Consider the following 56,279-nt stretch of genomic DNA (forward strand, 5'->3'; position numbering starts at 1 on the left):
CCGAACGGCTGCGCCGTGGCCGCGGCCGGCCGCTTCGACGTGGCCTGCTGGTGCAGCACCGTGTGCATCGCCCCCGAACGCCTGACCGGGCTGCCGCCCGAGCAACGCGGGGTCGCCTGCCTGTGCCGCCATTGCGCCGGCGCAGCGCCTAGGAGACCTTGACGCCCTTCCAGAACGCGACCCGACCCTTGATCTCGGCCGCGGCTTCCTTCGGTTCGGCGTAGTACCAGACGGCGTCCGGATTCAGGTCACCGTCGACCAGCAGCGAGTAGTAGCTCGCCTCGCCCTTCCACGAGCACATGGTGTGGTGGTTACTGCCGACCACGTACTCGCGCCGGAGCGCGCTCTCCGGAAAGTAGTGGTTGCCCTCGACCACCACGGTGTCGTCGCTCTCGGCGATGACCACGCCGTTCCACTCCGCCTTCATAGAAAACTCCCCCTTCACGCTGGCAGGGCCAGCCAATGGACGCTGAACAGCCGCTGCGGGTCGACCCACACTGCCCGGGGCGTGTAGCCAGCCTGCTCGGCCAGTGCGCGGAATCCCGCGACGCTGAACTTGTGCGAATTCTCGGTGTGGAGCGTGTCGCCTTCGGCGAACTCGAAGACATGGCCGCACAGCCGCACTTGCTGCGCACGGCGGCTCACCAGGTGCATCTCGATGCGCTGCTCGGCCGGCCGGTAAGGGGCGTAGTGCGCGAACTGGGCGAGATCGAAGTTCGCACCGAGTTCGCGGTTCGCGCGCGCCAGCAGATTCAGGTTGAACGCGGCCGTGACGCCGGCCGTGTCGTTGTAGGCGGCGTGCAGCAGCGCCGGATCCTTGACCAGATCGACGCCGATCAACAACCCGCCGCCGCGCAGCAGCACGGCCGTGCGGCGCAGAAAGCCCAGCGCTTCGTCGGGGCCGAAGTTGCCGATCGACGAGCCAGGGAAGAAGCCGACACGGCGACGGCTCGCGGCATGCGGTGCCGGCAGGTCGAAGGGTCGGGTGAAATCTGCGGCGATCGGGCGCACGTCCAGCCCCGGGTGGTCGGCACGCAGCGCATCGGCCGCGACGTGCAGGTGCTCGGCCGAGATGTCGATCGGAACGAAGCGACGTGGCCGCTGCAGCGCGCCCAGCAGCACGCGGATCTTGCGGCTCGAGCCGGCGCCGAACTCCACGATCTCGGCGTCCGGACCGATGCACTCGGCCATCTCGTCGGCCTGCGCTTTCATCAGGGCCAGTTCGGTGCGCGTCGGGTAGTACTCGGGCAGCTCGCAGATGCGGTCGAACAGCGCCGAGCCCTCGCGGTCGTAGAAGAACTTGGGCGCAATGCTGCGCGGCCGGCGCGCCAGCCCCGCTAGCAGCTCACGGGCGAAGTCGCCGTCGATCACCTGGTGCGGCGGCTGCGCGTCGGTCACGGGCAGCAGATGGGCGCGAGCATCGGGCGTGGCCCGCAACGGCTGCGTCGTCACGAGACATCCCTCGCGAGCCGCAGGCCCGCGAACTGCCAGCGCGCGCCCGGCGCAAAGAAGTTGCGGTAACTCGGCCGCGCGTGCCCGCTCGGCGTCGCGCAGCTGCCGCCTCGCAGCACCAGCTGACCCACCATGAACTTGCCGTTGTATTCGGCCACGGCCCCGGCCTGCGGCCGGAACCCCGGGTAGGGATCGTAGGACGAACGCGTCCACTCCCAGACCTCACCCGTCCCTTCCAGCACGCCGTCGGCGGCCGCAGCCTCCCACTCGAACTCGGTCGGCAGGCGCGCACCGGCCCAGGTGGCGTAAGCGGCCGCCTCGTAGAAGCTCAGGTGGCTCACCGGCTCGTCGAGATCCAGCGCCCGCGGCCCCAGCAGCGTGAAGACCCCCGGGCACCGCGCCTCGGTGTCGCTCCAGTACAGCGGCGCGGCCCAGCCCTGCTGCTGCACGGCCGCCCAGCCATCGCTGAGCCACAGCTCGGGTCGACGGTAGCCGCCGTCGCGCATGAACTCGAGGAACTCGCGGTTGGCGACCGGCCGGCTGGCCAGTTCGTGCGCCTGCAGCAGTGCGCGGTGACACGGCGTCTCGTTGTCGAAGGCGAACGCCGTCGTGGAAGGCGCGCCGATGTCCGCGATACCGCCGGCGCGCGCCAGCCAGCGCAACGGCGGGCCACACACCGGTGCGGGATGCAGGCCGCGCGCGGCGAACACCCGGCCTTCGCCGTCCGGAGACGCGCTGCGGTAGCCGGGCTGCAGCGGGTTCAGCGACAGCAGGTGCTTGGCGTCGGTCAGCATCAGTTCCTGGTGCTGCTGCTCGTGCTGCAGGCCCAGCGCGATCAGCGGAAGCGCGGCCAGCCAAGCGGCGTCGTCCGACTCGCGAACGAAGGTGAGCATCGCCTCGTCGACATGACGCCGGTACTGCAGCACCTCCTCGTTCGACGGTCGCGTCAGCAGGCCACGCTGGGCGCGTGGATGACGCGGCCCGAGCGACTCGTAATAGGAGTTGAACAGGAAGGCGTAGCGCTCGTCGTGCACGCGGTAGCCTGGCTGGTGCGCCTGCAGCACCACGGTCTCGAAGAACCAGGTGGTGTGCGCAAGGTGCCACTTGGTGGGGCTGGCATCCGGCATCGACTGCACGCAGCGGTCTTCGGCCGACAGCGGCGCAGCGAGCTGCAGCGACTGCGACCGCACCGCCTCCAGGCGGCGGCGCCACACGATGCGCAGGCTGCGATCGACGGACGGCGCGGAGGACGACAACTCGGCAACACGGGAGTTCAAGACTTCACTCCTCGGTAGGTCATGTCGGCGGGCACGAAGGCCATACAGTGGATCGCCGGCACGGTGGTTTCCCAACTGGCCTGCCCGACAGGAATCGAACCTGTAACCCCCAGCTTAGAAGGCTGGTGCTCTATCCAGTTGAGCTACGGGCAGAGGGGGCAGGGGAAGTGTACGCGGCACTTTGCGGCCTTGCGCCTCAGACCTGGCGCGAATGCTTCAGCAGCACGCTGACGAGTTCATCCGCATCGAGCGGCTTGGTGACGCGCTCGACCATGCCAGCCTCGATGCAGTGGGTGCGATCCTCCGCGAGCGCGTGACCGGTCTGGCCGATGATGGGCAACTCCGCGTCCAGCGAGTGGATGCGTCGCGCGGTCTCGTAGCCGTCGATGCCAGGCATCATCACGTCCAGCAGCACCGCGTTGTACTTCGGATCCAGCTGCGCGGCGACGCGGTCGATCGCCTCGTAGCCATCAGCCACCACCTCCGCGGAGGCCCCTTCCATCGACAGCATGCTCTCGATGACGATCTGATTGACCGGGTTGTCCTCGGCCACCAGCACGCGCATCCCGTCGAGCCTCGAATGCGGCAGCCGGCCCGCGGTCTCTTCGCGTTCGCCCCGTTGAGGCTGCAGCATCGTGTCGGCACCGACAGGCTCCGCGTCGGTGCCGACCGGCCCTTCGGGCTCCACCGAGGTCAAGGTCGAGCGCGCGAGCGGCAGGCGAATCGAAAACGTGGATCCGGCCCCCAGGTGGCTCGTGACCACGATCGAGCCATTCATCATCTCGACCAGCCGCTTGGTGATCGCCAGGCCCAGGCCGGTGCCTCCATAACGACGCGTGGTCGATCGATCGGCCTGCTCGAACGCCATGAAGAGCCGGGAGATCTGCTCTTCGGACATGCCCAGCCCGCTGTCCCGCACGTTGATGACCAGCTTGTCGCCGGAGACGCCGACCGTCACGTCCACCTGGCCGGAGGCGGTGAACTTGACCGCATTCGACAGCAGGTTGAGCAGGATCTGCCCCAGCCGCAGGGGATCGACGACGATGACCTCGGGCACGCGACGGTCCACCATGAGGCACAGCGCGATGCCCTTGTCGCGCGCGAAGCCCCGGACCAGGTCGACCGCACGCTCCAGGGCCGGCCGCAGCATCGTGGGGGTCGGGTCCAGCAGGAGCTTGCCCGCCTCGATCTTGGACATGTCCAGCACGTCGTTCAGAATGCCCTGCAGCAGCTTGCCGGACTCGAGGATGCGCGCGAACTTCTGGCGCGCCTCCGGAGCGACCGACGGATCGCGGTAGCCGATCTGCGCGAAGCCCAGCACGCCGTTGAGGGGCGTGCGGATCTCATGGCTGATGTTGGCCAGGAACAGCGACTTCGAGTCATTGGCCCGCACCGCCTGCTCCTTGGCCTCCTGGAGCAGCCGCAGCGCCCGCAGCTGGCCGCGCCCCGACCGGTACTGCTGCACCAACAACAGACAGAGCGCACCCGCCAGAACGAGCCAGAACGCCACCGTGATCGCCAGCTCCCGGTACCAGGCGCCCGGAAGTCCGCCTCCGCCAGGCCGGCCAGGATGAAGACCGAATAGCCGCCGACCTGCCGGTACATCACGGCCCGCAGCACGCTGTCGATCGAGCTTCGGGTGCGGAACCGGTCCGCCGGCTTGCCTGACGCGAGCGAGTTCAGAACCTCCGGCGCCGCCACGCGCACCGGTTGCTCGTCCTGCGCCATCGGCGCGGCCGGCAGGCGCAGCAGGACTTCCCGGCGCGCGTTGAACAGCGTGATCACCCCTTGGGCGCCAAGCTTCAACGAGCCGAAGAATCCGTTCAGTTCCTCGAGATCGAGGTTGATGTAGACGACACCGGCGAAGGCGTTGCGGTGGTCGCGCAGCTGCTGGGCCAGCGGCAGCACCCAGCGGCCGGTGATGCGTGACTTGAGCGGCAGCCCCAGCACCATCGTCGAGGAACTCTTGGCTTCCTGGAAGAACTGGCGCCGCTCTACGCTGAGCCTCTGCGCAGGGTCGACACCCCCGCCATAGAGCACCAGCCCGGTGTGGTCGGCCGCGCGCAGTGCCGGGGCATCGGGGAGCCGCTTCTGCAACTCGAACAGTGCGGCATTGAACTCGGTCTCGCTCACCGGACCGGCCGCGCTCATCAGCGCGAAGCTCTGCGCCGCCGACTGCAGCACGAGGTCGGCCGCCTGCAAGCGGGTGAAGAGATAGCGCTCGAGGTTGAGCGTGAGGTTCTCGAGGTCATCATCGGCCGCGACCTGGTAGCGATCGAAGCTCTGCGCGAGCGAGACGCCCAGGAAGACGGCCACGGCCAGCAGCAGCAGCAAAGACCCGGCAGCCTGCCGCCGGAACGTACGACGCCATTCGACCAGACGAGCGCCCAAATTGCCTTCCTTGGCGGCCATGCCGCGAGCCCGAGCGGTTTTATCTCATGAGGCCTAGACTGCCTACCGCTCTATCCCTTAGCGACTCCCGAGAACGTCCCATGACTCGCAAACTCCTTGCCATCTTCGGGCTCATCGTCGCGCTGTCGGCCGGCGGCCCCGCCCTCACCGACAGCCGCGCCGAGGCGCCGCAGCAGAAGACCCAGGCGCCGGGCTACCACCGGATGATGCTGGGCGACTTCGAGATCACCGCGCTGTCCGATGGCACCGTGGACCTGCCGGTCGACCAGCTGCTGTCCGGCGCCCGGCCCGGCCAGGTGAAGCGCGCGCTGCAGCGGGCCTACCTGGGCGTGCCGCTCGAGACCTCGGTCAACGCCTACCTGGTCAACACCGGGACGCGGCTGGTGCTGATCGACACCGGCGCCGCCGGCCTGTTCGGCCCGACGCTCGGCAAGCTGCCGGCCCACCTGAAGGCCGCCGGCTACCTGCCCGAGCAGGTGGACGAGGTCTACATCACCCACCTTCACCCCGATCATGTGGGCGGCCTGCTCGCCGACGGCAAGGCGGCGTTCCCGAACGCGACGCTGCGCTTCGACCAGCACGACGCCGACTTCTGGCTCAGCAACGAGCAGATGGCCAGGGCGCCCGACGACGCCAAGGGCTTCTTCGCCGGCGCGATGGCCGCCGTCAAACCCTACCAGGACGCCGGCCGCCTGAAGACGTTCACGGGCAGCACCGACCTGGTGCCCGGGGTGCGCGCCGAGCCGGCGCCGGGCCACACGCCGGGTCACACCTTCTATGTCGTCGAGAGCCGCGGGCAGAAACTGGTGATCTGGGGCGACATGATGCACGTGGCCGCCGTGCAGTTTCCCGACCCCTCGATCGTCATCAAGTTCGATGTCGACTCGAAGACGGCGATGCCGCAGCGCCGCAAGGCCTTCGCCGATGCGGCCCGCCAAGGCTACTACGTGGCCATCGCTCATGTCTCGTTCCCGGGCATCGGACGCCTTCGTGCCGAGGGCAAGGGCTATGTCTGGGTGCCGCTGAACTACAGCAGCAAGCCGTGAATCCGAACCCGACAGGGAGCCGTCAACGCCGACCTCTGCCCCGATTGCTCGGCGCTTGATGTGGGTCAACGGCGGTGCTGCCCCGGCGCGCACAGCGCCCGCCGCCGTTGCCAGAATGGGTCATGAACAAGCTTCAGCGCGTGATCTGGGCCGAGGACTTCGCGACCGAATTGTCTCGATTGATCAGTGGTGGGATAGCCATGGGCGACTTCAGCGAGCGCGGCCTGAGGCTGTTTCCGACACACGGGCATATGGACCCGGGCGTCGTTGCGCAGGTGGAGTCCGACCGTTGGCACGCAGAGCAGCCGATCTGCGAATGTCGCGGCGCCGGAGCGGGCCCCTGCGCTGCTCGACCCAGATCATCGGCACTGCCCAGCGCTTTTGCCGGCGCCGGGATGCCGGGTTGTCGATAGGAGCGCTCGCCTCGGACGGGCCGGTCCGTCAGAAGCAAAAGCGGCCTGGAGGCTTCCACCTGACAGGCCGCATGAACATTGGTCGGGGCGGCGGGATTCGAACTCGCGACCTACTGGTCCCAAACCAGTTGCGCTACCAGGCTGCGCTACGCCCCGACTGAGCCGCGATTGTAGCCAGCGCACTTTGCCGAGCCGGATGTTCACGCGCTCAGCTGGGACCAGGCCTTCTCCAGGCGCTTGGCGCTCACGGGTTGGGGTGTCCGGAGTTCCTGTGCGAAAAGGCTCACGCGCAGTTCCTCGATCAGCCATCTGAACTCGTCGAGCCGCGCGTCGGCCGCGCCCTTGAGTTCGGCCACGCGGCGCAGGTAGCGTTGCTCGATCGGGCGCAGTTCGGCCAGGCGGGCCGCATCGCGCGCCGGGTCGGCGCGCCACTTGTCGAGCCGCAGCGTGACGCCCTTCAGGTAGCGCGGCAGGTGGTGCAACTGCGCGTAGCCGGTCTCGGCCAGGAAGCGCTTGGGGCACAGACGCGCCAGTTGCGCCGCCACGTCGTCGGCCACCTCCTTGGCCGGCCGCGTGTCCTTGAGCTTGCGGGTGGCGGTCGCCTGCTCGGCGAGCACGGTCGCCGCGAGGCGCGCCACCTCCTGCGCGATCAGGTTGAGCCGCGTGCGGCCCTCGTCGATGCGCTTCGCGAAGCCCGCTGCATCGGTGGGGAGCGGCTCGACGAGGAAGGCGCGGTCGAGCGCCACGTCGATGATCTGCGCCCGCAGTTCGTCGGCGCTGCCGCCGAGCGCCATGTACGCGACCGCCATGCGCGGCAGGTCGGGGATGCTCTTCTCCAGGTACTTCAGCGGCTCCTTGATCTGCAGCGCGACCAGGCGGCGCAGCCCGGCGCGGTGGCGCGTGGCCGCGACGTCGGGCTCGTCGAACACCTCGATCTCCACGTGGCCGCCCTTGTCGATCAGCGCCGGGAAGCCGACCAGGCTCTGCGCGCCGCGGCGGATCTCCATCAGTTCGGGCAGTTCGCCGAAGGACCAGGTGGTGTGGCGCTGAGGCGGCGTGGCCGAGGGTGGCGTGCCCTCACCCCGGCCCTCTCCCGCGGGCGGGAGAGGGAGAGAGTTTGTGCGGCTCCCTCTCCCGCTGGTGGGAGAGGGTTGGGTGATGGCGAGTTCGCCGCCTGCTCCACCCCGCCCAGCTTCAAGGCCGCCAGCGCCTGGAACGCCGACCTGGCCTGCGCGCCCAACTCGGCCTTCAGCGTCGGCAGGTGGCGGCCCATGCCGAGCTGGCGGCCGTGCTCGTCGACGACACGGAAGTTCATGAACAGATGGGGCTGCAGCGTCTCGAGCTTGAAGTCGTTGCGCTGCACCGCGATCTGGGTGCGCTCGCGCACCGCCTTCAGCAGCGCGTCGACCAGGCTGCCCTGCGCGAACGGCACCAGCTCGCAGAACTCGGCTGCGGCCTCGGGCAGGGGCACCAGGCGCGAGCGCGGCCGCTGGTGCAGGCTCTTCATCAGCGCCAGCACCTTGTCCTTCAGCAGGCCCGGCACCAGCCACTCGCAGCGCTCGTCGTTCACCTGGTTCAGCGCGTAGATCGGCACGGTGACGGTCAGGCCGTCCTTGCTGTCGCCGGGCTCGTGCAGGTAGGCGGCCTCGCAGTCGATGCCGCCCAGGCGCAGCGTCTTCGGGAAGGCCGCGGTGGTGATGCCCGCGGCCTCGTGGCGCATCAGCTCGTCCTTGGTCAGCATCAGCAGCTTCGGCTGCTGCGGGCTCTGGGCGCGGTACCAGCGTTCCAGCGTCGTGCCGGAACACACGTCCTCGGGCAGTTGCTGGTCGTAGAAGGCGAAGATGAGTTCGTCGTCGACCAGCACGTCCTGCCGGCGCGACTTGTGCTCCAGCTCCTCCACTTGGCGGATCAGCTTGCGGTTGTGCGCAAGGAAAGGCAGGCGGCTCTCCCACTCGCCGTTCACCAGCGCCTCGCGGATGAAGATCTCACGCGCGGCGGCGGGGTCGACGTTGCCGAAGTTGACCCGCTTGTTGTTGTAGACCACCAGCCCGTACAGCGTGGCGCGCTCCAGCGCCACCACCTCGGCCGCCTTCTTCTCCCAATGCGGCTCGAGCAGCTGCTTCTTCAGCAGGTGGCCGGCCACCTGCACGATCCACGCCGGCTCGATCGCCGCCAGCGCGCGGCCGAACAGCCGCGTGGTCTCCACCAGCTCGGCGGCGATCAGCCAGCGGCCCGGCTTCTTGCTCAGGTGCGCGCCGGGGTGGCGCCAGAACTTGATGCCGCGCGCGCCGAGGTACCAGTCCTCGTCGTCGCTCTTGCAACCCACGTTGCCCAGCAGCCCGGCCAGCATCGCCAGGTGGAGCTGCTCGTAGGTGGCCGGCGTACCGTTGAGCCGCCAGCCGTGCTCGGCCACCACGGTGTGCAGCTGCGAATGGATGTCGCGCCACTCTCGCACGCGGCGCGGGCTGACGAAGTGCTCGCGCAGGCGCTGCTCCTGCTGGCGGTTGGAGAGCTTGTGGGCGGCCGTGCCCTCGCCGCGGCCGTCCGACGCACGGGCCGGCGCCGGCATGGTCGACGGGTGCGCGGCGTGGCCGCGTCCAGCTCGATCCACTGCCACAGCTTGACGTAGCCGACGAACTCGGAGCGCTCGTCTTCGAACAGCTTGTGCTTCTGATCGGCGGCCTGCTGCTGTTCGAGCGGCCGGTCACGCACGTCCTGCACCGACAGTGCGCTGGCGATCACCAGCACCTCGGCCAGCGCCTGGCGGTCGCGCGCAGCCAGGATCATGCGGCCGATGCGCGGGTCCAGCGGCAGCCTGGCGAGCTCCTTGCCGATCGCCGTGAGCGCGTTGTCGTCGTCGGTCGCGCCCAGCTCGTTCAGCAGCGCGTAGCCGTCGGCGATCGCCTTCTTCGGCGGCGGCTCGAGGAAGGGGAAGGCCTCCACGTCGCCGAGGCCCAGCGCCTTCATGCGCAGGATCACGCCGGCCAGCGAGCTGCGCAGGATCTCGGGATCGGTGAAGCGCGGCCGGCCCGCGTAATCCTTTTCGTCGTATAGGCGGATGCAGATGCCGTCGGCCACGCGCCCGCAACGGCCGGCACGCTGGTTGGCGGCGGCCTGGCTGATGGGCTCCACCTGCAGCTGCTCGACCTTGTTGCGATAGCTGTAGCGCTTGACGCGCGCCGTGCCGGCGTCGACCACGTAGCGGATGCCGGGCACCGTGAGCGAGGTCTCGGCCACGTTGGTGGCCAGCACGATGCGCCGCCCGTTGCCGGCCTGGAACACGCGGTCTTGCTCGGTCTGCGACAGCCGCGCGAACAACGGCAGGATCTCGGGCTGCGGGCCGCCGCGGTGCTGCTGCAGCAGGTGCTTGCGCAGGTGGTCGGCGGCCTCGCGGATCTCGCGCTCGCCGGGCAGGAACACCAGCACGTCGCCGCGGCCCTCGCGCCACAGTTCGTCGACGGCGTCGGCGATCGCGTCGTTCAGGTCGTGCTCACGCGACTCCTCGAAAGCCCTCCAGCGCTGCTCGACCGGGAACAGCCGGCCGCTCACCTGGATCACCGGCGCCGGCACGAGTTCGTGCCCCCACGCTCCGCGCTCCGCACTGTCTCCGCCCCCCGAGGGCGCGCCGCCCGGCTTGGGGCGGTCCGGCGTCGGGCGGACGCTCCCGAAATGCCGTGCAAACCGATCGGCATCGATCGTCGCCGACGTCACGATCACCTTCAGGTCGGGCCGCTTCGGCAGGATCTGCCGCAGGTAGCCGAGCAGGAAGTCGATGTTGAGGCTGCGCTCGTGGGCCTCGTCGATGATCAGCGTGTCGTAGGCCTGCAGCAGCGGGTCGGTCTGCGTCTCGGCCAGCAGGATGCCGTCGGTCATCAGCTTCACCGAGGCACCCGACGTCAGCCGGTCCTGGAAGCGCACCTTGTAGCCCACCACCTCGCCGAGCGGCGTTTCCAGCTCGTCGGCGATACGCTTGGCGACCGAGCTCGCCGCGATGCGCCGCGGCTGGGTGTGGCCGATCAGCCGTCCCCGCTCGCCGGGTTTGGCATTGGCCTTGCCGCGGCCCAGCGCCAGCATCAGCTTGGGCAGCTGCGTGGTCTTGCCGGAGCCGGTCTCGCCGCAGACGATGACGACCTGGTGGCGCTGCACCGCCTCGGCGATTTCGTCGCGCCGGGCCGAGACCGGCAGCGCCTCGGGGAAGCGGATGGGTGGCAGCGATCGCGGCGGTGCAGGGGCGGCGGTGCGGGGAGCGGTCTCGGGCATGGTGTCGGGCAGAATCCGCGATTATCCCGGCGCCCGTCTCATGGACCTCGTCTTCCCGCACACCTTCGTTCCCTGGTTTCGCTCGGTCGCGCCCTACATCCACGCGTACCGCGGCAAGACCTTCGTGGTCGCGATGGCCGGCGAAGGCATCGCCGCGGGCCGACTGAACGCCTTCGTGCAGGACGTGGCGATCCTGCATGCGATGGGCATCAAGCTGGTGCTGGTGCACGGCTTCCGCCCGCAGGTGAGCGAGCAGCTGCGCGCCAAGGGCCACCCGGAGCACTTCAGCCACGGCCTGCGCATCACCGACGCGGTGGCGCTCGACTGCGCCCAGGAGGCCGCCGGCCAGCTGCGCTTCGAGATCGAGGCGGCGTTCTCGCAGGGCCTGCCGAACACGCCGATGGCCAACGCGACGGTGCGCGTGGTGTCGGGCAATTTCCTGACGGCGCGGCCGGTCGGCATCGTCGACGGCGTGAACTTCCTTCACAGCGGCATCGTGCGGCGCGTCGACGCGGCGGCCATTCGCCGTGCCATCGACATCGGCGCGATCGTGCTGCTGTCGCCGTTCGGCTTCTCGCCGACCGGCGAGGCCTTCAACCTGACGATGGAAGACGTGGCGACCAGCACCGCCATCGCGTTGCAGGCCGACAAACTGATGTTCCTGACCGAGGTGCCAGGCGTGCGCGAGGACCCGCGCGACGCCGAGAGCGCGATCGATACCGAGCTCGCGCTGGCCGACGCCCGGCGCCTGCTGGCCGCCCTGCCCGACCCGACCCAACCCACCGATACCGCCTTCTACCTGCGCCACTGCATCAAGGCCTGCGAGGGTGGCGTCGAGCGCTCGCACATCCTGCCCTTCAACGCCGACGGCGCGTTGCTGACCGAGGTCTACACACACGACGGCATCGGCACGATGGTGGTCGACGAGAAGCTAGAGAGCCTGCGCGAGGCCAGCTCCGACGACATCGGCGGCATCCTGCAGCTCATCGAACCCTTCGAGCGCGACGGCACGCTGGTCAAGCGCGACCGCACCGAGATCGAACGCGACATCGACCACTACACCGTGATCGAGCACGACGGCGTGATCTTCGGTTGTGCGGCGCTCTACCCCTACCCCGAGGCTCACACCGGCGAAATGGCAGCGCTGACGGTGAGCAACAGCGTGCAGGGCCAGGGAGATGGCGAGCGCATCCTCAAGCGCGTGGAGCAGCGCGCCCGTGCCGCCGGCCTCACCAGCATCTTCGTGCTCACCACCCGCACGATGCACTGGTTCATCAAGCGCGGCTTCGTCCAGGTCGATGCCGACTGGCTGCCCGAAGCGCGCAAACGCAAGTACAACTGGGACCGACGCTCGCTGGTCCTGGTGAAGAAGCTCGCCTGACGAGCCTCGTCGACCCGATCACAAGGACAAGGAGTTCCCCATGGCCCGTACCGTGCACTGCGCCCTGCTGAAGAAAGACGCCGACGGACTGGATTTCGCGCCCTACCCCGGCGAACTGGGCCAGCGCATCTTCGACAACGTCAGCAAGGAAGCCTGGGCCCAGTGGCTCAAGCACCAGACGATGCTGGTCAACGAGAACCGTCTGAATCTGGCGGACGCCCGTGCGCGGCAGTACCTCGCGCGTCAGATGGAGAACTACTTCTTCGGCGCCGGCGCCGAGCAGCCCGCCGGCTACGTGCCGCCGACGCCGACCTGAGTTCGGCCGCAAGGGCGTGTGGCCCGCCCCGCGAGGGCGGTGCGTTGCGGATGCCTGGAATGGTGACGCAGACGCGAATCATTCGTGTTGACTCTTATACTGACAGATCGTTGTCACAGGAGACTCCACGATGGTCCGCTCTACCCTCGCCCGCACGGCCCTGGCCGCCGCCACCCTTTGTGCCTCGTTCGCCGCTGCGGCGCAGGACCAGGTGCTGAACCTCTACTCGGCGCGTCACTACCAGACCGACGAGGCGCTCTACGCCGACTTCACCAAGTCGACCGGCATCAAGATCAACCGCGTCGACGCCGACGACGCCGGTCTGCTGGCGCGCCTGCGCAGCGAAGGCGCCTCGAGCCCGGCCGACGTGATCCTGCTGGTCGATGCCGCGCGCATCATCCTGGCCGACGCGGACGGCCTGTTCCAGCCGGTCAAGTCCAGCGTGCTGGCGTCGCGCATTCCCGCGCAGCTGCGCGGCAAGGACGACGGCCAGGGCTCGCAGTGGTTTGGCTTCTCCACCCGCGCGCGCGTGATCGTGTTCAACAAGGGCAGCGTCAAGCGCGACGACGTGGACACCTACGAGGAACTCGCCGATCCGAAGAACAAGGGCAAGGTCTGCACCCGTTCGGGCTCGCACCCCTACAACCTGTCGCTGTTCGGTTCGATGTACGAGCACCTCGGTGCCCAGAAGACCGAGGCCTGGCTCAAGGGCGTGGTCGACAACATGGCGCGCGCCCCCAAGGGCGGCGACACCGACCAGATCAAGGCCGTGGCGAGCGGCGAGTGCGGCATCGCCCTCACCAACAGCTACTACCTGGCACGCCTGATGCGCTCGGAGAAGCCGGAAGACAAGGCCGTGGTCGAGAAGATCGAGGTCGTGTTCCCGAACCAGCAATCCTGGGGCACCCACGTCAACATCGCCGGCGGCGCGCTGGCCCGGCACGCGAAGAACCGCGATGCCGGCGTGAAGTTCCTCGAATACCTGTCCACCAATTCGGCCCAGACCTATTTCGCGAACGGCAACAACGAATATCCGGTGGTGCCGGGCGTGAAGGTCGCCAATCCGGCACTCGACGCGCTGGGAGCTTTCAAGGCCGAACTGATTCCGATCTCGGTGGTCGGGCTGAATTCCATCCGGGTTCAGCAGAGCCTCGATCGGGTCGGCTACAAATAATTCCCGACATATTCCACCTGGAACCCGGCCGCGGCCGGGTTTTCTCTGAGTTGTCACATTGCACGATTTTCGCTGGACCGCCTAGAATCAAATTCAGGCGGGCGCTATTCCCCGCTTCAATTCAACTCGATGGAGCTGGACGCTGAAATGGCCACATACCAAGACCTGATGTCCCAGAAAGCCGCGCTCGAGCGGCAGGCTGCGGCCCTGACCGAGCAGATCGAGACCGCACGTCGTGCCGAGCACAGCGCGGTCATCGCCAGGATCAAGGCCTTGATGGACGAACACGGCATCACGCTGGCGGATCTGGGGCGCAGCAAGTCCCCGGTCAAACCGGCCAAGGCTGCAAAAACCGGCGGGACCGCCGGTCGCAAGGTCGCAGTCAAGTATCGGAATACCGCGACCGGCGATACCTGGAGCGGCCGCGGGCTGCAACCCAATTGGTTGAAGGCAGCGCTGGCCTCCGGCCGCAAGATCGAGGAATTCTCGGTCTGACAGGCGATCGGTTTCGACCGGCGAAGCCGGCCGAGGCATTTTCAACCAGCCGCCTGCGGGCGGCTGCTTCGTTTGTGGACCGAGGTGCCGGAGCCGGAAACAAACCCGCGTCGAGGTCCGGCGGGCAGATTCCGCGCACGGCGAGAAGCTGCGAAGGAATCTCCTTCACGGCCTATCGCGAGGCAGGCGTCGCGCCCTCCTTGGCGCGCCCCATGATCCGGCGCACCAAGCTCGTGCCAGCGAGCACCAGCGCCCCTGCCACGATGCCGAGCACACCATCCAGCACACTCGGCAGCAACGCCTGCAACACCCCCCCGACGCCACCGGCGAACGCCGCGACCCGGGCCACGATCGCCTCGAGGGCATGGTGCAGCACCGGGATGCCGTGCGTCAGGATGCCGCCACCCACCAGGAACATCGCTGCGGTGCCGGCGATCGACAGCCCCTTCATCAGCCACGGTGCCGCTCTCAGGATGCCGGCGCCCAGACCGCGCTGAAAGCGGCCCCATGCCCCGCCGCCCGGCTGACGGCTCAGATAGAGGCCGCCATCGTCGAGCTTCACGATCGCCGCCACGAGCCCGTAGACGCCGACCGTCATCAGCAGCGCGATGCCCACCAGCACCGACACCTGCGTGATAAAGGGCGACTCGGCACGGTGCCCAGCGTGATCGCGATGATCTCGGCCGACAGGATGAAATCGGTGCGCACCGCACCCTTGATCTTGTCCTGTTCGAAAGCCACCAGATCCAGCGCCGGATCGGCCACCGCGCGGGCCAGTTCCGCCCGGCGGGCCTCGTCCTCCGCCTTGTCGTGCATGAACTTGTGCGCCAGCTTCTCGAAGCCTTCGTAGCAGAGGAACGCGCCCCCGACCATCAGCAGCGGCGTGACGGCCCAGGGCGCGAAGGCGCTGATCGCCAGCGCCGCAGGCACCAGGATCGCCTTGTTCTTCAATGAGCCCCGCGCCACGGCCCACACGACCGGCAGTTCGCGGTCGGCCGAGACGCCGGTCACCTGCTGGGCGTTGAGCGCCAGATCGTCACCCAGCACCCCCGCGGTCTTCTTGGTGGCCACCTTGGTGAGCAGGGCCACGTCGTCGAGCACGCTCGCGATGTCGTCGATGAGGGCAAGCAAGCTGGAAGCGGCCATTCGGAGTCCTGAGGTTGCCGGAGCGGTTCAAACGATCGATCGCAGCGATTGTCCGATGAAGGCCGCACCGTCGTTGGCACCCTCGCGCGGCATGCCGCTAGAGTCAGCCGCATGACGAGCGACGACACGGCGATCCATACGGTGACGGTGCAACCGGCGGGCTGGGTCTTCGCCGCACCCGCGTCGGTGCCCTTGCTCGTCGCCGCGCAGCGCGCCGGCATCCGCCTGCCCAGTTCCTGCCGCAACGGCACCTGCCGGGCCTGCCTGTGCGAATCGCGCCACGGCGAGGTGGCATACCGCATCGAATGGCCGGGGCTCAGTGCCGACGAGAAAGCCGCCGGCATCATCCTGCCCTGCGTCGCACACGCCCGCTCGGACCTCGTGATCGAGCAGGCTGCGGCACGCTGCATGCCCCCGTCCGACGAATCCGGCGGCTGAACCGGCTCGATGTCACGACGCGCGCCGCATCGCCTGTCGCTGCCGACCCACAGCCTGCAACCAGTCGAAAGAACCGCCGATCGGCCGGCGACACGGCGTCACGCCGAGGTGCCGGCCGGGCAGGCGGGACCCGCGAATGCTCCCTAGCACAACCGGATATGCCGCGCGGCCTCCCCGACCCTCGGCGTCGTGATCTCGCGCACGTCCGGCCTCGCCGGACAACGCACCAAAAGCTTGCGCGCTCTCGTGCCGTCGGCCACCCTGCGGCTCGGCCGCCCGTCCGACGCAGGGCGCCCGCGGCGCACCCTGATGCAACTTGCAACGAAACTGACGGCCGCAGGTTCGACAATCAAGACTTTCATACCCGCTTGGAGAACCGATGAGCCGCATCACCCCCCTGGCCCTGTCGCTGCTGGTCGCCGGCCTGATGACCACCGGCGGCGCCGCCCTGGCGCAGGCGCAGACCGCTCCCGCCGCGAAGCCGGCCCCGGCCAAGAAGCCGGTGTCGCAGTCGCGCAAGGAACTGAAGTCCGAAGCCAAGGGCCTGGCTCTCGCAACGGAAGTGACCGAGACGATCAGCGACAACCAGTTGGCAATCTCCAACCGCGTGCTGACCGGCACCGCGCAGTGCGAGTTCAACCAGACTGTCAGCGTGACCCCGGTGCAGAACAAGCCGGGCCACTTCGAGGTCGTGTTCAACAAGGCGGCCTATGTGATGACGCCGCAGGAAACCACCACCGGCGCCGTCCGGCTCGAGGACAGACGCAGCGGCGTCGTGTGGCTGCAGATCCCCGTGAAGTCGATGATGATGAACCAGAAGATCGGCCAGCGCATGGTCGATGGCTGCACCCTCGCGGAGCAGCGCGCCGCGGTCGCGGCCGTCACCGCCGCGGCGCGCTGAGACGCCGATTGACCCCCGCCGCGCTGGCCCTGGCCGGCGCCGGCGTCCGCTCCCGGGTTGAATATGCGGATTCAGGTATGTATACTTCATACATACCGATCGACGCAGATTCACGGGAGCCAGCATGGAAGCCACCGTTGCCGAGCGCGGGCAGATCACTCTGCCCAAGGCCGTGCGTGACGCCCTCGGGCTGGTCAAGGGCACGCAGCTGAAGGTCGAGCTCGACGGCGGCCGCATCATCCTGCGCAAGAACGTCGACGACGCCATCTCTCGCGCTCGCGGCAAGTTCAAGCTCGACGGCTTCACCTCGGTCGACGAGGCCCTGCGCGCGGTGCGCGGTCGGGCCCCCGGCGATCCCGTCGATCGCTGAGCGCCCCGCCGTCGATGATCGCGATCGATTCCTCCGTCCTGATCGAACTCCTCAGCGAGAGCCCCGAGGCCGACACGGCCGAGGCCGCGCTGCGCGACGCGCTGTCGCGCGGGCCGGTCGCCGTCTGCGATGTCGTCATCGCAGAGGTCTGCAGCTCGCTCGAGGAAGGCGATCGCGCCGTGCAGGTGCTCGAGGACATGGGCATCGTCTACAGCGCGGTCGAGCAGAAATCCGCGGTGCGCGCCGGCGAGATGCAGCGTCGCTACCGCTCGCGCGGAGGTGCCCGCCAGCGCAACGTGCCCGACTTCATCGTCGGGGCCCACGCCTTGCTTCAGTGCAACGGCCTGATCACCCGAGATGCCGAGTTCTTCCGCCTCTACTTCAAAGGCCTGAAAGTCATCGTGCCGCGCGCCGCCTGACAGGGTCCCTTCGCTTTCGTCCCCCGCCCTCCTCCTACCGTCCCCGGAGTCCACCATGCTGCAAGCCTATCGCCAACATGCCGCCGAACGCGCCGCGCTCGGCATCCCGCCGCTCCCGCTCGAAGCGAAGCAGGTGGCCGAACTGATCGAGCTGATCAAGAGCCCGCCGGCCGGCGAAGAGTCCTTCCTGCTCGACCTGCTGACACACCGCGTCCCGCCGGGAGTCGACGACGCCGCCAAGGTCAAGGCCTCGTTCCTGGCCGCCGTGGCGCACGGCGATCTCGCGGTCGCGCTGATCTCCAAGGCCAAGGCCACCGAATTGCTGGGCACGATGGTGGGTGGCTACAACGTCAAGCCCCTGATCGACCTGCTCGACGACGCCGACGTGGCCGCCGTCGCGGCCGAAGGCCTGAAGAAGACGCTGCTGATGTTCGACTTCTTCCACGACGTGGCCGAGAAGGCCAAGGCCGGCAACGCCAAGGCCAAGGAAGTGATCCAGAGCTGGGCCGATGCCGAGTGGTTCACTTCGCGCCCCGAGGTCGACAAGAAGATCACCGTCACCGTCTTCAAGGTGCCGGGCGAGACCAACACCGACGACCTGTCGCCGGCGCCGGACGCCTGGAGCCGCCCGGACATCCCGCTGCACTACCTGGCGATGCTGAAGAACACGCGCGAAGGCGCGGCCTTCAAGCCCGAGGAGGATGGCAAGCGCGGACCGATGCAGTTCATCGACGACCTGAAGAAGAAGGGCCATCTGGTCGCCTACGTCGGCGACGTGGTCGGCACCGGCTCGTCGCGCAAGAGCGCGACCAACAGCGTGATCTGGGCCACCGGCCAGGACATCCCCTTCGTGCCGAACAAGCGCTTCGGCGGCGTCACGCTGGGCGGCAAGATCGCGCCGATCTTCTTCAACACCCAGGAAGACTCGGGCTCGCTGCCGATCGAAGTGGACGTATCCAAGCTCGAGATGGGCGACGTGGTCGACATCCTGCCGTACGAGGGCAAGATCCAGAAGAACGGCGCCACCGTCGTCGAGTTCAAGCTGAAGAACGAGGTGCTGTTCGACGAGGTGCGCGCCGGCGGCCGCATCAACCTGATCATCGGCCGCAGCCTCACCGGCAAGGCGCGCGAGTTTCTCGGCCTGCCCGCCTCGACGCTCTTCCGCCTGCCCAAGGCCCCGGCCGCGACCCAGGCCGGTTTCACGCTGGCGCAGAAGATGGTCGGCCGCGCGGTCGGCCTGCCCGAGGGCCAGGGCGTGCGCCCGGGCACCTACTGCGAGCCCAAGATGACCACCGTCGGCAGCCAGGACACCACCGGCCCGATGACGCGCGACGAACTGAAGGACCTGGCCTGCCTGGGCTTCAGCGCCGACCTGGTGATGCAGAGCTTCTGCCACACCGCGGCCTACCCGAAGCCCGTGGACGTGAAGACGCACCGCGAGCTGCCTGCCTTCATCAGCAACCGCGGCGGCGTGGCGCTGCGCCCGGGCGACGGCGTGATCCACAGCTGGCTCAACCGCCTCCTGCTGCCCGACACCGTGGGCACCGGCGGCGACAGCCATACGCGCTTCCCCATCGGCATCAGCTTCCCCGCAGGCTCGGGCCTGGTCGCCTTCGGCGCGGCCACCGGCGTGATGCCGCTGGACATGCCCGAATCGGTGCTGGTGCGCTTCAAGGGCCAGATGCAGCCGGGCGTGACGCTGCGTGACCTGGTGCATGCGATCCCGCTCTACGCGATCAAGGCCGGCCTGCTGACGGTCGCCAAGGCCGGCAAGAAGAACGTGTTCTCCGGCCGCGTGCTGGAAATCGAGGGCCTGCCGGACCTGAAGGTGGAACAGGCCTTCGAGCTGAGCGACGCCTCGGCCGAGCGTTCGGCCGCCGGCTGCACCATCAAGCTCAACCCGGCGCCGATCAAGGAATACCTCACCAGCAACGTGGTGCTGATGAAGAACATGATCGCCGACGGCTATGCAGACGCCCGCACCCTGCAGCGCCGCATCGAGAAGGTCGAGGCCTGGCTGGCCAATCCGCAGTTGCTCGAGGCCGACAAGAATGCCGAGTACGCCGCCGTGATCGAGATCGATCTGGCCGACATCAAGGAACCGATCGTCTGCTGCCCCAACGACCCGGACGACGCCAAGTTCATGTCCGAGGTCGCCGGCACCAAGATCGACGAGGCCTTCATCGGCTCGTGCATGACCAACATCGGCCACTTCCGCGCCGCCGCCAAGCTGCTGGGCGGCCAGCGCGACATCCCGGTCAAGCTGTGGGTCGCCCCGCCGACCAAGATGGACGAGAGCGAGCTGATCAAGGAAGGCCACTACGCCAACTTCGGCGCCGCCGGTGCCCGCACCGAGATGCCCGGTTGCAGCCTCTGCATGGGCAACCAGGCCCAGGTGCGTGAAGGCGCGACCGTCGTCTCCACCAGCACCCGCAACTTCCCGAACCGCCTGGGCAAGAACACCAACGTGTTCCTGGCCTCGGCCGAACTGGCGGCGATCGCCTCGAAGCTCGGAAAGATTCCGACCGTGGCCGAGTACCACGAGGCGATGGGCATCATCAACAAGGACGCCGACAGCGTGTACCGCTACATGAACTTCGACCAGATCGACGAGTACGCGAGCGTCGCGAAGGAAGTCACCGCCTGATCACCGGCGACACCGCTCGAGGCCACGGCCCGCAGTTCCTGCGGGCCGTTTTCCTTTCAGGCCCGCCGTTGCGCGTGCGCGCGCAGCCGTTGCACCGCGGCGGCCACGCCATGAGCGGCCCGTACCACCATCTGCGAGCGGCGTTCGAACCACGGCAACAGCGCCGCCCCTGCCGACTGGGCCGGCAGTTCGAAGGACGGCAGCGCTCCGGTGCGACTTCGGCCGGCGTGGCGGCAGCCGAAGTCGGGCCCGGCGCGAGGCAGGCGTGCACCGCCGCGGCGGCGCGACGCAGCACCGCCTCGGCCGGCTCGCGATCGAGCGCGTCGACCCGGCGGGTGAGCATCTGCCGCATCGCGGCCAGGTGGCCGAGCATTTCCTGTCCGTGGGTCAGTGCGTCGGTGATGGCCTGCAAAGGCACCCGCACGCGTTCCGGCTCGACGCTGCTTCGCTGTGCCATCGCGGCCAGCCCGGCGAGGGACTCATAGGCCTCGCGACGCGCCAGACCCAGCCGCGCGCGGCTGCGCCCGGGCTCGGGCCAGGTCAGCACCTCGATGGCCAGCGCGTTCAGGCTGTTCAGCAGCCGGTCGAGCGCGCGCGTGAGGCTGCTGCGCTCCCACGACGGCAGGACGTAGCAGAACGCCCAGGCCAGCCCGGCGCCAAGTGCGGTATCGGCCAGGCGCTCGGCCACTGCGAAGCCGGCGGCCGGATCGGCCAAGTGAGCCTGCAGCAGGGCCATCACGGTGGCAGCGATCGCCGTGACCAGATAGCGCACGTTGACGAAGGCATGCGCGGCCGCGACCGCCAGCAGGAAGGCCACCGAGGCCACGCCGCTCCAGTGCAGTTGCGCCAGCCCGAGTACCAGCAGACAGCCGAGCACCGTGCCGCCGAGCCGCGCGTTGCGCCGCTCGAGCGTCTGCTCCAGATTGCCGCGCAGCACGACCGCGACGCTCAGCACCAGCCAGTGCGGGTGCGAGGCCCAGGGCAGCGCCTCGCCGATGAAGTAGGCCGCCCCGAGCGCGACGGCCGATCGCACGGCGTGCCGAAGCACCGGCGATCTCCCGCTGGTGTGTGGTTTCAGCGCAGCGAGCGGCCAGCCCTCGACCGACACGAACAGGCTCAATTCTTCCTGCGTCAAACGCAGCGGCAACAGCTCTCCGCGCAACAGCGCGCGCATCTGCCGCAGGTCGTCGATCATGTGCTGCGCGCGATCGGCCAGCGCCGGCAGCAGGTGTTCACGCCGGTCGCCCGCCGGGATCGAGACACCGGCCACCCAGGCGTGCAGCGGGCGGTCGTCGCTGTCGTGCGCAGCCTCCACCGGGTCGTCGTAGCGCAGCGCGCCCTGCATCGCATCGAGCGCGGCCGCCTGCGCCTCCAGATTGGCGGCGAGCCGCTGGCGCACCGCAGCCGCCAGCGCATCGTCACCCAGCAGGCCCAGATCGAGCTCACTGGCCAGCAGGGTGTCGCGCAGATCGACGGCGGTGACCAGCAGGCCGGCGAAGGTCCGCGTTTCGGTATCGCGGTCCGGCCGCTCGAAGATCAGATCGCGCGCCGCCTGCACCCGGTCGTTGAGTGCCGTCTCGTCGCGGATCCACGTTCGCAGCCGGTCGGCGGCCGAGTCACTGCCGCGCACCTGCGGCGATGAAGGCACGAGCAATGCGGCGCGCGCCCGCAGCAAGGCGGACAGCCCCTCCAGCACGCCAGCCAGGGCCAGCGCTCGATAGCGGCGCTGCAGCATCACCGAGCAGAACATCGCCCAGGCCATGTACAACGCCGCGCCGAGCGCCGTCCAGGCGGTGTGCGCGAACACCGCAGCCGCGCCCGACACAGGCGGCGACGCCATCGCGAACACGATCGCGAGGATGCCGACGAACGACACCGGACCGGCGCGCAGGCCCCAGGCCAGCGTCATCGCGGAAGCGAAGGCCACCAGCGCCACCACGCCGCCGAGCGCCACCGGATGCAGGCGCAGCGCGACGACGAACGCCGTCACGACGCAGGTGCTGAACGCCGCCAGCGACACCCTGAGCCAGCTGCGCCGCGGCACCACGGGCAAGTCGGCCAGGCTGACGCAGACCGCGCCGCTGACCGCCCACAGCGCCGGCGCGCTGCCGGCCAGCGCCGACACCAGCGCCTGGATCAGGCAGATGCCGAGTGCGACGCCGATGCCATTGACGACATGCAGCGGCAGCGCGTGCAGCGGACGCCAGGGAACGCGCATCAGGCGGGCGGCGCTTCCAGGGCCTTCACCAGCGCGTGCAGGCAGCGGTTCACCGGCGTTGGCGTGCCGGTGGCCTCGCCGCGCCGCACGACGTAGCCGTTGAGGTGATCGATCTCGCTGCGGCGCCCGCGGCGCAGGTCCTGCGCGGTCGACGAGAACTGCGCCGGCATGGTCTGCGCGATGCGGCGCACCGACGCCGGCACCTCGCCCGGGATCCGAACGCCATCGGCAGCAGCCACGGCCAGGCACTCGGCCACCAGGTCATCCATGACGCGGGCGATGCCTTCGCGCGCGACCAGCGGGCCGTAGGCAGGTTCGTCAACGCCGACAGCGCGTTGTAGGCGCAGTTGAGCACCAGCTTGGCCCACAGCACGCCGGCCACGTTGTCCCCGGTCTCGGCCGGCACGCCGGCATCGCCCAGCAGCGCCAGCAGGCCGGCGGCCTCCAGCGTGCCCGGTGTGCCGTGCACGCCGGTCGGTCCGATCACCAGTTCACCGCGGCCGTTGTGCTTCACGTGGCCGGGACCGGCCATCTCGGCGGCGACGTAGACCACCGCAGGCCACACCGGCACACCGACCAGTGCCTGCAGCCGTTCGGCGTTGTCGACGCCGTTCTGCAGGCTCAGCACCAGCGCGTCCGGCGCCAGGTGGTCACGCAGCTCGAGGCCGGCCGCCTCGGTGTCGGTCGACTTGACGCAGAACAGCACCAGCGCCGCGTCGATCAGCGCCGCCGCCTCGGTGCTGGCGCGCACCGGCAGTTCGACGTCGAAGGCCGCCGTCTGCAAGCGCAGGCCGCGCTGCTGCAGCGCCTCGACATGGGTCGGTCGGCCAACCAGCACCAGCTCGTGGCCGGCACGCGCCAGCATGCCGCCGTAGTAGCAGCCCACGGCCCCCGCGCCCATCACGCCGATCTTCATCGTTCGCTTCCGCGCACGGGCGTCAGGGGGCCGGCGGCGCGATCTGCTCGGCGTAGTCGTAGAGCGCGCCCAGGATGTCCTGGCCCCGCTCGTCGGCCGACTCGCTGAGCGCGTCGATGCGTTCGAAGAAGGCCGCCAGGCTGCTGCCGCCGCCGACGCCCAGGTGCAGCCGCTCGGCGCGATGCTGCTCCCACTGGGCCCGCTCCTCGGCATCGAGCGTGTCCGGAAAGTTGCGCGCCCGGTAACGGAACAGCAGTTCCTCCAGGCGCCCGTCCTCGAACGACGGGCGCTGGCCCGCCAGCCCTTCCGGCGGCAGCCCACGCAGCCGCTCGAGCGTGCGCCGGTCGGCATTGGAGACGAAGCCGCCATACAGGTCTTCGTCGACGTCGGGTGCCTGCTCGGGCGCGGGCCGCGCGAACACGTCGGCCCACAGCGCGCGTGGCAGCGCGTCGTGCGCCAGGGCGATGTCGGCGTGACGCTGCACCCGGGCGGCGTCGTAGCCCCAGCGCTCGGCCATCGCCGGGCTCAGCGTCTTGAGGTTGCCGATGACGATCGGCGACTTGTTGATGTGGATGCTCTTGATCGGCAGGCGCGTCGTGCCCTCCGGCAGATCTTCGGCCTTGGTGAACAGGCGCTGGCGGATCGCGGCGGCATCGAGTCCGTAGAGTTCGCTGGGGTCGGCTGCCAGATCCCAGACGATCAGTTCGTTCTTGTTGGTCGGGTGAGCGCCGAGCGGCCACACCGCGGCGAGGCAACCCCGCTCGGCCGGGTACATGCCGGAGATGTGCAGGAAGGGCCTCCGCGCACCGGCACCGATCTCCGCCATCACCGCGTCCTTGCGGTGCAGCCGGAAGCAGAAGTCCCACAGGCGGGGCTGGTGCCGGCGGATCAGCCGCGCCAGGCCGATGGTGGCACGCACGTCCGACAGCGCGTCGTGTGCCGCCTCATGTGCCAGGCCATTGGCCGCCGTCAGGTGCTCGAGCTTGAACGAGGCTCGGCCGTCCTCGTGGCGCGGCCATTCGATGCCCTCGGGCCGCAGCGCATAGGTGCAGCGCACCACGTCTAGCAGGTCCCAGCGCCCGCAGCCGTTCTGCCATTCTCGGGCATAGGGGTCCATCAGGTTGCGCCAGAACAGATGGCGCGTCACCTCGTCGTCGAAGCGGATGGTGTTGTAACCCACGCCCACCGTGCCCGGCGCCGCCAGCTCGCGCTCGATGGTGGCAGCAAAAGCATGTTCCGGCAGGCCCTGCTCGAGGCAGGTCTGCGGCAGGATGCCGGTCAGCAGGCACGATTCGGGGTCGGGCAGGAAATCGGGCGCGGGCTGGCAGTAGTGCATCAGCGGCGGACCGATCTCGTTGAGCTCGGCGTCGGTGCGCACGCCAGCGAACTGCGCCGGCCGGTCGCGCCGCGGCCAGCGCCCGAAGGTTTCGTAGTCGTGCCAGTAGAAGCTGTGTTCGCTCATCGCCCGCAACATACCTCAAGCCGTGGCCGGGACCGGCGTCAAGGCCCGGCCACCCGCAGGAAGCTGGCGAAGCGCGGCAGGCCGCGCGCCGTGGTGCCGCGGTAGGTGTAGGTGACCACCGTGCCCTGCGGAGGCGGTGAAGCCCGCTGTGCATCGCTGAAGCCCGTGCCGAGCGCGAACTCCCGTCCCTGCGGCGTGCGCACGCGCAAGGCGCCCAACTGCCCGACAAAGCGGCCCTTCCCCGCGACGTGCCCGACGACGACTGCCTCGCCGTCCTGCAGCGGCTTGAGCTTCAGCAGCACTTCGCTGCGGCCGGTGACGTAGGGGGCGTCGGCCCGGTGCAGCATCAGCCTTCGCCGCCCTGCGCCACCACGCTGGCCAGTCGGGCCTGCAGGGCTGCGGCATCGAGCAGTTCCCATTGCTCCACTGCCATCAGCGGCCCGTGCCCCGTTTGACTGACCAGTTGAGCCATCCGCGCTGCCCGCTCGGTGAACGGGCCGGGCGCTCCCGGCAGCTCGAACACACCGTAGCGCACCTGCCGCCATCCGGCATCGTCGGGCTGCCGGTCCCGCACGATCGCCGTGAGCGCCTCGAAACGGCCGCGGCCAAGCCACAGCTCGCCGTCCAGCGCCACGGCCGGCAAGCCGGCCGTGAACCAGCTCGGCGCCGGCACCACGCCGCCACCACGAAACCGCAGCTCGCGTCCGTCCCATTGCGCCCGTACGCCGTCGAGCTTCTCGCTGACCCGGTAGCCGACCGGAGACTGGCCGGCCGCGGCCTCACGCGCCAGCAGCATCGACGGCGCGGCCGCACCGTCGCCGGATCGTCGCACCGCTGCGGCACCGGCGACCCGGACCCCAGCGGCCGCGGCCAAGGCCAGCGCACGCCCCACCACATCACGCCTCGACATCCCCTGCACGATCGCCTCCTGCCCTTCGATGGCCCGCGGCGATTGTTCGGTCGCATGGCCATCGTGGGATCCTCCCCACTGGAGCGGATCACGGGGGTGCGCACCGGCCCTCGCAAGGGTGCGTCGACCTAGGTGCCGCGATGTCATGTGGTGTTGGCATGCAAACCGCATAATCGTTTTCAACCCCAACCCACACCGAGGTCGACCATGCCCGCCACGAGCCCGCACGCCTTCCCGAAGACCCTGAAGAGCTTCAAGACCGCCTCCGGCAAGGAGGGCCGGTTCTACTCGCTACCCGAGCTGGCGAAGACCTTCCCGAACGTGGCGCGCCTGCCGGTGTCGGTGCGCATCGTGCTGGAGAGCGTGCTGCGCAACTGCGACGGCAAGAAGGTCACGAAGGAGCACGTGGAGCAGCTCGCGAACTGGCGGCCGACCGTCGAGCGCAGCGACGAGATCCCCTTCGTCGTCGCGCGCGTGGTGCTGCAGGACTTCACCGGCGTGCCGCTGCTGGCCGACCTGGCCGCGATGCGCAACGTGGCCGCGAAGATGGGCAAGAACCCCAAGGCGATCGAGCCGCTGGTGCCGGTGGACCTGGTGGTCGACCACTCGGTGATGATCGACCACTTCGGGTCGGCCAAGGCGCTGGACCTGAACATGAAGCTGGAATTCAGCCGCAATCGCGAGCGCTACCAGTTCATGAAATGGGGCATGGACGCCTTCGACACCTTCGGCGTCGTGCCACCCGGCTTCGGCATCGTGCACCAGGTGAACCTCGAGTACCTTGCGCGCGGCGTGCACAAGACCCAGGGCGGCATCTTCTACCCCGACACATTGGTGGGCACCGACAGCCACACCACGATGATCAACGGCATCGGCGTGGTCGGCTGGGGCGTGGGTGGCATCGAGGCCGAGGCCGGCATGCTGGGCCAGCCGGTCTACTTCCTGACACCCGACGTGGTGGGCTTCGAGCTCACCGGCCAACTGCGCGAGGGCGTGACGGCCACCGACCTGGTGCTGACGGTCACCGAGATCCTGCGCAAGGCCAAGGTGGTGGGCAAGTTCGTCGAGTTCTTCGGCGAAGGCACCCGCACCCTCGCCCTGCCCGACCGCGCCACGATCGGCAACATGGCGCCCGAGTATGGCGCCACGATGGGCTTCTTCCCGGTCGACGAGAAGACCATCGACTATTTCCAGGGCACCGGCCGCAGCAAGGCCGAGATCGAGGCCTTCGAGGCCTACTTCAAGGCGCAGAAGCTGTTCGGCGTGCCCGAGGCCGGCGACATCGACTACAGCGCGGTCGTGAAGCTCGACCTGGGCACAGTGGCGCCGTCGCTGTCGGGCCCGAAGCGGCCGCAGGATCGCATCGAACTCGGCCACGTGAAGTCGCAGTTCGGCTCGCTGTTCAGCAAGCCGCCGGCGGAGAACGGCTTCAACCAGCCGGCTGAGAAGCTGGGGCAGGCCTTTGCCACCAGCGACGGCCTGGAAATCCGGAACGGCGACGTGCTGATCGCCGCCATCACCTCCTGCACCAACACCAGCAATCCGGGCGTGCTGCTGGCCGCCGGGCTGCTGGCGAAGAAGGCGGTCGAGGCCGGGCTGAAGGTGAAGAAGCACGTGAAGACCTCGCTCGCGCCGGGCTCGCGCATCGTCACCGAGTACCTGGAGAAGGCCGGCCTGCTGCCCTACCTGGAGAAGCTGGGCTTCTTCGTCGCTGGCTACGGCTGCACCACCTGCATCGGCAATGCCGGCGACCTGACGCCCGAGATCAACGAGGCGATCACGAAGAACGACCTGGTGTGCGCCGCCGTGCTGTCGGGCAACCGCAACTTCGAGGCCCGCATCCACCCGAACCTGAAGGCCAACTTCCTGGCCAGCCCGCCGCTGGTGGTGGCCTATGCGATCGCCGGCACCGTGAGCAGGGACCTGATGACGGAACCGGTGGGCACCGGCAAGGGCGGCAAGCCGGTCTACCTGGGCGACATCTGGCCCACCAGCGACGAGATCTACAAGCTGATGAAGTTCGCGATGGACGGCAAGGCGTTCAAGAAGAATTACGACAAGGTCAAGAGCGATCCCGGCAAGCTGTGGGAACAGATCAAGGGCGTGAAGGGCCATGTCTACACCTGGCCCAAGAGCACCTACATCGCCGAGCCGCCGTTCTTCCAGGACTTCACCATGGAGCCGGCCGTGGCGGACGCCGGCGTGAAGGGCGCACGCATCATGGGCCTGTTCGGCGACTCGATCACCACCGACCACATCTCGCCGGCCGGCTCCTTCAAGGACACCACGCCGGCCGGCAAGTACCTGCTAGAGCACGGTGTGCTGAAGGCCGACTTCAACAGCTACGGCTCGCGCCGCGGCAACCACGAGGTGATGATGCGCGGCACCTTCGCCAACGTGCGCATCAAGAACCTGATGCTGCCGCCCAAGGACGACGGCGCGCGCGAGGAAGGTGGCTACACCCTCTTCCAGCTCGACGGTGCGGACAAGGGCCGCAAGCTCGCGATCTACGACGCCGCCATGCAGTACATCGCCGCCGGCGTACCCACGGTGATCTTCGGCGGCGAGGAGTACGGCACCGGCTCGTCGCGCGACTGGGCCGCCAAGGGCACGCAGCTGCTGGGCATCAAGGCCGTGGTGGCGAAGAGCTTCGAGCGCATCCACCGCAGCAACCTGGTCGGCATGGGCGTACTGCCGCTGCAGTTCAAGGGCAGCGACTCATGGAGCACGCTGGGACTGATCGGTGACGAGGTGGTGGACGTGGTGGTCGATGCCGACATGAAGCCGCAATCGGACGCCACGCTGGTGATCACCACGCCCACCGGTGAGAAGAAGACCGTGATCGTCACGCTGCGCATCGACACGCCGATCGAGGTGGACTACTACAAGCACGGCGGCATCCTGCCCTTCGTGCTGAGGCAGTTGCTCGCCGCGTGACCACCGCCTTGTGAGTTGTGAGGACGCGGCACGACGGTCGTCGCGTCCTCAGTGGGACAGCCGTGCGCTGAATACCGCCTCGTCGAAGCCGACCGTCACGCCACCCGGCCACTCCACCACGGGCCGCTTCACCAGCGACGGATGTTCCCTGAGCGCCCGCTGGGCGCTCGACGCGTCGACGACGGACTCCCGCACCGCAGGATCGAGTTGGCGCCAGGTCGTGCCCTTGCGGTTGACCAGCGTCTCCCAGCCGGTGGCGGACACCCATCTGGCCAGCGCGTCGGGAGGCACGCCCTGCTTCTTGAAGTCGTGAAACGTGTAGCCAACGTCGCGGGCCTCCAGCCAGGCGCGGGCCCGCTTCACGGTGTCGCAGTTCGGGATGCCGTACAGGGTGATCGTGGGCATGGAATCAGCGACCGTCGAAGAGATCGTCGCACTGCGGATCGACGTTGTTGCCCAGTTCGGCCACCTTGTCGGAGGTGTCGAGGCTGACCTGGAACCACACGCAGAACGGCGTGTCGTAGCGGTACGACCAGAGCTGGTGCTGCTGACGTGACAGGAAGCGCACGTTCGACGGATGGCCGATGCGCCGCAGCACTTCGTCGCGGCTCATGCCGATCTGCAGTGCATAGAAGTTCTTCTCGGTCAGCACCTGTTCCCAGCGCAGCAGCCGCTGGTCGGCATCGAAGTCGAGCATGTAAGTGTGCTTGCCCATCGGGCCTCGGGCGAACTCCAGCCGCTCACCGGCTGGAGCGAGTGCATAGCGCCCGGTCGGCGGCCCCATGCGCTCGATGACCTGCGCCTGCGGTGTACCGACGGGCAGGCCCGAAGGGCTGTAACCGGCGCAGGCTGACAACGCGAGCACGCCGATCCACAGCAGCATGCAGCGCAGGGTGGTCGATGCAGCAGCGGGGGTCGGCCGGTTCATGCGCAAATTCTGCCCGCGAGCGAAATCCGACCCGGTCGCGCGGAGATCGCGATTGAGCAACGTCGCTCAATCGCGACCTGGCAGCCGCCGCGTCGCGTCCGCCGTCGGCAGGCGCCACATCCACAGCGCAACGGCGGTGCAACACAGTGCGGGCATCCATCGCCAGGGCGAAGTCAGCCACCACCACGACCAGACACAGCCCAGCGTCATCATCACCGTGGCCAGTCGCTTCGCCGCCAGCGGGATCGCGCGATGCGAACGCCACGCCTGAATCATCGGTCCGAAGCGTCGATGCCCGAGCAGCCAACGTTCGCAGCGCTCGCTCCCGCGCGCAAAGCAGAAGGCCGCCAGCAGCACGAAGGGCGTCGTGGGCAACAAGGGCAGCACGATGCCGACCAGGCCCGTCAGCAAGGCCAGCCCCCCCGCCAGCGACCACAGCGCGCGAATCCAGCGCGGCGTCGGGGGAATTGGGGCCTCGTCCTGCATGGACGCAGTATCGGTCCGCCGGAGACCGATCGGTCGCCCGGCCGCCTGGGCCGGTCTCGAGCGCTCTAGACGGACCTCGCCGTCGCCCGCCCGGCCAGTGCTTCCAGCGCGGAGCCCAGACCCAGCAGGGTCGGTTGCGCTTCGGTGATGCGCCTGAAGACATCGGCATACACCGCATCGCCCTCGTCGCCGGCAAGCGGGTCGCGGTTCTGCAGGAAGGCCGCATCGAGTTCGCTCCAGTCCTGATCACCGAGCACGCGCTCGGCCATCGGCAGCACCATCGCCTCCTCCGTGCGCATGTGGTTCAGGTAGAAGTGCATGTAGGCCGTCATCGAGCGCTCGAAACGCTCGCGTCGCTCCTCGCCCTGGGGCGTCTCGGCCATCACCTCGAAGGCCAGCAGCTCGTGTTCGAGTTTGCGGATGAACTGCTCGCCCTGGGCATGGTCCTGATCGAGCCGGTTCAGCACGGCGGTGCGCTCTGCGCTGCGCGACCGCAGCATCGGAAACAGCAGCCGGCTTTCCTTGGCATGGTGCAGGCGCTCGGGAAATTCGTCGACGTAGAAGAGCATGGCGCGCAACATCCCGAAGTCCGGCAGCGTTCCGCGCCGGCGATGCTCTCCCAGCATCAGGTGGATGGCGCGCAGCATCGCAGACAGAGCCCGATGCTCCTGGCGAATGATGGTCAAGCTGGCGTGCACGGGGGGTTGATGCAGTGTAAGAAAGCGTACGGCCACGGCGATAAACACCCGCCGCGCCGTCGGTCGCTAGCGTCGATCCAGACCGCCCAGCAGGCCTTGCGCCAGATCAAGAGGCCGTTCATTCGCAGCGAAGGAGACACGGTGTAGGCGCGTTCGTACAGCACGCGGCGCGATCGCCCTACTGCCTTTGGACTGCAGGCTACCCATCATCGAGTTGCCACGGTCCCATCCATCCCGGGTGGTCCCACTTGCCCAACTTCGAGGAGTTCCCATGAGCGACAAGCAAGTCATCCAGATCCTGAACGAACTGATCGAAACGTCGAAGGACGGCCAGTACGGATTCGCGAAATGCGCCGAGCGAGCCGAGTCCGTCGCCCTCAAGCAGACACTGCAGGCCCGTGCCGCGGAATGCGAAAGCGCCGCGGTGGAGTTGCAGGCCCTGGTCCTGCAGCACGGGGGAAGCCCCGAGGATCATGGCAGCGTCGCCGGCGCCTTCATCGGGGATGGGTGTCGGTGAAGGATGCATTCACCGGCAGCAGCGATCACGCGTTGCTGGAGGAGTGCGAGCGCGGCGAGGACGCGGCACTGGCCCGCTACCGCAAGGCGCTGAAGCAGCAACTGCCGATCGACGTGCAGCAGACGCTCGGCCGGCAGTTGCTTGGGGTGCAGTCCAACCACGACCAGATCAAGGCGCTGCGCGACAGCGTGACGTCCTGAGTCCTGCAACCGACGCTTCGCACATGTCGGACACTGGCTACGATTCCTTCAACAACCGCGCCGAACTGGCTTCGGCGCGGATTGCAGGCTGCTTCTCTTGCCTGGCTATCTTCGAGCCGTCCGACGTGGTGAGTTGGACACACGGCGAATCCACCGCCGTGTGTCCGCTCTGCGGTGCGGACACGGTCCTGCCCCACGTCGGCAGCCTCGCGACATTGCGGGCCGTGCATGCCGGGCTGCTGGACAACTGCGACGAGACGATCCCCGCCGTCCTGACGCTGACGCCCGAGACCGACTAGCAAACTCAGCGCATCTCGAAACCCGGATAGCCGCCGGCGGCCAGTTCTTCGCAGCGTTGGCGGTATTTTCCGACCCCACCGATGTACGAAAGCATGCGGCGCTGCTTGCCCTTGACATTGGTTCCCATGTACCAGGAATCGGTCTTGACCAGCAGCGTCGCGTTGGAGGTCTCGTCGTGGTGAGCCACCCATTCGTCTTCCAGCGCCCGGCTGGGCTCGATGACGGTCAGGCCCTTACGGCGCAGCGCCACCAGGCACTCGGTGATCCAGTCGACCTGCTGCTGCAGGCAGGTGGTCATGTTGCAGAAGGCCGCCGACGGCGCCAGTGGCGCCCCGGTCGTGAAGAGGTTGGGATAGCCGTGCACCTGCAGGCCCATCGTGGTGCGGATCTCGCGGCCCCAGTCGTCCTTGAGCGAGCGCCCGCCGCGACCGCGGATGTCGATGCGCGTCAGTGCACCCGTTCCCGCATCGAAACCCGTCGCCAGGATCAGGATGTCGAGTTCGTGGAGCCTGCCGTCGGCCGTTCGCACACCTTCGGGCGTGACGCACTCGATCGGCGACGCCTTCACGTCAACGATCTCGACGTTCGGGCGGTGGTAGGCCTCCAGGTAGTTGGTGTCCAGTGGCACGCGGTTGGTCCCGAAGCCGTAGTTCGTGGGGATCAACTTCTCGCACAGCATCGGGTCCTTGAGCCGCTCGCGCATCTTCCCGCGCACGAACTCGGAGACCTCGGCGTTGACCTTTTCGTCGAAGAACATTTCGGAGAACGAGGCCAGCCACAACGCCAGCGAGCCGTCGTTCCAGAGCTCCTCCAGCACGGCGATCCGCTCCTCGGGCGTCCTTTCGGCCCAAGTGCCGTAGCCGCCGAAGTCGTAGACGTGGCCGGCAAAGGTGCGCTGCACGCGTTCCTTCATCTCGTGGAAGCGGCTCGAGAATCCGGCCCAGACCGCCTCGGTGTACTTCGGGTTGTTCATCGGGATCGTGTACTGCGGCGTGCGCAGGAACACCTTGAGGTGGCCGACCTGACTCGCGATCGTCTGGATGACCTGGATGCCCGTCGCCCCGGTGCCCACGATGCCCACGCGTTTGCCGGTGAAATCGACCGGCTCCTTCGGCCAACGCGCGGTGTGAAACAACTGGCCCTTGAAGCTGCCCTGACCGGGGAACACCGACGTCAGCGGCGCCGACAGCATGCCGCAGCAGGTGATGAGGAAGCGCGCCTGGACGGTATCGCCCTGGTCGGTCGTGATCGACCAGCTCTGCGCAGCTTCATCGTAGTGCGCCGCCTCGACGCGCGTGCTGAACCGGTAATGCTTGCGCAGGTCACAGCGGTCCGCCACGTAGTTCAGCCAGCGCTCGGACTCGGGCTGCGCCGGGAAGCGCTCGCTCGGTTTCCACCCCTTGTAGAGATCTTCCGAAAACCAGAACTGGTAGACCTCGGCCGTGGAATCGAACCGGGCGCCCGGGTAGCGATTCCAGTACCAGGTGCCTCCGACGTTGGAGCCGGCCTCGAAAGCCTGGACGTCGAACCCCTGCTCGCGCAGGCGATAGACCTGGTACAGGCCGGCGATGCCTGCCCCGATGACCACGGCGTCCACCTTGGTGGCCTTGGCAACGGTCTTGTCGTTCATCACGATCCCCTTCACTTGGTGATTTCAGCGGCCGTGACCGAGCGTCGCGTCACGGGAGAAGCGCTGCCCAAGGATGGAGGAGCGAAGGCAGCGTTTCCGTCACGCAGGCGACAGAGGCCATGGGGTGTAACCCTTAGACCGGCCGCCGCTGTCAGACAACGAATGACCCAGGGTCGGCGGGGTCGTTCGAGGCTCGCGTGAAAACCCGTTTGCCACCAGCACATCGACCCGAGGAGCGGATGCCATGCCCGATCAAATCAGCCTGCCAGGAGTTCCTGCCGAGCCCGCACTGTTCCAGCCCGAGGCCGTCCACGGGCGCGCCGGCCAGTTGCGTGGCTACAACCTGTTCTTTGCACTCGTCCCTCTGCGCGACGACGCAGAACACTTGGCCCAGGTCGGCGCCGAGCTGCGCAGGCGCCATGGGCTGCGGGGTCCGTGCCTCCCACCTCAGAATCTGCACGTCAGCCTGCATGCGGTCGCGGCTACGCCAACAGGATCCCTCGATCGGATATCGAAGCCGCCCGGGCCGCGGCTGCCCGAGTGCCCTGGCCGGGTTCGTCCATCCTGTTCGATCGTGCATCCAGCTTCAACACCGCAGGCAACAACCCCTTCGTCCTGCGCTGCGATGCACAGAGCGATGACGCCGTGACGCGACTGCGGGACGCACTTGGAGACGAACTACGCCGCGCAGGGCTCAGGCCGAAGCCGTCCCGCACACCGCACATGACGCTGCTCTATGACCCGATACTGGTACCAGAGCACCTCATCGAACAGACAGGATGGATGCTGCGCGATTCACACTGATCCTCAGTCACCAAGGCCGCGGACATCACGAGGGGCTGGGCGATTGGCCATCGCCTGATGAGGAATCTCGCGCGCGCGACAGCCAGAAATGACAAAGGCCCCGCACTGTCGTGCGAGGCCTTGTCTTTCTTGGTGGGCCCTGAGTGACTCGAACACTCGACCTACGGATTAAGAGTCCCACCTGCCACCCCGAGTGGCTTGTCGCAAGTCGTTGTCACCGTTGATAAATTTGGTGTTTCTGCGCCACGCGTTTTGTGCCTCAAGCGGGCCGATTTCAGGCTGTTTTCTCGAAGTTGCGGCACAAATCTGTCACAGCGATTCGGTGCGGATCAGGGCATTCTCACAAGGTCTAGGAGGCCCCTCGAGTTCACGCTTGAGGCAGGTCGTCGCCTTACGCTTCGACGGCTCTGGCCCACCGGCGGATGGCGGCCTTCAGACGACGCTTCGCGGAATCGTCCAGCGGCATCGCCGCCACGAGATCCAGCACGACTTCTGGCCTGACGTAGCGATGCGCGAGCATCGCCATGCAGAACTCGCGGTCCTTGTCGCGCCCGGCTGCTGCCTTCGACATGAACAGGTCCGGCAGGTCGAGGCAGTAGCCCACGCGTTGGTTGGTCGCGGCGCTCTGCACCCTGTGGACGCGGTCAATCCAGCCTCGCGGCAGTACTGCGGTTTCGGGACCCACGCCTTGTGCGTAGTAGCCGTAGGTCTGGTGAAACTGCGAGCCTTCACCGATGGCGCCATCGATCCTGTCGGCCAATTCGGGTGCCTGAAGCGGGTAGATGTCCGCCTCGGCCGACATCGTGAAGACATCGGGCGGATTCGGGACCGGACCCAGGATCGACTGGCTGCCGACGATGATGAACTCGTACTGGTCCGTCACGTCCGCGCTGGCGCGGATGATGTGTTCGAGTTCGTCGCGGGTCATGTCGGTGTCTGTGCTCCGGAGTCACCGAGCACGACACCCTTTCGCAGCTTGCCGACTTGGTCCAGCACGCCTTGACGCACCTGCGCCGGGAGCACTGCCGTCAGTGGCGATGCCTGGCGAAGCTCCTGCGCCCTTCGCGTTCGCCCCAGCACCTTGCGCCACTTCGCGCCGCGAAGAATCTCCTGCCACTCCTGCCACAAGCCCATCGAGCGTGAGTTGCCCGATGCCAGCCAGCGATCCAGCGTGCTCTGGGCCTGGTGCAGGAACTCGGGCTCCAAGCGGGCGAGTCGAATGGCCTCCTCGTGCAGCGCCAGGCTTTGAAGATCCTGGACTTGATGTCGGGTGTCGTCGGTGGAGACGGTCACCTGCACGACCGGGCGGGCGCGCTTGGACCTGGCCGCTGCCGTCCCCGGTGGCCCGGGCTGCAATGCGTCGCCGGCCAACAAGGCCAGTTCACCGCCAATGCCGAGTACCGACATCACGCGCAGGTAGGTTCCGATGGCCGGGCCCGGATCGCCCGATTCGACCGAGCTCAGCGTGGTGCGGGAGATGCCCGCACGCTTGGCCATCTCTACCGTGCCCAGGCCCTGGGCCTTGCGCAGGCGCTTGAGCCGATCGCCGAGTTGAAGCAGCAACTGGCGTTCGAGGATCACGGTGCTGTCGGGTACGTTCATTTGTTCAGAATACTAGTCAAAATAAGACGCTTTGTCCAGTTAAGCGCTCAATCAGTGCAACCCCGGAGTTGTAGCTGGACATCCTCAGCCGCCTCAGTGTCGGGGTGTCCTTCGGCAGTTGAACGGGCCGAAGCGCTCCGCCTACTGCCAAAAATTCGATCAGGTCGAATGCGAGTGACGGCCAGCATCGGCGACCTTACGTGCCGGTGCTTTGAACACGTTCTTCTGGTTCCACGCTAGGAAGGGCGGCGCCGGCCGCATGTCCACCTGCTGCGGTGCCAGCAGGCGCTGCCCGTGATGTCGCAACTCGCCCTGCTGGCTGCGGTCTCCGGCCATCGCGTGCTGGCTGAAGATGACGCGGTGCTCGGTGGGCTCGACCGTGAACGCCCCCAGGTCGAACAGCTTGTGGTGCAGCGCGCACAGGGCCAGGCCGTTGGGTTCGATATCGGGCCCGCCGACGTGATGCCACTGGATGTGGGCGGCCTCCAGGCCCGCACTCACCTGGCCGATGCGCAGGTCGAAGCCGCAGACGCAGCACCGGTACTCGTAAGCGCGCAGCACACGTTCGCGGAAGCCGGGGTCGCGCCTGCGGCGTTCTGCCTGGCCGTAAGTCGGCACGTCCGGCTCGCTGGCCAGGTGTGCGACCTGGCGGTCTAGGTCCAGACCGACGGCGGCTGGGATGTCAGCATGCAGCGTTGCGGGGAAGTAAGTCTCCAGCACACGCGCCGCCACAGCCTCCAGCAGACCCGGCACCTTGCGCAAGGCTTCGTCCACCTCCGGCGGGAAGCCGCCCTGCACATGGTGCGTCCTCAGCTCGCCGAGGTTGGGCGTGGCGCCGGCTGGTCGCCCGAGCAACTCTCGAGGGCCATTCAGCGACCACAGCGCCCCCTGGCCATCAGTGGCAAGGTGCCAGAAAGGATAGTGGCGCGACTTCGCGGCGCCGCTGGGGCCGAACTCGGTGAGCAGTGCCTGCAGCGATGTGTCGATGGTGGTGAACTCCACCAGCCTTGGCTCGTTGCGCTGCACCCGTGCCAGCGCCAGCAGGATCAGCAGCGGCTTGTGCGGGGCGTACACACCGGCCCGTTGTGCGCGACGGATGTTGTCGAAGGCCTCCAGCACCTGCGCGGCTGTCTTCATCTCAAACCGGCTCACCGCCACGGGCAGACCAGTAGTCAGCACGCTCCGGAAAGATCCACCGCACACCACCACGCGGATCGGCCAGGTCGCCGTTGTAGCGCGGGATCAGGTGCACATGCAGGTGTGGCACGGTCTGCCCGGCGGCCGGGCCATCGTTGATGCCAATGCTGTAGCCATCGGGGTGCAGCGACTGGTCCAGGTCGCGTCGTGCCACGTCGAGCAACTCGAAGACGGCGTCGCGCTCGGGTGGTTCAAGCTCGAAGAAGCTCCCTTTGTGCCGGCGCGGCAGCACCAGCGTGTGGCCGGGTGACACAGGGTAGGCATCCCGGATGACCACAGCGAATTGGTTGGCATGCACGATCCTGGCGAGTGGCAAGGTACAGAACGGGCAGACAGTGGCAGCAGGCGTCGACATGGGCGAACAAGCGTAACTCAGCGCCGAGCGCGGCTCGAACCCAGGTACACCGATGTGATCTGGCCCCTCGAATGCCCGAGTGACTCCGAGACCAGGCGCCGCGCCGCCAGATCCACGGCCGCATCGGCGCGCTCGTCGGTGGCCACCGGCGGTGCCACACCGGCTTCAGCTTCGTATCGCTCGGCCGCATACCCATGCCGCAGGCCATGCGCCGTCACGCCGAGCATGGCCTTGGTCAGGCCGAACAGCTCCATCACGTAGCGCTGGTGCCGGATGGCCCGGACGAGCTGGTAGCGTGGATCGCTGAGGCTGTCGTTCTCGCCGGGCGCCACGCGGCGGGCGTGCTCGATCGCGGCAAGCTGGGTCGGCGTGACCACGGGCACGTAGCGCAGCCGGCCGCCCTTGGTGCCGCGCCGCAGCTGCAGGTATTCCGCCGCGCCGGCAGCCGCCTTGCCGGCCTGGGCCGCAGTCACGATGTCCTGGTGGGGGCGGAACATCACCGCTTCCTTGCAGCGCAGGCCGAACTCCTTCATCAGCTCGATCTGCACGGCCACGCGCTCGTCGAACTCGGCAACGGCCGCGATCACCTCGTCGGGCACCACGCCGTTGTCGTCCCAGGCCTTGCTGTGCTTGGTCACGTAGCTGCGGCGGTAGAGGGTCTCGTCGCTGATGTAGGCGCCGATCGGCAGCACCAGCCACGGCTTGTCGATCCAACCCGAAAACGTGTGAAGGTAGCTGTGCGCCTTCTGGATGGCGGAAGGCCCGAGCTCGCCGGCCTTGGCGCGCCGTTCCATGTCGGCGAACAAGAAGCGCACATGCCGGTCGCCGAGCGAGCGCGGGTCGAGCTTGAAGCTCTTGATGTCGTTGTGCTCCAGGTAGTGGAAGGCGCGGTAGATGTACTGCCGTCGGTCTTCCATGGTGTCGTGGGAGACACCTTTGTCCTTGACCGCGTGGCGGAAGTTGTTCTGGACGAACAGCGCGTTCAGGACGAAGCCTCGCCTGCCGATCTGAATCGGCAGGGTGCGCAGGTTGACGGTGCGCGGGTCGAGGTCACGCATGGTGGTGCTCCGTTCAGGCCGCTGGCGCGGCCAGTGGGCGGGTGGGTTCGTGCGGCACCGTCCCGCCGGTGCCAGGCGCATTCAGGTTCTCAGGGTTCGCGCTTGCCGTCATCGGCATGGGCGCAGGCCAGTCGTAAAAGTGATCGCCCAAACACGGCGTCTGGCGCCGTGGCAGCCCGCTCAAGGCGGGGCGCAGGGGAATGGCCACGTTGGTGGCCACGCTGCGCAGCAGGTGCATGGGCGTCACCCATGCTGAAGCGCTCGGGGCGCTTCAGGGCTTCACGATCTGCCGCATGGCCTGAGTGCGCCAGTGCCACCTGGCGCGCCATGCGTGCGTGCACACCGGCGAACCCGATCGTGTCGGTGTTCGTCGGCGCCTTGTAGGCGCGCACGCAGCAGTCGTTGGGGAGTCTTCCAGCAGGCATCGCGTGCCCGCTGCAGTTGCGCGATCAGGGTCGCGCGCATCAAGCCCGCGTGGCTCGGGGGCCGGGGGCTTGCAGGTCAGCATCGACCAAGGTCGCTGCCGCCGTCGTCATCGGCTGTCGGGTTGACAGGCCGGGGATCAGAGCCCGAAGGCTCGTGCACCCGAAGGTGCTCTGGAGGGCTTGCCATTCGCGCTCGATGCGCCCGGTGGGCCAGCTGCCCGGTGCCAAAGGCGATGCAAGCATGCGCGAAGGTCGCCGCCCTTGCAAGCGCGAAAAGTGCCGTTACGGCGCCAATACCTGCGTGAGACCTGCAAGCCCCCTGGGGTTGACGAATGGATTCCATACCTCTCTCTCCGAAGCCTGATCGTGCCGGACTTGCTGGTCGGGTCGCAGACGCACCGGAAACGAACCTGAGGGCCGAAACAAGCGATCGGACAGCCGTATCACTCGGGCTGCAGCCCCACTTCGCTGAAGCAAATCGTGCCGCTGAGCGTGGCCCCGGGAATCGACGGCCGATTTCCGGGGGGACTTCGACCCGCCTTTCGAGTGGACGTGATTGGCCGCGTTGGCAACAGTAGAGCCATGTCGGCACCACGGCTGCTGGAGGTCCCATGGGTAGCACAGTCAGGGCCATTGATCTCGGCTTCGGCCACACGAAGTTCACCACCGTCAACGCGAGCGGCGAGCTCCGATACGCCAGCTTTCCTTCGCTGGCCCTGGCCAGCGTCGATCCGCACACCGCACGCCCGCTGCTGGCGCCGCGGCGGACGGTGTCGGTGCGGGTGGGCCAGTTTTTCTACGAGGTGGGGCCGGATGTGTTGTCGGTCGGCGCGCGCAGCAAACCCATCCTGTCGGTCGAGGGCTACACGCAATCGGCCGATTACAAGGCCTTGATGCTCGGCGCACTGAACTACATGCAGGCCGACGAGATCGACGTGCTGGTAGTGGGTCTGCCGGTCTCCGAGTTCACTGCTCGCAAATCGGCGCTGGAACGCCTGTGCGTGGGTGAGCATGACGTGGGCAAGGGCCGCAAGGTGCGGGTGCACAAGGCGCTGGTGGTGGCGCAGCCGCAAGGTGCGCTGGTGGCCTATGCCGAGGAGCATGGCCTGCTGGACCAGATCGGTCAGCAGGAAAACCTGATCATCGATTGCGGCACACGCACGCTGGACTGGTTGACGGCACGCGGCCTGCGCCTGGTGGCCAACCGCAGCTACTCGGCGCAGTACGGCGTGCACGATGTGGTGTCGGCGATCTGCGACGCCATCTCGCGCGAGATCGGCGAGCGCTACGACGAACCGCACACCGTGGACGAGGCCTTGCGCACCGGCAGGAGCCTGACGACCTACGGCAAGGCTCGCGAGATCCAGCGCTACATGCCCATCGCCGAGCGCATTGCCGTCGAAGGCATCCAGGCCTTGACCAATTCCATTGGCGGCAAGTACCGCTTCGCCAACATCGTGCTGAGCGGTGGCGGCGCGCATCTCTTCCGAAAGGCGCTGCGGGACGCCTTCAAGAAGCAGCCGGTGCTGGAACTGGCCGACCCGTTCTACGCCAACGTGCGCGGCTTCCAGCGTGCCGGCGTCGACCGACTGCGCGCCCAGGCCCCCACCGATGCCAGCCAAGGAGCACACCATGAAGCGCAGTGAAGTTGACGATGAAGCGCCTGGCCCGGCGAGTGCGGGCCGCGACGAGCCGATGCTGGAGTTCTACGCCCAGGTGGGCGCCTGGCAGCACGGCCCGCTGTATGAAGACCTGGCAAGGCTGCCGAAGGGCCGGCGCCGTGCCGAGCGCTTCCGCACGCTGGCCTACCTGGGCGTCCTGGTCGAACAGGAAAGGCGCGGTGGAGAGGCCAAGCATGGCGCACTGCTCAGGCCGGCATCGCCACCTGCCAGCCCGTCGGCCGGCGGCATCTTCGACGATCCACTGCCGGAGTAGCCGACGGTGCAAGCCTTGACCGCAGCCAAACCCATGGGACTTTCAGGTGAACCTTCGCCTGGGAGTCCCCATGTACGTCCTGGAAACGCTGACCGGTCGTCTCATCGAGGCGCGCCGCTACCTCAACCGCATCCCCGGCCTGCGCGACGACGATCCCTCGCGCGAGCGCTGGGAGCTGTGGCTGGCCGACGCCAGCAATCGCGAGCACAAGATCGTCGTCTACAGCCGTTGCATGCCGGCGCGTGCGGGCCATGCCGTCACAGTCATCCACTACGGCGGGCGTGGCGTGGGCCTGTACAACCTGAGCATCGGCATGCGCGTGAACTTCGTGCTGGAGAATCCGATCGCGCTGCTTCGGAGCATCGATGTCGTGGTCATCGTGTTCGGATCGTTCGGCGCGCTGATGCTCGGCGCCTACTGGCATCCGATGGTCCTGCTGATCGGCTTGCCGCTGCTGGCGCTGTACGGCCCGGTGGCGATGCTGAGCCGCCGCCACTACCAGGTCAGCCTGGCCAACCAGGTCGAAGAGATGCTGGACCCGATTCAGGTGGAAGACGTCGTCAAGCCCTTCAAGCCGCGCCGCTGAAACCACCTGCAGCCCGTGTAGGGTCGGGTTGTGGCCCGACCAGCGAGCCTGCTTGGCAGGCGCCGAAGACGGGCGTAGATTCACTGCGCACGGGCATGCGCACCTTGCCATGCCCTCCGCCCTATCCACCGCATAGGGCGGCGTTAGCGGTCGTGACCCGCACTTCAATCGAATCGCCCCGCCCGGGGCGCATCCCCCCATCCGGCTTGAATCGCGCGCCAGGCGAATTTCTGGACTCGGCGTGTGGCTGGCCTGTGGCCCATCGACGGCCAAACCTTTGAACCTTGGCCTGCAAGGCCGAAGCGGAGCACCACCATGACGAAGAGCCCTGTCATCGCCGCCATCGACGCCGGTTGCGGCTTCACGAAGTTCAGCAAGCTGCGCCCAGGCCAGCATGCGGACATCGAAGTCTTCCCGTCGCTCACGGACATCGTCTTTCACGACAGCCGCTGCAGCAGGCTCAGGTCCCCGCGGCGCAATGCCCTGATCCCCTTCGGTGCCCACCTGGTCGAGGTGGGCCCGGACATCGAAGCGGCACTGGGCGATGCGATCTTTCACTTGCAATCAGAAGGCTTTGCGGCCACCGACGACTACCGCGCCTGCGTCGCCGGCGCGCTGGCCTTCATCGAGGAGCCCTTCATCGACTTGCTGGTGCTGACCGTGCCCATGCGGGAACGCGATGCCCTGGAGCCGCAGATCCGCGACTGGCTGAGTCGACCGGTGCGCACCGCGGCCAACGCCAGCGTCACCGTGGCACGCGTGGAAATATTGGCCCAGACCGCGGCCAGCGCCATCGAATGGCTTGACTCGCCCGAGCTCGACGAGACGCAGGTGTCGTTGGTGCTGGTGGCGGGCTTCGGCAGCCTGGAATGGGCGCTGTACCGCGGCCGTGACCTGGAGCCACTGGCCGGCGGCACCGAATACCACGCGTTGCCAACCTGCTGCGCACCGTGGACGACCAGATCGGCCAGGGTTCCCCCAGCGGCGACGGCCGGCTCGATGCCATTGATCAAGCGCTACGCCATGGCAAGCCCGTGCGGGCGAGCGGACAACTGCATGACCTGCAGCTTCACTGGCCGTGGATCCATGGCCGGGCCCGCCGGATGCTGGGCGGCATCACGCAAGCACTGACCGAACTGCCGACCCCGCAGAGCGTGTGGGTGGCTGGCGGCGGCGCTGCCTACTTCCTGCAGGCCGCGGAAGGCCTGTTCCATCGGCAGTCCGTGCACGTGGCCGCCGAGCCGATGCACGCGTGCGTGCGCGGCATGTGCCTGTACGGCAAGCGCCGTCTGATGGCCGACCTCGACGCCCTGCGCGCCTGATCCACCGCGAAGCGAACCCATCCCACCCTACACCCCGTGCGCGAGGCGCCCGCGGGGACGACTGTGAACTTGACGCCTCTAGCACCGTGCGATCTTTGATCTGACGCCGGCCGCGAAGCAGCAGATCCAACTGACCCGGCTGCGCGCAGCAGGAAGGCACGGACATGACTGCAGTGACACCTCTCTTCTACGACCTGCGCGAGACGGCGACGATGCTGCGCGTGGACTACTCCACCGCCTGGAACCTGGTGAACACCGGCCAGCTGAAAGCGATGCAGATCGGCCGGCGCTGGAAAGTGACCCAGGCCGCCATCGATGCCTTCGTGCAGCAAGGCACCGAGGCCGTGCAGCTACGGGCGCAGGGCCATCGCGACGCATGTGAACGCATTGGAGGCAGGAAATGGGCATCCTCAAACGAGGCACAACCTGGTGGATCGACATCACCGCGCCAGGTGGCCAGCGCGTTAGACAGTCGGCTGAGACAACTGACCGCAAGGCCGCGAAGGAACTCCACGACCGGCTGAAGCACGACCTGTGGCGCCAGGCCAAGCTGGGCGACAAGCCACGCTACACCTGGGAAGACGCGGCCCTGCGCTGGCTGAACGAGCAGGGCCACAAGGCGTCGATCCGCGACGACGCGAAGAAGATCGAGTTCCTCACTCCGTTCTTCAAGCGCCTGCCGCTGACCGAGCTGACCTGGGACCGCATGCAGGCCGTGGTGGAGGGCCAGAAGGGCGACAAGGCACCGGCCACGCGCAACCGCTACTACCAGTTGCTGCGGTCCATCCTGCGGCGGGCCATGCGCGAGTGGAACTGGATCGACAGCGTGCCCACCATCCGGCTGCACCGCGAGCCCGAGGGCCGGGTGCGCTACCTCACGCCCACCGAGATCGACACCTTCCTGCGCAACCTGCCCGAGCACCTGGGTTCACTGACGCGCTTCACCATCGCCACCGGCCTGCGGCGCGCCAACGTGCTGGGCCTGAAGTGGAGCCAGATAGACATGCAGCGCCAGGTGATGACCGTGGCGGCCAGCGACATCAAGAGCCGCAAGACCCTAGGCATACCGCTCAACGCCACGGCCATGGAGATCCTGCGCGCGCAGATCGGCAAGCACGACGAATACGTCTTCGTCTACAAGGGCAAGCGGCTGAACGCCACGGTGAACACCGCCTGGCGCAACGCGCTGAAGAAATCGGGCATCGAGAACTTCCGCTTCCACGACACCCGCCACACCTGGGCCAGCCTGCTGATCCAGAACGGCGTGCCCAAGGGCATGATCAAGGAGATGGGCGGGTGGAAGTCGGACTCGATGGTGGAGCGGTACGCGCACCTGGCGCCGGAGCATCTGGCGCGGCATGCGGCGGTGATCGACGAACTGCTGCGAAAGGACGTGGAGCCTACGCCTCTGCAGAGCGTCAAGCCGGTCAAGCGCACATAGAGTCGGGCTTCGCATCCATCGGGCTGCCGCCCTCCGTCCTCTCGCGCGCCCAGGCTCGTGCAAGTGCGATCACCTGGTCAATCGGGGTTCCGGCCTTCAGGGCCGCGGCCGGATGCTTGCCGCCGAGGGCCCCATGGTCGCGCAGCCAGAACATCAGCCTCTCGGTGTCATGGATCTGCGGCAGTGCGCGGCAGATCGCACCTGCGGTCAAACGATCCAGGCTCAGCAACGCCTCGGGGAAGTACTCGCCACCGTCGATGGCGATGCTGACCACCTCGCCACTTGCGGCGGCCGTCGCCAGGGTCTCCTGAGGGATGCCCCACGCCTGTGCCAGCTTCGGACCGGGCACGACGAGTCCTTCCTCGATCCACCGGGCCCGAGCCGCTGCGCCGCGGGCCTGAGCAGCTACCAGGCCGCCACGTGTCGACCCCTGATCCTCGATATCGCCGGGCAACTTCACGCGCAAAACTCCTGCAAGGAACTCACCGGGCGAAGAACATGCTGACAGTTCACTGTCGACGCGGGGCTCTGGAAGGGTAAGGCTTTTGAGCGGGAGCGCAATCGATGGCGGACACGCGATCGACCGCGTCGATCTCAGCCTCCATGGCGGCCATGGCCTCTTCGAGAGGGAGGCTTAGCCGCGGATCGTTCAGCGCGTCCTGGATCTCGGTGGCGAGCCATCGGCTGTGGGCTGCTGTCCGATGAACGGTTCGCATCAGTTTGGCTCGGCTGGCGTCGCTGGGGCTCATTCCGTTCACGTGGGTGGTCTTGTCTTGGCGACGGTTCTATCGCATTTAAGATGGAAGCATCATGCGCATTTGACTGCCCCGGCGCAACGGCCATGTGCGGCGGGAGCGAGACTCAGTAAGAATGATGGCGCGGATCGCCAGTCGTCCACCGAACTCGTGGTCCAGCGATTCGCGGTCTCCGCCAGGGACGCGGTGCGGCCCACGACAGCGTTGCGTCGAGGACTTTGGCCAGGGCGAGCCAATGGCGCAGCCGCCACCATGCGCCGCCTCGGCACAGTAGTCGCAAGCAAGCCGAATGAGCGACTTTAATGTTTATGTCAACTCGGGGCGTGCATAGCCGAACAGATGCGCTCCGTACGGTGCAGCTACAGCCCTACGCAGCCTTGCGCTTGGTCGGCGCTCTGTCAGCGCCCGCCACCACAACGTGGCCGGTGCTCTGGCGCACAAGAGTACCGTTCTTACCCGACAAGGCTCCCGCTCGCTTGGCCGTGGACTTGCCCAGGAACACTCCGCTCGCACTCTTAGGCTCGGCCGCGGCCATTTCGCGGACCTGATCCCGGGTGAACGCGCCTGAGGCAAACACACGCGCGGCTTTGTCCGCCATCCCCTGGGAGACGACGACAAACTTTCCGGGAGCAACTCGTACGCGCTTCATAGTGCAACCTTCACAGACAGGTACTTTACCGGACCCACCGCAGGGTGTCGAATGGCCCCCTCCAGCACCCGTTCGTAATACCGCACAAGGCACGGGAACGGCTCATTGAGTCGAACTTCCCTGAGGTCGAGCAGCAGGGCAACTGCACGGGCGAACTGGAAAGCTGTCGGCGCGGTGACGCCGCGGATTCCACGTGCGTAAGGCGTGCGCTCAAGGTATTCAAGCGACACATGGCCGCCCTTGACCTGGATGCGCCCGTAGCACATCGCGCGCGGGCGGCCCGCACGCACCATCGCGTACATCCAGGCGTCCTGGTGCCGCACTCGCGAGAAGAAGATTTCTTCCCAGTTCCAGTGCACCTTCCGCCTTGGCCCGCCGCCTCGCTCAAACTGCATCGCGGCTGCTCTGGCGATCGGCTGGCTGATCAACTGCAGTTGAAGATCCGGCCTACCGAGCGTCTGGGCCAACCAGGTGTTGGTCTGGTCCAGCGCAGCGGCCAGCACCTCGTTCTTGTTCGTGAGCATGCGGCCGGAATCATAGTTGGCCTCCCCGGTCACTACATCGCGCCCACGACGATCGCTGACCCGTCCACCTCGCTGAGAGGGAACCCTGTACTGACGAGGCGCCGACTTGTCGTCCGAGCGTGGAGACTCAAACTACACCGTGGTGAACTGCCCCATCATGCCAGTGTCCTCGTGCTCGAGGATGTGGCAATGAAACATGAGAACGGTCGGGCATGCCCAGGCGCCGGCGTTCGACTGACGCGTTGTGCACGTCCAGCGCCGCAACAGTGAACCCGGCCTCGCGAAGGTACCCAACCCAAACCGCGCAACAACTGCAGCTGCGGCTCTTGAACACCTGTACTTCGGCCCTCGGGGCAGCCGCCAGCGCGAAACCCGGCAGCGACGCGCCGATCACCACCACAGTCCCACGGCGCCAGTGGATCGTCTCTGAAACCGGCAGTCGCGGCGACCTCTGGCGAACGCAAACGAACGACAATTCGCTGACGACGAGGTTCAGGACATGGAAAAGCCGTTTCACCGCTTCACGGAGTTGTTTGCCCAACTCGGACTGCCCACCAGCGAGGACGGAATCCGTCAATTCATATCGACGCACCGGCCACTTCCCGGCGGCACCCGCATCGAGGACGCCGAGTTCTGGACGCAGTCGCAACGCCAGCTGCTGCGCGACCTCATCGGGCAGGACGCCGATTGGGCGGAGCTCGCCGACCAGTTGAACGCTGCACTTCACTCCTAGTCGCCGACGCCGTATCGCCCGGCGCGGCCATGCTCACAGGAACATGACGGCAAACGCGGCGAGCGCGCCGATCCCCATGCCGATCGCGTACCCGCGCAGCACGGGCCGCCCCACCGCGGCGCCACCGGTGGTCCAGGCGATGCCGGCCTTCGTGCCCATGTTGACCAGCGTGGTCAGCCCGATCGCCACGACGGTGGTTCCCACGCTCAAAGCACCGTTTGCCTGTGCGCGCGACATCGAGATCACCGTCGCATCGACGTCGGCCAGCCCGGAGACTGCCGCCAAGGCGTAGATGCCGGCATCTCCCAGCCATTGCCTTGCCGCCGGCACCAGCACCGCCATGGCAGCGAGGAAACCGCCGAACGCCAGCGCGGTGCCCAGGTCGAAGGTCGCGACGGGCTCGACCTCCTCGACAGGGCCTGCGGACTTCAGTTGTCGACGCCAATGCCAGCTGGCCAACAGAATCAGGGCCGAGCCCGTGACCAACATCGGGACGCCCAGGCGTTGCAGCAGCGATGGCTGAATCAACGCGACCAGCACCGCCATGCGCAGGAACATCACGCCGCAGGCGGCCAGGGCTCCCGCGGCCGCGGCATCCGCCAGGGCAGGCTGACGGCGCGCCTGCCGAGCGAGCGCGAGCGTCGCCGCAGTCGACGACGCCAGCCCGCCGAGCAGGCCCGTCAGGAAGATGCCGCGTTGCGCGCCGGTTAGCCTCATCGCGAAGTGACCTGCCAGCGAAAGCCCTGCAATCAGAACCACCGCCCACCAGAGTCGGTACGGATTCAGCGCTTGATAGGGCCCGTATCCGGCGTCCGGCAGGTTGGGCAGGATGACCACCGACAGGACGAGCAATTGCAGAGCCGCGCTGAGCTCACGAGACTCGACGCGTTGCAGCCATGCGTGCAGCGTCGGCTTCAGGTTCAGCAGCACCGTCGTGACCACCGCGGCCGCCAGCGCCAAGGCCGGCGCGCCGCGTGCCGCCAGCACGCCCAGCATGAAAGCCAGCAGGGTGGCGACTGCCGTCGTCACGCTCAGATTGCCCGTCTTCCGGGCGGCCTCACGGTACGACACGGCCAGCAGCAGCGACAGTCCGACGAATCCGCCGGGCAGGATCCAGGCACCCAGGTCCGCGGCGAGAGATCCCAGCACACCACCCAGGAGACCGACCAGCGCGAAGGTGCGAAGCCCTGCCACGCGGCCGCCTTCGGCCAGATCGCGATCTCGCCAACCGCGCTCGACGCCGATCAAGAGACCCACTGCAAGCGCTGCGACGAGACCTTCTGCCGTCGTCCAGGTTTCGATCGATGCCGTTGTCATGCTGCTTCAGCCCCGGCCGGGCAGTGTCCGTCCGATGGAAAGCGTTCCATGCAGATGGCGTTTCGCGAGCCACGCCACCAGCGGAGGGAGGATGAACCACTGGACCAAGGGCGCGAGCCCGACCCCAAGTCCGGGCACGACCGGCATCAATGCCGAGTACGACCACGCCTGCACCCACCAGCCCCGCGTCGCGAACCACTCGATGCCGACCGTCACGACGATGCCGGTCGTGCTCAATCGTGCCAGGTCGGCGGCGGTCGGCGCGAGAAGCCAGCGTCGATCGCCGGCGAACCAACTGGCGAGCCCGTGCGCGACGAGCATGATCGCCGCATCCCCGACCGTCGCCTGGAGACAGCTCAGGACGACGATGAGATGTGGCGCCTGCGCGTGACCCGCGAACAAGGGCGCTTGCAGCATCTCCCAGGGGAAGTTCACCAGCAGGGCAAACAGCGCGATGCTCGCCTCGGGCGCGATCGCCCGGAGCGCGCTGGCTCCTCCCGTGAGCGGCACCTGAGCCATCAGCCCCGATGACTCGCGAAGACCGTGGCCTGTTCCGCCGCATCGACCAGCAGAACCTGATAGGGCTCGTGCCGACCAGGTACTTCCATGCCCGGCGCTGAAGCGGGCATGCCCGGCACGGCCAGACCCAGGGCCTTCGGCCGCGTGTCCAGCAGTCGCCTGATGTCCGCTGCCGGCACATGTCCCTCGAGGACGTAGCCCCCGACCGTTGCCGTATGGCAGCTGCCGTAGCGATCGGGCATGCCAAGCCGCCTGCGCTCGACAACCGCGCTGTGAACATCCACCACGGCGACGCCGAAACCGGCCTCTCGCAAATGTCTGACCCACACCGCGCAGCATCCGCAGGATCGGCCCTTGAACACCTGGATCTCGTCAGCGGTCGTTTTCGAGCGCGCGGCCCACGGCGCAAGTGCGACCAGGGTGCCGGTCCATTGCAGGATCTCGCGACGTTTCATGATTTCCTCCTCAGGTAATCGGGGCGGGCTCGACCAACTCGGTGCGCGTGGCATCCCCGACGGACGAGTCCGCCGAGGCGCACCGGCGCGCCTCCCGCTTCAGCTGCCACTGCTTGACCAGGGCATACAGCGCCGGGATCACGCCCAGCGTGAGGATCGTGGACGAAATCATGCCGCCGACCATCGGTGCGGCGATGCGGCTCATGACTTCGGAGCCGGTGCCACTGCCCCACATGATCGGCAGCAGGCCGGCCATGATGGCCACCACCGTCATCATCTTCGGCCGCACGCGCTCGACCGCGCCTTCCATGACCGCGCCGTAGAGGTCGGACGGGCCCGGAACACGCCCCTCGGCTCGGCAGCGCTCGCGTGCCTGTTCCCAGGCATGGTCGAGGTAGATCAGCATCACGACGCCGGTCTCGGCCGCGACGCCGGCCAGCGCGATGAAGCCCACGGCGACGGCCACCGACAGGTTGTAGCCCAGCCACCACATCAGCCACACGCCGCCCACCAGCGCAAAGGGCACCGACAGCATGACGATCAGCGTCTCGGTCAGTCGCCTGAAGTTCAGGTACAGCAGCAGGAAGATCGTCAGCAGGGTGACCGGAATGACGATCTTCATCTTCTGGACGGCGCGTTCCATGTACTCGAACTGGCCGCTCCATGTGATGTAGTAGCCCGGCGGGAACTTCACCTGGTCGGCCACCGCCTTGCGCGCGTCGGCCACGTACGAGCCGATGTCGCGGTCGCGGATGTCGACGAAGATGTAGGCCGACAGCAGCGCGTTCTCGGTGCGGATGCCAGGGGTCCCCCGCGCGACCGTCACCTTCGCGACCTGGCCGAGCGGCACCATCGCACCGCCCATCGTGGGCACCAGCACCTCGCGCTCGATCTGCTCCGGGTGCGTGCGCAGCTCGCGCGGGTACCGCACCGTCACGCCGAAGCGTTCGCGCCCCTCGACCGTCGTCGTGACCATCTCGCCACCGAGCGCAGTCCCGATGATGTCCTGCAGTTCACCGACCGAAAGGCCATAGCGGGCCAGTGCCTCGCGGTTGGGTTCGATGTTCAGGTAGCTGCCCCCCGTTAGGCGCTCCGCGAAGGCCGAAGTCGTGCCGGGCACCGCCTTGACCACCGCTTCGATCTGCTTGGCGAGCTTCTCCATCTCGCCGAGATCCTTGCCGAAGACCTTGATGCCGATCGGCGTGCGAATGCCGGTGGACAGCATGTCGATGCGTGCCTTGATCGGCATCGTCCAGGCATTCGACACACCCGGGAACTGCAGCGCCTTGTCCATCTCGGCGATCAGCTTGTCGGTGGTCATGCCGGGCCGCCACTCTTCCTGCGGCTTCAGGTTGATCACGGTTTCGAACATCTCGATCGGCGCTGGGTCTGTCGCGGTGTTCGCACGGCCTGCCTTGCCGTAGACCGAACTCACCTCCGGGAAGCTCTTGATGATCTTGTCCTGGGTTTGCAGCACCTCGGCTGCCTTGGTGATGGACATACCCGGCAGCGAGGCCGGCATGTACAGCAGCGTGCCTTCGTTGAGCGTCGGCATGAACTCGCTGCCGAGCTTCGAGGCGGGGAAGTAGGTCAATGCCATGGCGATGACGGCCAGCGCGATGGTCAACTTCTTCCAGCGCATCACGCCGGCGATGATCGGGCGGTACACCCAGATCATGAAGCGGTTCAGCGGATTCTTCGCTTCCGGCATGATCTTGCCGCGGATGAACAACATCATCAGCACGGGCACCAGCGTCACCGACAGCAGAGCCGCACCGGCCATCGAGAACGTCTTGGTGTAGGCCAGCGGCGCGAAGAGCCGCCCTTCCTGCGACTCGAGCGTGAAGACCGGCAGGAACGACACCGTGATGATCAGCAGCGAGAAGAACAGCGCCGGTCCCACCTCCTTGCAGGCGTCGAGCATGGCATCCGCGCGCTGCCTGACCGTGTGGACGGCCGGCAGCCGCTCGAGGTGCTTGTGCGCGTTCTCGATCATCACGATCGCCGCGTCGACCATCGCGCCGATGGCGATCGCGATGCCACCCAGGCTCATGAGGTTGGAGTTCATGCCCAACAACTTCATCGCGATGAACGAGATGAGCACACCCACCGGCAGCATGAGGATGGCAACCAGCGCCGAGCGCACGTGCATCAGGAACACGACGCAGACCACGGCAACGATCAGGCTCTCCTCGATCAGCGTGCGCTTGAGCGTGTCGATGGCCCGGTGGATCAGGTCCGAGCGGTCGTAGACGGCATGGATCGACACACCGTCAGGCAGCCCCGCGGAGATCTCGGCCACCTTTGTCTTGAGGTTGTGGATCACCTCCAGCGCGTTCTGCCCGAAGCGTGACATCGCGATGCCGGAGACGACCTCGCCTTCGCCGTTCAGCTCCGACAGGCCGCGCCGCTCGTCGGGTGCCATCTCGACGCGTGCGACGTCCCGGATCAGCACCGGCGTGCCGCCCTCGCTCTTGAGCACCAGGGTTTCGATGTCGTTCTTGCCGCGCAGATAGCCCTTGCCGCGGACCATGAACTCGGTCTCGGCCATCTCGACCACGCGGCCGCCCACGTCGCGGTTGGAGTCGCGGATGACCTGAGACACCTTCATCAGCGGAATGCCGTAGCTGCGCAGCTTGAGCGGATCGACCGTGACCTGGTAGGTCTGCACGAAGCCGCCCAGCGAAGCGACCTCGGCCACACCGGGCGCCTTGGTGAGCTGGTAGCGCACATACCAGTCCTGGATGGTGCGCAGTTCCGCGAGCGTGCGGTCCTTGGCCAGCAGCGCGTACTGGTACACCCAGCCGACGCCGGTGGCATCAGGCCCGAGCGAAGGCGACACGCCCTTGGGCAGTCGCCCGGACGCAAAGTTCAGGTACTCCAGCACCCGGCTGCGCGCCCAGTAGATGTCGGTCCCGTCTTCGAAGATGACGTAGACGAACGAGGCCCCGAAGAACGAGAAGCCGCGCACCACCTTCGACTTCGGCACCGCCAGCATTGCGGTGGTCAGCGGGTAGGTCACCTGGTCCTCGACCACCTGGGGTGCCTGGCCCGGGTACTCGGTGTAGACGATGACCTGCACGTCGGACAGGTCGGGCAAGGCGTCCAGCGGCGTCTTCAGAACGGCCAGGATGCCACCGATGATGATGAACAGTGTTGCGAGCAGGACCAGGAAGGGATTCCTTCCGGACCACTGGATGATCTTGGACAGCATGGCGCCCCCTGCTCAGTGGCCGGAGTGGGTGGATTTGCCCGCATTTGCCGCCGGTGCGGCCGGCTTGGCCTGCGGCGCTACGTTGGGGACTGCTCCGGTCGGGGCGATGGACGTCACGACGAAGTCACCCGGCTGCCGTTCGACGAACTCGAATCGCACGGCCTGACCCGGCTTGAGGCCACTCAGCAGCGACGCGTTGGCGGCCTTGAACTCCATCGTCATGGCCGGCCACTTCAGCGTGGCGACCGGACCGTGGTTGAGGCTCAGCGTGCCGTTCTTTGCGTCGACGCTGTCGACCGTGCCTTCGGCCTTGTGGCCGACCGCCGCCGGCGGCACCGACTTTGCCGGCGTCTCCGGCGCCGCTGGTGCAGCGCCCCCGCCCGCCGGGCTGCCGTGCCCCGCGTGTCCCCCGAGGCTTCCCACCGCGGCCTTGAGGTTGCTCTCGGCATCGATCAGGAAGTTCGCGGCCACGACGACCGGCTCACCGTCACGCACGCCCTTCAGCACCTCGACGTAGTTCTCCGCCCGCGCGCCGAGTTCGACCTCGCGCGGCTCGAAGCGCCCTTCGCCCACCTGGACGAGGACGATCCGACGGGTGCCGGAGTCGATCACGGCGGAGTCTGGAACGGCCAGCACCGCCGACTTGCCACCGACACCGAGTTCCACCTGGGCAAACATCGCCGGCTTGAGACGTTGCCCGGGGTTGGCCAGTTCGACACGCACCGGGATGCTGCGCGTCTCGGCCTTCAGGGTTGGGTAGACGTAGGTGACGCGTCCCTCGAAACCCTCGGTCGGATACGCCGTGGTCGTCACGCGCGCCTTCGCACCCGTCTTGACCAGAGCGATGTCCTGCTCGGCCACGTCGGCGATCACCCACACGGCCGACAGGTCGGTCACCTGGTACAGCAGTTCGCCCGGCATGAAGCGCATGCCCTGCAGAGCCTTCTTCTCGGAAACGATGCCAGACACCGGCGACGGGAACGAGATCGTCCGCTGCGGCTGGCCGGACTTCATCAAGGCCGCCACCTGCGGCGCCGACAGATCCCAGTTGCGCAGGCGCGCGAGGCTCGAATCGGCCAGCTGGCGCATGCCCACCTGCGCCTCCGTGCCGGCCTCTTTCATCGCCTCGAGCCCTTGCATGGCGATCGCGTACTCACGCTGCGCCGATACCAGTTCGGGGCTGTACACCTCGAACAGCGGCTGGCCCTTGGCCACCGGTTGGCCGGTCGCACTGACGTGCAGCCGCTCGACGTAGCCTTCGAACTTCGCGGTCACCGCAAAGGTCCGGCGCTCATCCGGCTCGATGCGGCCTGCCGCCCGGATCGTCTTGCCGAGCAAGCGCATGCCTGCCGGCTCGGTGCGCACACCCAGCTTCTGGATCTTCTCGGTACTGATGCGGACCTGGCCCGCAGCCCCGGGCCCGGCGTTGGGCGTTGCCTCGTCCTCGCCCTCGTAGACCGGGATGTAGTCCATGCCCATCGGGTCCTTCTTCGGCACTGGCGAGGTGTCGGCCAGCCCCATGGGATTGCGGTAGTACAGCAGCTTGCGCGGCTTCGGTGCTGCGGCGGAAGGCGCGTCCTGGCTTGCCTTGGCGGACGAGTGCGCGGCGCTGCGCGACTGCGAGCCCAGCCAGTAGCTGCCAGCGCCGACGGCGCCGATCAGGGCGATCATGAGGACGGTCGTGGCGGTCTTCACAGTTCTTCTCCCACAATGCGTTCGATCTCGGCCAGGCGCATCTGCGCCTCGACCTGCGTCTTCAGGATCTCCTGACGGGCCTTGCGAATCTGGCGCTGCGCCTCGAGCAACATCGCGAACTCGGCCTTGCCGTTCTCGTAGGCAGCCAGCGCCGACTGAAGGCCGAGTTCCGACTGCGGCAGCAGCTGGGTCTTCAGCAGAGTCTCGTTGCGCCGTGCGGCCTCGAGCCCGGCCAGGTTCACCGCCAGGTCGCCGACCAGCTGCTGCTGCAGCGCGTCGGCTCTCGACCGCGACGCGGCGACCATCGCCTCCGCTTCCCGCTCCTGACCACGGCGGGCTTCCTGCTGCAGCGGGATGTTCATCTCGAACATCACGCCCCAGGTGGTAATGCGCGAGCCCATCTGCGAAGGGGACAGACCGACGGTGAGATCGGGATAGCGATTGCGCTGCGTGAGGTCACGACTCTTCTGTGCGATGGACACCCGGGCCAGCTCTGCCTGGAGCTGCGGATTGCCCGACCGCGCCCGCTCTGCCAACGACGATGCATCGGCGGTGTTCAGCGTCGGCACCGCGCGCAGTTCCAGGGGGTCGGCGAGCGGTGCGCCGCTTTCGCGAGCCAGCAGAGCGTTCAGCCGGGCGCGAATCTGGCGCTTCTCGCTGTCGATCATGATCAACTCCGAGCGCATCGCCGTCTGCTCCAACTGCGCACGGATCGCGTCGGCCTGGGCGGCCAGTCCGCCTGCATAGCGCGCCTGGGCAACCTGCTCGAGCCGGGTCATCAGTCCGAGCACCTCCGTGGTCAGCCGCTCGTTGCCAGCGGCACGGTAGTACTCCGCGTGAGCCGCCTTGATTCGAGCTGCCAGCTCGGCCCAGCTCGCATTCGTGCGGGCTTCGGCCTGCCGCGCATCCGCGGCGGCGGCGTCCCGCTTGAGCTCCCGCTTGCCCCACAGCGGCAGCGACTGCATCAAGGTGTACTTGGTCTCGCCGACCTTCCACGGCAGCAGGCTGGGCGAAGCGTCATTGCCGTAGTTGTTGATGTTCATGAGCTCCACGCGCAGCACCGGATCGGGAAGCGCCCCCGCCGGCCCCACACGCTGCGCCGCGGCTTCGGCTTCCTCGCGCATGGCCCGGAGCTCAGGGCTCTGGGCTCGGGCGTAGGCCAGCAGTCCCGGGAGGTCGCGCCCCAACGGCGCGTCTTGAGCGACTGCGGGAACAGGCCCGGCAGCGCAGAGAACCAGCCCCATCAGCAGCGAGCCGGCCCAGCGCGGCATGTCTGGCCATGCGGTACTCGCTTGACCCCATACGGTTGTCATTTCGTCTTCTCCTTGCGTGCCGCTCGGAGCGCCGGACACATGGGCGATCCGGGGTCCGAACACGGCGGCGATACAGTCAGTCTTCCGTGGCGCCGTCCTCGAGGACGGCCGACGAAAGAACGCGAGATGCACGCAAGCTGCGCGGCCAAAACAGGCCGGCTGCGTGCTCGTGACCGCTATAGCGCCAGGCGCAAGAAGGCGATCGGAATCGGCAGGGGCCTTGCGCCTTCCCGGCGCGGCGCCTGCACATCTGCCGACACGTCAATGGACGCCGGCACCGTCAGAGCCGCCATCGGGGGCGGCAGGACATGGAACTGGTAGTTGTCGAGAGCGGACTTCTGCGGCGGGATCGTCACACCGGCCCGCTCGCAGAAACTCTCGCAGTTCGATTTCGGCGACGAGTCATCCTGACCGTGCTGTGACTGATCCGGCGCTGCGACCGAGTGATGCTCGCACCCCGCAGGAGCCACCTCAATGTCGGCGGCCTGTGCTTCGACGACTCCCTGGAACGTGTCCCCGCCCCCGGAGAATTGCTGGGCGGCCAAGCATGCGTTGGCAACGCCCAAGCCGAGACCGAATAGCCACACACACAGGACCCGGAGGCCCAGCGGCGAAGCTGTCGATGGCTGCGAAACATGAGCGGTTGATTCAAGAATTCAAACAAGTATGCACCTTCCGGGCCACGGCCCGTTTGAGGATCGTCAAGGGCGCCGACCGGGCTGACGATCACGCACATGCAGGGTCCCCGGCGTCCATCGACCCGGCCATCAGGCGTACTGCGCAAGACTTCATTCAGTCGGATTGGACAGCGCTGGCGTCAACTGCCACCTCGGAAACCGTCTCGTAGATGTAGTCCGACTCCGCGAGCCCCCCGACGGCACGCTGGTATCGCCGGAAAGCATCGAGTTCTCTCTTCGTGATCCTCACCGTTCGCTCAACGGTCTGTTCGCCAAGGGCTTGGGCTCTGGCGGCCGCGGCGCGCGCGCTTTCGCCGCGGTAGACAAGGTAGCGCGCATAGGGCCCGAGCACGA

The 56,279-nt window shown here is 67.6% G+C and carries 52 protein-coding genes, 3 tRNA genes and 4 pseudogenes (1 of these 59 running past the window's edge); 23 read left to right on the top strand and 36 right to left on the bottom strand.

Translation table 11 applies throughout. The features are described 5' to 3' along the window. Window positions 1–148: 148 nt before the first annotated feature. The 6 genes from x551_RS00480 to x551_RS26695 form a co-directional block, all read right to left on the bottom strand. A complete protein-coding gene (locus x551_RS00480; RefSeq protein WP_011828980.1) occupies window positions 149–427 on the bottom strand; it encodes a DUF427 domain-containing protein in 279 nt (92 codons plus the stop codon). A gap of 14 nt (window positions 428–441) precedes the next feature. Continuing rightward, window positions 442–1,407, bottom strand: a complete 966-nt coding sequence (gene egtD / locus x551_RS00485) for an L-histidine N(alpha)-methyltransferase (RefSeq protein WP_148211018.1) — start codon at window positions 1,405–1,407, stop codon at window positions 442–444. A 41-nt stretch (window positions 1,408–1,448) separates the two neighbouring features. Beyond that, window positions 1,449–2,675 (bottom strand): ergothioneine biosynthesis protein EgtB, encoded by a 1,227-nt coding sequence (egtB, locus tag x551_RS00490; RefSeq protein ID WP_036228729.1) that lies wholly within the window; start codon window positions 2,673–2,675, stop codon window positions 1,449–1,451. A 130-nt stretch (window positions 2,676–2,805) separates the two neighbouring features. Next, a tRNA-Arg gene (locus x551_RS00495) sits at window positions 2,806–2,882 on the bottom strand. A gap of 43 nt (window positions 2,883–2,925) precedes the next feature. Further along, entirely contained in the window at window positions 2,926–4,050 is a 1,125-nt protein-coding gene (locus tag x551_RS00500) for an ATP-binding protein (RefSeq protein WP_051495391.1), read from the bottom strand. Beyond that, complete coding sequence (locus x551_RS26695) at window positions 3,942–5,063, bottom strand: cache domain-containing protein (protein ID WP_051495393.1); 1,122 nt, start codon at window positions 5,061–5,063, stop codon at window positions 3,942–3,944. The genes x551_RS00500 and x551_RS26695 overlap by 109 nt, the downstream gene beginning before the upstream one ends. 158 nt (window positions 5,064–5,221) lie before the next feature. Here x551_RS26695 and x551_RS00515 point away from each other — a divergent pair, with 158 nt between their 5' ends. Both x551_RS00515 and x551_RS24870 read left to right on the top strand, forming a co-directional pair. Next, a complete protein-coding gene (locus tag x551_RS00515) occupies window positions 5,222–6,187 on the top strand; it encodes an MBL fold metallo-hydrolase (RefSeq protein WP_231497428.1) in 966 nt (321 codons plus the stop codon). A 122-nt stretch (window positions 6,188–6,309) separates the two neighbouring features. After that, entirely contained in the window at window positions 6,310–6,600 is a 291-nt protein-coding gene (locus tag x551_RS24870) for a hypothetical protein (RefSeq protein WP_148210911.1), read from the top strand. A 79-nt stretch (window positions 6,601–6,679) separates the two neighbouring features. On the opposite strand, the gene x551_RS00520 is transcribed toward x551_RS24870, so the two are convergent. Beyond that, window positions 6,680–6,756 (bottom strand) — tRNA-Pro (locus x551_RS00520). A gap of 44 nt (window positions 6,757–6,800) precedes the next feature. Then, window positions 6,801–10,860: pseudogene (gene hrpA, locus x551_RS00525) on the bottom strand (ATP-dependent RNA helicase HrpA). A gap of 40 nt (window positions 10,861–10,900) precedes the next feature. Between hrpA and argA the strand changes: the two are divergent. The 4 genes from argA to x551_RS00545 all read left to right on the top strand — a co-directional run bounded on the left by argA (window position 10,901) and on the right by x551_RS00545 (window position 14,226). Then, entirely contained in the window at window positions 10,901–12,241 is a 1,341-nt protein-coding gene (gene argA / locus x551_RS00530; RefSeq protein ID WP_011828972.1) for an amino-acid N-acetyltransferase, read from the top strand. A 40-nt stretch (window positions 12,242–12,281) separates the two neighbouring features. Continuing rightward, window positions 12,282–12,557, top strand: a complete 276-nt coding sequence (locus x551_RS00535; RefSeq protein ID WP_011828971.1) for an oxidative damage protection protein — start codon at window positions 12,282–12,284, stop codon at window positions 12,555–12,557. Between the two features lie 130 nt (window positions 12,558–12,687). After that, complete coding sequence (locus x551_RS00540) at window positions 12,688–13,731, top strand: Fe(3+) ABC transporter substrate-binding protein (protein WP_036228625.1); 1,044 nt, start codon at window positions 12,688–12,690, stop codon at window positions 13,729–13,731. Between the two features lie 129 nt (window positions 13,732–13,860). Beyond that, the gene (locus x551_RS00545) at window positions 13,861–14,226 is read left to right on the top strand and encodes an H-NS histone family protein (RefSeq protein ID WP_231497429.1); all 366 of its coding nucleotides are present in this window, start codon (window positions 13,861–13,863) and stop codon (window positions 14,224–14,226) included. 172 nt (window positions 14,227–14,398) lie between these two features. Here x551_RS00545 and x551_RS00550 read toward each other — a convergent pair. Further along, window positions 14,399–15,372, bottom strand: a pseudogene (locus x551_RS00550) (DUF808 domain-containing protein). A gap of 111 nt (window positions 15,373–15,483) precedes the next feature. On the opposite strand from x551_RS00550, the gene x551_RS00555 reads away from it, so the two are divergent. The 5 genes from x551_RS00555 (at window position 15,484) to acnB (ending at window position 20,147) form a co-directional block, all read left to right on the top strand. Continuing rightward, on the top strand, window positions 15,484–15,810 hold the full coding sequence (locus tag x551_RS00555; RefSeq protein WP_011828967.1) for a 2Fe-2S iron-sulfur cluster-binding protein: 327 nt from the start codon (window positions 15,484–15,486) through the stop codon (window positions 15,808–15,810). Window positions 15,811–16,189: 379 nt separating this feature from the next. Beyond that, complete coding sequence (locus x551_RS00560) at window positions 16,190–16,711, top strand: hypothetical protein (RefSeq protein ID WP_011828965.1); 522 nt, start codon at window positions 16,190–16,192, stop codon at window positions 16,709–16,711. A 124-nt stretch (window positions 16,712–16,835) separates the two neighbouring features. Then, entirely contained in the window at window positions 16,836–17,081 is a 246-nt protein-coding gene (locus x551_RS00565; RefSeq protein ID WP_011828964.1) for an AbrB/MazE/SpoVT family DNA-binding domain-containing protein, read from the top strand. A 14-nt stretch (window positions 17,082–17,095) separates the two neighbouring features. Further along, window positions 17,096–17,500 (top strand): type II toxin-antitoxin system VapC family toxin, encoded by a 405-nt coding sequence (locus x551_RS00570; protein ID WP_011828963.1) that lies wholly within the window; start codon window positions 17,096–17,098, stop codon window positions 17,498–17,500. Window positions 17,501–17,555: 55 nt separating this feature from the next. Further along, window positions 17,556–20,147, top strand: coding sequence for a bifunctional aconitate hydratase 2/2-methylisocitrate dehydratase (gene acnB / locus x551_RS00575; protein ID WP_036228630.1), 2,592 nt, complete (start codon window positions 17,556–17,558; stop codon window positions 20,145–20,147). Here acnB and x551_RS00580 read toward each other — a convergent pair. The 5 genes and pseudogenes from x551_RS00580 to x551_RS28045 form a co-directional block, all read right to left on the bottom strand. After that, complete coding sequence (locus tag x551_RS00580) at window positions 20,137–22,365, bottom strand: FUSC family membrane protein (RefSeq protein ID WP_036247274.1); 2,229 nt, start codon at window positions 22,363–22,365, stop codon at window positions 20,137–20,139. The two genes, acnB and x551_RS00580, sit on opposite strands and share 11 nt — an antisense overlap. Further along, window positions 22,365–23,281, bottom strand: a pseudogene (locus x551_RS00585) (2-dehydropantoate 2-reductase). The gene x551_RS00580 and the pseudogene x551_RS00585 overlap by 1 nt, the downstream one beginning before the upstream one ends. Window positions 23,282–23,303: 22 nt before the next feature. Beyond that, complete coding sequence (sbcB, locus tag x551_RS00590) at window positions 23,304–24,743, bottom strand: exodeoxyribonuclease I (RefSeq protein ID WP_036228742.1); 1,440 nt, start codon at window positions 24,741–24,743, stop codon at window positions 23,304–23,306. A 38-nt stretch (window positions 24,744–24,781) separates the two neighbouring features. Continuing rightward, window positions 24,782–25,090: a hypothetical protein gene (locus tag x551_RS28040; RefSeq protein WP_343252093.1), complete on the bottom strand. Its 309-nt coding sequence runs from the start codon at window positions 25,088–25,090 to the stop codon at window positions 24,782–24,784. Further along, entirely contained in the window at window positions 25,090–25,662 is a 573-nt protein-coding gene (locus tag x551_RS28045; RefSeq protein WP_343252094.1) for a hypothetical protein, read from the bottom strand. The genes x551_RS28040 and x551_RS28045 overlap by 1 nt, the downstream gene beginning before the upstream one ends. A gap of 198 nt (window positions 25,663–25,860) precedes the next feature. On the opposite strand from x551_RS28045, the gene acnA reads away from it, so the two are divergent. After that, window positions 25,861–28,590 (top strand): aconitate hydratase AcnA, encoded by a 2,730-nt coding sequence (gene acnA / locus x551_RS00600; protein WP_011828957.1) that lies wholly within the window; start codon window positions 25,861–25,863, stop codon window positions 28,588–28,590. A gap of 48 nt (window positions 28,591–28,638) precedes the next feature. Here the strand turns inward: acnA and x551_RS00605 are convergent, their stop codons facing one another. The 4 genes from x551_RS00605 to x551_RS00620 form a co-directional block, all read right to left on the bottom strand. After that, window positions 28,639–28,995 carry an arsenate reductase gene (locus tag x551_RS00605; protein WP_011828956.1) on the bottom strand — a complete coding sequence of 119 codons (357 nt, stop codon included), beginning with the start codon at window positions 28,993–28,995 and terminating at the stop codon, window positions 28,639–28,641. A gap of 4 nt (window positions 28,996–28,999) precedes the next feature. Further along, window positions 29,000–29,518 carry a hypothetical protein gene (locus x551_RS00610; RefSeq protein ID WP_011828955.1) on the bottom strand — a complete coding sequence of 173 codons (519 nt, stop codon included), beginning with the start codon at window positions 29,516–29,518 and terminating at the stop codon, window positions 29,000–29,002. A gap of 66 nt (window positions 29,519–29,584) precedes the next feature. Beyond that, window positions 29,585–30,004 (bottom strand): YbaN family protein, encoded by a 420-nt coding sequence (locus x551_RS00615; protein WP_011828954.1) that lies wholly within the window; start codon window positions 30,002–30,004, stop codon window positions 29,585–29,587. A gap of 65 nt (window positions 30,005–30,069) precedes the next feature. Next, window positions 30,070–30,702, bottom strand: coding sequence for a hemerythrin domain-containing protein (locus x551_RS00620; RefSeq protein ID WP_253950260.1), 633 nt, complete (start codon window positions 30,700–30,702; stop codon window positions 30,070–30,072). A gap of 271 nt (window positions 30,703–30,973) precedes the next feature. Between x551_RS00620 and x551_RS00625 the strand changes: the two are divergent. Both x551_RS00625 and x551_RS00630 read left to right on the top strand, forming a co-directional pair. Next, window positions 30,974–31,419 (top strand): annotated as a pseudogene (locus x551_RS00625) (PA2169 family four-helix-bundle protein). 23 nt (window positions 31,420–31,442) lie between these two features. Next, window positions 31,443–31,718, top strand: coding sequence for a hypothetical protein (locus x551_RS00630; protein WP_036228638.1), 276 nt, complete (start codon window positions 31,443–31,445; stop codon window positions 31,716–31,718). Between the two features lie 5 nt (window positions 31,719–31,723). Here x551_RS00630 and x551_RS00635 read toward each other — a convergent pair whose 3' ends face one another. Next, window positions 31,724–33,349 carry an NAD(P)/FAD-dependent oxidoreductase gene (locus x551_RS00635; RefSeq protein ID WP_036247304.1) on the bottom strand — a complete coding sequence of 542 codons (1,626 nt, stop codon included), beginning with the start codon at window positions 33,347–33,349 and terminating at the stop codon, window positions 31,724–31,726. Between the two features lie 540 nt (window positions 33,350–33,889). On the opposite strand from x551_RS00635, the gene x551_RS23120 reads away from it, so the two are divergent. Continuing rightward, complete coding sequence (locus tag x551_RS23120; protein ID WP_051511759.1) at window positions 33,890–34,153, top strand: hypothetical protein; 264 nt, start codon at window positions 33,890–33,892, stop codon at window positions 34,151–34,153. A gap of 130 nt (window positions 34,154–34,283) precedes the next feature. Here the strand turns inward: x551_RS23120 and x551_RS24875 are convergent. The 7 genes from x551_RS24875 to x551_RS25680 all read right to left on the bottom strand — a co-directional run bounded on the left by x551_RS24875 (window position 34,284) and on the right by x551_RS25680 (window position 38,603). Then, window positions 34,284–34,344 (bottom strand) — tRNA-Ser (locus x551_RS24875). Between the two features lie 200 nt (window positions 34,345–34,544). Beyond that, window positions 34,545–35,081, bottom strand: coding sequence for a DUF6036 family nucleotidyltransferase (locus x551_RS00645; protein WP_036228643.1), 537 nt, complete (start codon window positions 35,079–35,081; stop codon window positions 34,545–34,547). After that, window positions 35,078–35,755 (bottom strand): helix-turn-helix transcriptional regulator, encoded by a 678-nt coding sequence (locus x551_RS00650; protein WP_036228646.1) that lies wholly within the window; start codon window positions 35,753–35,755, stop codon window positions 35,078–35,080. Before x551_RS00650 ends, x551_RS00645 begins: the two co-directional genes overlap by 4 nt. Window positions 35,756–35,914: 159 nt before the next feature. After that, window positions 35,915–36,892, bottom strand: coding sequence for a phosphorothioated DNA-binding restriction endonuclease (locus tag x551_RS00655; RefSeq protein WP_036228647.1), 978 nt, complete (start codon window positions 36,890–36,892; stop codon window positions 35,915–35,917). A gap of 1 nt (window position 36,893) precedes the next feature. Continuing rightward, complete coding sequence (locus x551_RS00660) at window positions 36,894–37,307, bottom strand: HIT family protein (RefSeq protein WP_036228650.1); 414 nt, start codon at window positions 37,305–37,307, stop codon at window positions 36,894–36,896. 17 nt (window positions 37,308–37,324) lie between these two features. Next, window positions 37,325–38,365, bottom strand: a complete 1,041-nt coding sequence (locus x551_RS00665) for an integrase domain-containing protein (RefSeq protein WP_036228652.1) — start codon at window positions 38,363–38,365, stop codon at window positions 37,325–37,327. A 13-nt stretch (window positions 38,366–38,378) separates the two neighbouring features. Continuing rightward, window positions 38,379–38,603, bottom strand: coding sequence for a hypothetical protein (locus x551_RS25680; RefSeq protein ID WP_161727917.1), 225 nt, complete (start codon window positions 38,601–38,603; stop codon window positions 38,379–38,381). A gap of 798 nt (window positions 38,604–39,401) precedes the next feature. Between x551_RS25680 and x551_RS00670 the strand changes: the two genes are divergently transcribed. The 7 genes from x551_RS00670 (at window position 39,402) to x551_RS00695 (ending at window position 44,074) form a co-directional block, all read left to right on the top strand. Beyond that, complete coding sequence (locus x551_RS00670) at window positions 39,402–40,436, top strand: PRTRC system protein D (protein WP_036228655.1); 1,035 nt, start codon at window positions 39,402–39,404, stop codon at window positions 40,434–40,436. After that, complete coding sequence (locus tag x551_RS00675) at window positions 40,423–40,725, top strand: hypothetical protein (protein ID WP_036228657.1); 303 nt, start codon at window positions 40,423–40,425, stop codon at window positions 40,723–40,725. The genes x551_RS00670 and x551_RS00675 overlap by 14 nt, the downstream gene beginning before the upstream one ends. Window positions 40,726–40,795: 70 nt before the next feature. Next, window positions 40,796–41,311 carry a hypothetical protein gene (locus x551_RS00680; protein WP_036247276.1) on the top strand — a complete coding sequence of 172 codons (516 nt, stop codon included), beginning with the start codon at window positions 40,796–40,798 and terminating at the stop codon, window positions 41,309–41,311. A 315-nt stretch (window positions 41,312–41,626) separates the two neighbouring features. Then, window positions 41,627–42,442, top strand: a complete 816-nt coding sequence (locus x551_RS00685; protein WP_036247281.1) for a hypothetical protein — start codon at window positions 41,627–41,629, stop codon at window positions 42,440–42,442. Next, window positions 42,415–42,633, top strand: a complete 219-nt coding sequence (locus x551_RS00690) for a hypothetical protein (protein WP_036247284.1) — start codon at window positions 42,415–42,417, stop codon at window positions 42,631–42,633. The genes x551_RS00685 and x551_RS00690 overlap by 28 nt, the downstream gene beginning before the upstream one ends. Before the next feature lie 164 nt (window positions 42,634–42,797). Next, a complete protein-coding gene (locus tag x551_RS26700; RefSeq protein WP_152543351.1) occupies window positions 42,798–43,157 on the top strand; it encodes a helix-turn-helix domain-containing protein in 360 nt (119 codons plus the stop codon). Then, window positions 43,040–44,074, top strand: a complete 1,035-nt coding sequence (locus tag x551_RS00695) for a site-specific integrase (protein ID WP_253950263.1) — start codon at window positions 43,040–43,042, stop codon at window positions 44,072–44,074. Before x551_RS26700 ends, x551_RS00695 begins: the two co-directional genes overlap by 118 nt. On the opposite strand, the gene x551_RS00700 is transcribed toward x551_RS00695, so the two are convergent. Both x551_RS00700 and x551_RS00705 read right to left on the bottom strand, forming a co-directional pair. Next, window positions 44,061–44,534 (bottom strand): hypothetical protein, encoded by a 474-nt coding sequence (locus tag x551_RS00700; protein WP_152543352.1) that lies wholly within the window; start codon window positions 44,532–44,534, stop codon window positions 44,061–44,063. The genes x551_RS00695 and x551_RS00700 overlap by 14 nt on opposite strands. A gap of 940 nt (window positions 44,535–45,474) precedes the next feature. Continuing rightward, window positions 45,475–46,002, bottom strand: coding sequence for a hypothetical protein (locus x551_RS00705; protein WP_036228672.1), 528 nt, complete (start codon window positions 46,000–46,002; stop codon window positions 45,475–45,477). Between the two features lie 499 nt (window positions 46,003–46,501). Between x551_RS00705 and x551_RS00710 the strand changes: the two genes are divergently transcribed. After that, complete coding sequence (locus tag x551_RS00710; protein ID WP_036228673.1) at window positions 46,502–46,735, top strand: DUF2789 domain-containing protein; 234 nt, start codon at window positions 46,502–46,504, stop codon at window positions 46,733–46,735. Window positions 46,736–46,768: 33 nt separating this feature from the next. Here the strand turns inward: x551_RS00710 and x551_RS00715 are convergent, their stop codons facing one another. From x551_RS00715 to x551_RS00750, 8 genes are all read right to left on the bottom strand, one after another. Then, window positions 46,769–48,052 carry an MgtC/SapB family protein gene (locus x551_RS00715; protein ID WP_051495400.1) on the bottom strand — a complete coding sequence of 428 codons (1,284 nt, stop codon included), beginning with the start codon at window positions 48,050–48,052 and terminating at the stop codon, window positions 46,769–46,771. 6 nt (window positions 48,053–48,058) lie between these two features. After that, window positions 48,059–48,571 (bottom strand): hypothetical protein, encoded by a 513-nt coding sequence (locus x551_RS00720; protein ID WP_051495402.1) that lies wholly within the window; start codon window positions 48,569–48,571, stop codon window positions 48,059–48,061. Next, a complete protein-coding gene (locus tag x551_RS00725; RefSeq protein WP_036228675.1) occupies window positions 48,571–49,026 on the bottom strand; it encodes a DUF411 domain-containing protein in 456 nt (151 codons plus the stop codon). Before x551_RS00725 ends, x551_RS00720 begins: the two co-directional genes overlap by 1 nt. 10 nt (window positions 49,027–49,036) lie before the next feature. After that, window positions 49,037–52,240, bottom strand: coding sequence for an efflux RND transporter permease subunit (locus x551_RS00730; protein ID WP_051495405.1), 3,204 nt, complete (start codon window positions 52,238–52,240; stop codon window positions 49,037–49,039). Between the two features lie 12 nt (window positions 52,241–52,252). After that, on the bottom strand, window positions 52,253–53,911 hold the full coding sequence (locus tag x551_RS00735; RefSeq protein ID WP_051511763.1) for an efflux RND transporter periplasmic adaptor subunit: 1,659 nt from the start codon (window positions 53,909–53,911) through the stop codon (window positions 52,253–52,255). A gap of 20 nt (window positions 53,912–53,931) precedes the next feature. After that, window positions 53,932–55,380, bottom strand: coding sequence for a TolC family protein (locus x551_RS00740; RefSeq protein WP_253950261.1), 1,449 nt, complete (start codon window positions 55,378–55,380; stop codon window positions 53,932–53,934). A gap of 44 nt (window positions 55,381–55,424) precedes the next feature. After that, complete coding sequence (locus tag x551_RS00745) at window positions 55,425–55,793, bottom strand: hypothetical protein (protein ID WP_152543353.1); 369 nt, start codon at window positions 55,791–55,793, stop codon at window positions 55,425–55,427. A gap of 247 nt (window positions 55,794–56,040) precedes the next feature. Further along, window positions 56,041–56,279: the 3' portion of a hypothetical protein gene (locus tag x551_RS00750; protein ID WP_036247295.1), read on the bottom strand. The gene runs 199 nt beyond the window's last position; the window shows 239 of its 438 coding nt (coding positions 200–438); the start codon falls outside the window, past its right edge — the gene reads right to left on this strand; it ends in the stop codon at window positions 56,041–56,043.

This window comes from Methylibium sp. T29 (genome assembly GCF_000576205.1).
Classification (GTDB): Bacteria; Pseudomonadota; Gammaproteobacteria; order Burkholderiales; family Burkholderiaceae_C; genus Methylibium; species Methylibium petroleiphilum.

Excerpts from the sequence above, each read along its gene's own strand:
- x551_RS00480 (WP_011828980.1), bottom strand. The coding sequence starts at position 427 with ATGAAGGCGGAGTGGAACGGCGTGGTCATCGCCGAGAGCGACGACACC.
- x551_RS00515 (WP_231497428.1), top strand. The coding sequence starts at position 5,222 with ATGACTCGCAAACTCCTTGCCATCTTCGGGCTCATCGTCGCGCTGTCG.
- x551_RS24870 (WP_148210911.1), top strand. The coding sequence starts at position 6,310 with ATGAACAAGCTTCAGCGCGTGATCTGGGCCGAGGACTTCGCGACCGAA.
- argA (WP_011828972.1), top strand. The coding sequence starts at position 10,901 with ATGGACCTCGTCTTCCCGCACACCTTCGTTCCCTGGTTTCGCTCGGTC.
- x551_RS00535 (WP_011828971.1), top strand. The coding sequence starts at position 12,282 with ATGGCCCGTACCGTGCACTGCGCCCTGCTGAAGAAAGACGCCGACGGA.
- x551_RS00540 (WP_036228625.1), top strand. The coding sequence starts at position 12,688 with ATGGTCCGCTCTACCCTCGCCCGCACGGCCCTGGCCGCCGCCACCCTT.
- x551_RS00545 (WP_231497429.1), top strand. The coding sequence starts at position 13,861 with ATGGAGCTGGACGCTGAAATGGCCACATACCAAGACCTGATGTCCCAG.
- x551_RS00555 (WP_011828967.1), top strand. The coding sequence starts at position 15,484 with ATGACGAGCGACGACACGGCGATCCATACGGTGACGGTGCAACCGGCG.
- x551_RS00560 (WP_011828965.1), top strand. The coding sequence starts at position 16,190 with ATGAGCCGCATCACCCCCCTGGCCCTGTCGCTGCTGGTCGCCGGCCTG.
- x551_RS00565 (WP_011828964.1), top strand. The coding sequence starts at position 16,836 with ATGGAAGCCACCGTTGCCGAGCGCGGGCAGATCACTCTGCCCAAGGCC.
- x551_RS00570 (WP_011828963.1), top strand. The coding sequence starts at position 17,096 with ATGATCGCGATCGATTCCTCCGTCCTGATCGAACTCCTCAGCGAGAGC.
- acnB (WP_036228630.1), top strand. The coding sequence starts at position 17,556 with ATGCTGCAAGCCTATCGCCAACATGCCGCCGAACGCGCCGCGCTCGGC.
- x551_RS00580 (WP_036247274.1), bottom strand. The coding sequence starts at position 22,365 with ATGCGCGTTCCCTGGCGTCCGCTGCACGCGCTGCCGCTGCATGTCGTC.
- sbcB (WP_036228742.1), bottom strand. The coding sequence starts at position 24,743 with ATGAGCGAACACAGCTTCTACTGGCACGACTACGAAACCTTCGGGCGC.
- x551_RS28040 (WP_343252093.1), bottom strand. The coding sequence starts at position 25,090 with ATGCTGCACCGGGCCGACGCCCCCTACGTCACCGGCCGCAGCGAAGTG.
- acnA (WP_011828957.1), top strand. The coding sequence starts at position 25,861 with ATGCCCGCCACGAGCCCGCACGCCTTCCCGAAGACCCTGAAGAGCTTC.
- x551_RS00605 (WP_011828956.1), bottom strand. The coding sequence starts at position 28,995 with ATGCCCACGATCACCCTGTACGGCATCCCGAACTGCGACACCGTGAAG.
- x551_RS00610 (WP_011828955.1), bottom strand. The coding sequence starts at position 29,518 with ATGAACCGGCCGACCCCCGCTGCTGCATCGACCACCCTGCGCTGCATG.
- x551_RS00615 (WP_011828954.1), bottom strand. The coding sequence starts at position 30,004 with ATGCAGGACGAGGCCCCAATTCCCCCGACGCCGCGCTGGATTCGCGCG.
- x551_RS00630 (WP_036228638.1), top strand. The coding sequence starts at position 31,443 with ATGTCGGACACTGGCTACGATTCCTTCAACAACCGCGCCGAACTGGCT.
- x551_RS00635 (WP_036247304.1), bottom strand. The coding sequence starts at position 33,349 with ATGAACGACAAGACCGTTGCCAAGGCCACCAAGGTGGACGCCGTGGTC.
- x551_RS00645 (WP_036228643.1), bottom strand. The coding sequence starts at position 35,081 with ATGACCCGCGACGAACTCGAACACATCATCCGCGCCAGCGCGGACGTG.
- x551_RS00650 (WP_036228646.1), bottom strand. The coding sequence starts at position 35,755 with ATGAACGTACCCGACAGCACCGTGATCCTCGAACGCCAGTTGCTGCTT.
- x551_RS00655 (WP_036228647.1), bottom strand. The coding sequence starts at position 36,892 with ATGAAGACAGCCGCGCAGGTGCTGGAGGCCTTCGACAACATCCGTCGC.
- x551_RS00660 (WP_036228650.1), bottom strand. The coding sequence starts at position 37,307 with ATGTCGACGCCTGCTGCCACTGTCTGCCCGTTCTGTACCTTGCCACTC.
- x551_RS00665 (WP_036228652.1), bottom strand. The coding sequence starts at position 38,365 with ATGCGTGACCTCGACCCGCGCACCGTCAACCTGCGCACCCTGCCGATT.
- x551_RS25680 (WP_161727917.1), bottom strand. The coding sequence starts at position 38,603 with ATGCACCTGCTGCGCAGCGTGGCCACCAACGTGGCCATTCCCCTGCGC.
- x551_RS00670 (WP_036228655.1), top strand. The coding sequence starts at position 39,402 with ATGGGTAGCACAGTCAGGGCCATTGATCTCGGCTTCGGCCACACGAAG.
- x551_RS00675 (WP_036228657.1), top strand. The coding sequence starts at position 40,423 with ATGAAGCGCAGTGAAGTTGACGATGAAGCGCCTGGCCCGGCGAGTGCG.
- x551_RS00680 (WP_036247276.1), top strand. The coding sequence starts at position 40,796 with ATGTACGTCCTGGAAACGCTGACCGGTCGTCTCATCGAGGCGCGCCGC.
- x551_RS00685 (WP_036247281.1), top strand. The coding sequence starts at position 41,627 with ATGACGAAGAGCCCTGTCATCGCCGCCATCGACGCCGGTTGCGGCTTC.
- x551_RS00690 (WP_036247284.1), top strand. The coding sequence starts at position 42,415 with ATGCTGGGCGGCATCACGCAAGCACTGACCGAACTGCCGACCCCGCAG.
- x551_RS26700 (WP_152543351.1), top strand. The coding sequence starts at position 42,798 with ATGACTGCAGTGACACCTCTCTTCTACGACCTGCGCGAGACGGCGACG.
- x551_RS00705 (WP_036228672.1), bottom strand. The coding sequence starts at position 46,002 with ATGCTCACGAACAAGAACGAGGTGCTGGCCGCTGCGCTGGACCAGACC.
- x551_RS00710 (WP_036228673.1), top strand. The coding sequence starts at position 46,502 with ATGGAAAAGCCGTTTCACCGCTTCACGGAGTTGTTTGCCCAACTCGGA.
- x551_RS00715 (WP_051495400.1), bottom strand. The coding sequence starts at position 48,052 with ATGACAACGGCATCGATCGAAACCTGGACGACGGCAGAAGGTCTCGTC.
- x551_RS00720 (WP_051495402.1), bottom strand. The coding sequence starts at position 48,571 with ATGGCTCAGGTGCCGCTCACGGGAGGAGCCAGCGCGCTCCGGGCGATC.
- x551_RS00725 (WP_036228675.1), bottom strand. The coding sequence starts at position 49,026 with ATGAAACGTCGCGAGATCCTGCAATGGACCGGCACCCTGGTCGCACTT.
- x551_RS00730 (WP_051495405.1), bottom strand. The coding sequence starts at position 52,240 with ATGCTGTCCAAGATCATCCAGTGGTCCGGAAGGAATCCCTTCCTGGTC.
- x551_RS00735 (WP_051511763.1), bottom strand. The coding sequence starts at position 53,911 with ATGATCGCCCTGATCGGCGCCGTCGGCGCTGGCAGCTACTGGCTGGGC.